Annotated in this window: 54 protein-coding genes and 1 pseudogene (2 of these 55 cut by a window edge); 33 read left to right on the forward strand and 22 right to left on the reverse strand. The window is 64.9% G+C overall.

Translation table 11 applies throughout. The features are described from left to right. The 4 genes from ACP15I_RS14410 to ACP15I_RS14425 form a co-directional block, all read left to right on the forward strand. A protein-coding gene (locus ACP15I_RS14410) for a substrate-binding periplasmic protein (protein WP_424975623.1) crosses the window boundary here: on the forward strand, nt 1–4 show its 3' end. Its footprint begins 758 nt before the window's first position; 4 of the gene's 762 nt are visible here — the last part of the coding sequence; its start codon lies beyond the left edge, outside the window; it ends in the stop codon at nt 2–4. Between the two features lie 10 nt (nt 5–14). Beyond that, nucleotides 15–2,828 (forward strand): response regulator, encoded by a 2,814-nt coding sequence (locus ACP15I_RS14415; protein ID WP_424975624.1) that lies wholly within the window; start codon nt 15–17, stop codon nt 2,826–2,828. Between the two features lie 67 nt (nt 2,829–2,895). Continuing rightward, nucleotides 2,896–3,213, forward strand: a complete 318-nt coding sequence (locus ACP15I_RS14420; RefSeq protein WP_424975625.1) for an Hpt domain-containing protein — start codon at nt 2,896–2,898, stop codon at nt 3,211–3,213. A gap of 8 nt (nt 3,214–3,221) precedes the next feature. After that, on the forward strand, nt 3,222–4,793 hold the full coding sequence (locus ACP15I_RS14425) for a response regulator (protein ID WP_424975626.1): 1,572 nt from the start codon (nt 3,222–3,224) through the stop codon (nt 4,791–4,793). 13 nt (nt 4,794–4,806) lie between these two features. Here the strand turns inward: ACP15I_RS14425 and ACP15I_RS14430 are convergent, their stop codons facing one another. Beyond that, nucleotides 4,807–5,544 carry a substrate-binding periplasmic protein gene (locus ACP15I_RS14430; RefSeq protein ID WP_424965230.1) on the reverse strand — a complete coding sequence of 246 codons (738 nt, stop codon included), beginning with the start codon at nt 5,542–5,544 and terminating at the stop codon, nt 4,807–4,809. A 276-nt stretch (nt 5,545–5,820) separates the two neighbouring features. On the opposite strand from ACP15I_RS14430, the gene ACP15I_RS14435 reads away from it, so the two are divergent. Beyond that, complete coding sequence (locus tag ACP15I_RS14435; RefSeq protein WP_424975627.1) at nt 5,821–6,846, forward strand: glutathione S-transferase C-terminal domain-containing protein; 1,026 nt, start codon at nt 5,821–5,823, stop codon at nt 6,844–6,846. A 6-nt stretch (nt 6,847–6,852) separates the two neighbouring features. Here ACP15I_RS14435 and ACP15I_RS14440 read toward each other — a convergent pair whose 3' ends face one another. Continuing rightward, the gene (locus ACP15I_RS14440; protein WP_424975628.1) at nt 6,853–7,869 is read right to left on the reverse strand and encodes a LacI family DNA-binding transcriptional regulator; all 1,017 of its coding nucleotides are present in this window, start codon (nt 7,867–7,869) and stop codon (nt 6,853–6,855) included. 91 nt (nt 7,870–7,960) lie between these two features. On the opposite strand from ACP15I_RS14440, the gene ACP15I_RS14445 reads away from it, so the two are divergent. From ACP15I_RS14445 to ACP15I_RS14500, 12 genes and pseudogenes are all read left to right on the forward strand, one after another. After that, the gene (locus tag ACP15I_RS14445) at nt 7,961–8,209 is read left to right on the forward strand and encodes an ATP-binding cassette domain-containing protein (RefSeq protein ID WP_424975629.1); all 249 of its coding nucleotides are present in this window, start codon (nt 7,961–7,963) and stop codon (nt 8,207–8,209) included. Nucleotides 8,210–8,247: 38 nt separating this feature from the next. Next, entirely contained in the window at nt 8,248–9,465 is a 1,218-nt protein-coding gene (locus ACP15I_RS14450; protein ID WP_424975630.1) for a sugar ABC transporter ATP-binding protein, read from the forward strand. Between the two features lie 11 nt (nt 9,466–9,476). Next, nucleotides 9,477–10,496 (forward strand): ABC transporter permease, encoded by a 1,020-nt coding sequence (locus tag ACP15I_RS14455; protein WP_424965235.1) that lies wholly within the window; start codon nt 9,477–9,479, stop codon nt 10,494–10,496. A gap of 23 nt (nt 10,497–10,519) precedes the next feature. Beyond that, on the forward strand, nt 10,520–10,861 hold the full coding sequence (locus tag ACP15I_RS14460) for a hypothetical protein (protein ID WP_424975631.1): 342 nt from the start codon (nt 10,520–10,522) through the stop codon (nt 10,859–10,861). Then, nucleotides 10,834–11,499, forward strand: coding sequence for an ABC transporter permease (locus ACP15I_RS14465; RefSeq protein ID WP_424975632.1), 666 nt, complete (start codon nt 10,834–10,836; stop codon nt 11,497–11,499). Before ACP15I_RS14460 ends, ACP15I_RS14465 begins: the two co-directional genes overlap by 28 nt. 79 nt (nt 11,500–11,578) lie before the next feature. Then, entirely contained in the window at nt 11,579–12,727 is a 1,149-nt protein-coding gene (locus ACP15I_RS14470; RefSeq protein ID WP_424975633.1) for a substrate-binding domain-containing protein, read from the forward strand. A gap of 101 nt (nt 12,728–12,828) precedes the next feature. Continuing rightward, entirely contained in the window at nt 12,829–13,779 is a 951-nt protein-coding gene (locus ACP15I_RS14475) for a YncE family protein (protein ID WP_424975634.1), read from the forward strand. Beyond that, nucleotides 13,776–14,786: a 4-hydroxythreonine-4-phosphate dehydrogenase PdxA gene (locus ACP15I_RS14480; protein WP_424975635.1), complete on the forward strand. Its 1,011-nt coding sequence runs from the start codon at nt 13,776–13,778 to the stop codon at nt 14,784–14,786. Before ACP15I_RS14475 ends, ACP15I_RS14480 begins: the two co-directional genes overlap by 4 nt. A 13-nt stretch (nt 14,787–14,799) precedes the next feature. Then, nucleotides 14,800–15,975 carry an L-rhamnonate dehydratase gene (locus tag ACP15I_RS14485; RefSeq protein WP_424975636.1) on the forward strand — a complete coding sequence of 392 codons (1,176 nt, stop codon included), beginning with the start codon at nt 14,800–14,802 and terminating at the stop codon, nt 15,973–15,975. 3 nt (nt 15,976–15,978) lie between these two features. Continuing rightward, complete coding sequence (locus ACP15I_RS14490; protein ID WP_424975637.1) at nt 15,979–16,890, forward strand: dihydrodipicolinate synthase family protein; 912 nt, start codon at nt 15,979–15,981, stop codon at nt 16,888–16,890. Nucleotide 16,891: 1 nt separating this feature from the next. Continuing rightward, nucleotides 16,892–18,394, forward strand: a pseudogene (locus ACP15I_RS14495) (aldehyde dehydrogenase (NADP(+))). Between the two features lie 76 nt (nt 18,395–18,470). Beyond that, nucleotides 18,471–19,394 carry an SMP-30/gluconolactonase/LRE family protein gene (locus ACP15I_RS14500; protein WP_424975638.1) on the forward strand — a complete coding sequence of 308 codons (924 nt, stop codon included), beginning with the start codon at nt 18,471–18,473 and terminating at the stop codon, nt 19,392–19,394. 54 nt (nt 19,395–19,448) lie between these two features. Here ACP15I_RS14500 and ACP15I_RS14505 read toward each other — a convergent pair whose 3' ends face one another. Then, the gene (locus tag ACP15I_RS14505) at nt 19,449–22,184 is read right to left on the reverse strand and encodes a hypothetical protein (protein WP_424975639.1); all 2,736 of its coding nucleotides are present in this window, start codon (nt 22,182–22,184) and stop codon (nt 19,449–19,451) included. Between the two features lie 129 nt (nt 22,185–22,313). After that, the gene (locus ACP15I_RS14510; RefSeq protein ID WP_424975640.1) at nt 22,314–23,360 is read right to left on the reverse strand and encodes an AraC family transcriptional regulator ligand-binding domain-containing protein; all 1,047 of its coding nucleotides are present in this window, start codon (nt 23,358–23,360) and stop codon (nt 22,314–22,316) included. A 648-nt stretch (nt 23,361–24,008) separates the two neighbouring features. Between ACP15I_RS14510 and ACP15I_RS14515 the strand changes: the two genes are divergently transcribed. Continuing rightward, nucleotides 24,009–24,698 carry a GNAT family N-acetyltransferase gene (locus ACP15I_RS14515; RefSeq protein WP_424975641.1) on the forward strand — a complete coding sequence of 230 codons (690 nt, stop codon included), beginning with the start codon at nt 24,009–24,011 and terminating at the stop codon, nt 24,696–24,698. A gap of 10 nt (nt 24,699–24,708) precedes the next feature. Here the strand turns inward: ACP15I_RS14515 and ACP15I_RS14520 are convergent, their stop codons facing one another. Together ACP15I_RS14520 and ACP15I_RS14525 are read right to left on the reverse strand one after the other, a co-directional pair. Beyond that, nucleotides 24,709–25,485 carry a hypothetical protein gene (locus tag ACP15I_RS14520; RefSeq protein WP_424975642.1) on the reverse strand — a complete coding sequence of 259 codons (777 nt, stop codon included), beginning with the start codon at nt 25,483–25,485 and terminating at the stop codon, nt 24,709–24,711. Between the two features lie 126 nt (nt 25,486–25,611). Then, nucleotides 25,612–26,421: an alpha/beta fold hydrolase gene (locus ACP15I_RS14525; RefSeq protein ID WP_424975643.1), complete on the reverse strand. Its 810-nt coding sequence runs from the start codon at nt 26,419–26,421 to the stop codon at nt 25,612–25,614. A 335-nt stretch (nt 26,422–26,756) separates the two neighbouring features. Between ACP15I_RS14525 and ACP15I_RS14530 the strand changes: the two genes are divergently transcribed. Both ACP15I_RS14530 and ACP15I_RS14535 read left to right on the forward strand, forming a co-directional pair. Further along, nucleotides 26,757–26,900, forward strand: a complete 144-nt coding sequence (locus ACP15I_RS14530) for a hypothetical protein (protein ID WP_424975644.1) — start codon at nt 26,757–26,759, stop codon at nt 26,898–26,900. Nucleotides 26,901–26,912: 12 nt separating this feature from the next. Beyond that, entirely contained in the window at nt 26,913–27,668 is a 756-nt protein-coding gene (locus ACP15I_RS14535) for a methyltransferase family protein (RefSeq protein WP_424975645.1), read from the forward strand. A gap of 58 nt (nt 27,669–27,726) precedes the next feature. Here ACP15I_RS14535 and ACP15I_RS14540 read toward each other — a convergent pair whose 3' ends face one another. Further along, nucleotides 27,727–28,728 carry a hypothetical protein gene (locus tag ACP15I_RS14540; RefSeq protein WP_424975646.1) on the reverse strand — a complete coding sequence of 334 codons (1,002 nt, stop codon included), beginning with the start codon at nt 28,726–28,728 and terminating at the stop codon, nt 27,727–27,729. A gap of 104 nt (nt 28,729–28,832) precedes the next feature. On the opposite strand from ACP15I_RS14540, the gene ACP15I_RS14545 reads away from it, so the two are divergent. After that, the gene (locus ACP15I_RS14545) at nt 28,833–29,711 is read left to right on the forward strand and encodes a LysR family transcriptional regulator (RefSeq protein WP_424975647.1); all 879 of its coding nucleotides are present in this window, start codon (nt 28,833–28,835) and stop codon (nt 29,709–29,711) included. On the opposite strand, the gene ACP15I_RS14550 is transcribed toward ACP15I_RS14545, so the two are convergent. Then, nucleotides 29,708–30,592, reverse strand: coding sequence for a DMT family transporter (locus ACP15I_RS14550; RefSeq protein ID WP_424975648.1), 885 nt, complete (start codon nt 30,590–30,592; stop codon nt 29,708–29,710). The two genes, ACP15I_RS14545 and ACP15I_RS14550, sit on opposite strands and share 4 nt — an antisense overlap. A 75-nt stretch (nt 30,593–30,667) precedes the next feature. Further along, nucleotides 30,668–31,567, reverse strand: coding sequence for a LysR family transcriptional regulator (locus ACP15I_RS14555; RefSeq protein WP_424975649.1), 900 nt, complete (start codon nt 31,565–31,567; stop codon nt 30,668–30,670). A 92-nt stretch (nt 31,568–31,659) separates the two neighbouring features. On the opposite strand from ACP15I_RS14555, the gene ACP15I_RS14560 reads away from it, so the two are divergent. Together ACP15I_RS14560 and ACP15I_RS14565 are read left to right on the forward strand one after the other, a co-directional pair. Further along, a complete protein-coding gene (locus tag ACP15I_RS14560) occupies nt 31,660–31,857 on the forward strand; it encodes a hypothetical protein (protein ID WP_424975650.1) in 198 nt (65 codons plus the stop codon). A 96-nt stretch (nt 31,858–31,953) separates the two neighbouring features. Further along, on the forward strand, nt 31,954–33,318 hold the full coding sequence (locus ACP15I_RS14565) for an FAD-dependent oxidoreductase (RefSeq protein WP_424975651.1): 1,365 nt from the start codon (nt 31,954–31,956) through the stop codon (nt 33,316–33,318). Here the strand turns inward: ACP15I_RS14565 and ACP15I_RS14570 are convergent, their stop codons facing one another. The 12 genes from ACP15I_RS14570 to ACP15I_RS14625 form a co-directional block, all read right to left on the reverse strand. Continuing rightward, nucleotides 33,319–34,620 carry an NAD(P)/FAD-dependent oxidoreductase gene (locus tag ACP15I_RS14570; RefSeq protein ID WP_424975652.1) on the reverse strand — a complete coding sequence of 434 codons (1,302 nt, stop codon included), beginning with the start codon at nt 34,618–34,620 and terminating at the stop codon, nt 33,319–33,321. It abuts the gene before it with no gap. Between the two features lie 5 nt (nt 34,621–34,625). Further along, nucleotides 34,626–35,477: an ABC transporter permease gene (locus tag ACP15I_RS14575; protein WP_424975653.1), complete on the reverse strand. Its 852-nt coding sequence runs from the start codon at nt 35,475–35,477 to the stop codon at nt 34,626–34,628. Between the two features lie 16 nt (nt 35,478–35,493). Further along, nucleotides 35,494–36,360 carry an ABC transporter permease gene (locus tag ACP15I_RS14580; RefSeq protein ID WP_424965260.1) on the reverse strand — a complete coding sequence of 289 codons (867 nt, stop codon included), beginning with the start codon at nt 36,358–36,360 and terminating at the stop codon, nt 35,494–35,496. A 7-nt stretch (nt 36,361–36,367) separates the two neighbouring features. Continuing rightward, nucleotides 36,368–37,471: an ABC transporter ATP-binding protein gene (locus ACP15I_RS14585; protein ID WP_424975654.1), complete on the reverse strand. Its 1,104-nt coding sequence runs from the start codon at nt 37,469–37,471 to the stop codon at nt 36,368–36,370. 85 nt (nt 37,472–37,556) lie between these two features. After that, entirely contained in the window at nt 37,557–38,630 is a 1,074-nt protein-coding gene (locus tag ACP15I_RS14590) for an extracellular solute-binding protein (RefSeq protein ID WP_424975655.1), read from the reverse strand. Nucleotides 38,631–38,926: 296 nt separating this feature from the next. Then, the gene (locus tag ACP15I_RS14595; protein WP_424975656.1) at nt 38,927–39,997 is read right to left on the reverse strand and encodes a PLP-dependent cysteine synthase family protein; all 1,071 of its coding nucleotides are present in this window, start codon (nt 39,995–39,997) and stop codon (nt 38,927–38,929) included. Nucleotides 39,998–40,140: 143 nt separating this feature from the next. Then, on the reverse strand, nt 40,141–40,800 hold the full coding sequence (locus tag ACP15I_RS14600; protein WP_424975657.1) for a class II aldolase/adducin family protein: 660 nt from the start codon (nt 40,798–40,800) through the stop codon (nt 40,141–40,143). A gap of 1 nt (nt 40,801) precedes the next feature. Beyond that, nucleotides 40,802–41,929 carry a Tm-1-like ATP-binding domain-containing protein gene (locus ACP15I_RS14605; protein WP_424975658.1) on the reverse strand — a complete coding sequence of 376 codons (1,128 nt, stop codon included), beginning with the start codon at nt 41,927–41,929 and terminating at the stop codon, nt 40,802–40,804. Continuing rightward, nucleotides 41,929–42,801 carry a carbohydrate ABC transporter permease gene (locus tag ACP15I_RS14610; protein WP_424975659.1) on the reverse strand — a complete coding sequence of 291 codons (873 nt, stop codon included), beginning with the start codon at nt 42,799–42,801 and terminating at the stop codon, nt 41,929–41,931. The genes ACP15I_RS14605 and ACP15I_RS14610 overlap by 1 nt, the downstream gene beginning before the upstream one ends. Continuing rightward, nucleotides 42,798–43,712, reverse strand: coding sequence for a carbohydrate ABC transporter permease (locus tag ACP15I_RS14615; RefSeq protein ID WP_424975660.1), 915 nt, complete (start codon nt 43,710–43,712; stop codon nt 42,798–42,800). The genes ACP15I_RS14610 and ACP15I_RS14615 overlap by 4 nt, the downstream gene beginning before the upstream one ends. 68 nt (nt 43,713–43,780) lie before the next feature. Next, on the reverse strand, nt 43,781–45,127 hold the full coding sequence (locus tag ACP15I_RS14620; protein ID WP_424975661.1) for an extracellular solute-binding protein: 1,347 nt from the start codon (nt 45,125–45,127) through the stop codon (nt 43,781–43,783). A 53-nt stretch (nt 45,128–45,180) separates the two neighbouring features. Further along, nucleotides 45,181–46,254, reverse strand: coding sequence for an ABC transporter ATP-binding protein (locus ACP15I_RS14625; RefSeq protein WP_424975662.1), 1,074 nt, complete (start codon nt 46,252–46,254; stop codon nt 45,181–45,183). Nucleotides 46,255–46,402: 148 nt separating this feature from the next. On the opposite strand from ACP15I_RS14625, the gene ACP15I_RS14630 reads away from it, so the two are divergent. The 5 genes from ACP15I_RS14630 to ACP15I_RS14650 all read left to right on the forward strand — a co-directional run bounded on the left by ACP15I_RS14630 (nt 46,403) and on the right by ACP15I_RS14650 (nt 51,128). Beyond that, complete coding sequence (locus ACP15I_RS14630) at nt 46,403–47,059, forward strand: GntR family transcriptional regulator (RefSeq protein ID WP_424965270.1); 657 nt, start codon at nt 46,403–46,405, stop codon at nt 47,057–47,059. Between the two features lie 90 nt (nt 47,060–47,149). Further along, nucleotides 47,150–48,082: an N-acyl homoserine lactonase family protein gene (locus tag ACP15I_RS14635; RefSeq protein WP_424965271.1), complete on the forward strand. Its 933-nt coding sequence runs from the start codon at nt 47,150–47,152 to the stop codon at nt 48,080–48,082. A 1-nt stretch (nt 48,083) separates the two neighbouring features. Beyond that, nucleotides 48,084–48,899, forward strand: coding sequence for a TIGR01459 family HAD-type hydrolase (locus tag ACP15I_RS14640; protein ID WP_424975663.1), 816 nt, complete (start codon nt 48,084–48,086; stop codon nt 48,897–48,899). A gap of 4 nt (nt 48,900–48,903) precedes the next feature. Beyond that, entirely contained in the window at nt 48,904–49,857 is a 954-nt protein-coding gene (locus ACP15I_RS14645; protein ID WP_424975664.1) for a class II aldolase/adducin family protein, read from the forward strand. Continuing rightward, nucleotides 49,854–51,128, forward strand: a complete 1,275-nt coding sequence (locus ACP15I_RS14650) for an FGGY-family carbohydrate kinase (protein WP_424975665.1) — start codon at nt 49,854–49,856, stop codon at nt 51,126–51,128. Before ACP15I_RS14645 ends, ACP15I_RS14650 begins: the two co-directional genes overlap by 4 nt. Here the strand turns inward: ACP15I_RS14650 and ACP15I_RS14655 are convergent. Next, on the reverse strand, nt 51,125–51,868 hold the full coding sequence (locus tag ACP15I_RS14655; RefSeq protein ID WP_424975666.1) for a sulfite exporter TauE/SafE family protein: 744 nt from the start codon (nt 51,866–51,868) through the stop codon (nt 51,125–51,127). The genes ACP15I_RS14650 and ACP15I_RS14655 overlap by 4 nt on opposite strands. Before the next feature lie 75 nt (nt 51,869–51,943). On the opposite strand from ACP15I_RS14655, the gene ACP15I_RS14660 reads away from it, so the two are divergent. From ACP15I_RS14660 to ACP15I_RS14680, 5 genes are all read left to right on the forward strand, one after another. Continuing rightward, nucleotides 51,944–52,807, forward strand: coding sequence for a LysR family transcriptional regulator (locus ACP15I_RS14660; RefSeq protein WP_424975667.1), 864 nt, complete (start codon nt 51,944–51,946; stop codon nt 52,805–52,807). 10 nt (nt 52,808–52,817) lie between these two features. Continuing rightward, nucleotides 52,818–53,822, forward strand: a complete 1,005-nt coding sequence (locus ACP15I_RS14665; protein WP_424975668.1) for an AraC family transcriptional regulator — start codon at nt 52,818–52,820, stop codon at nt 53,820–53,822. A 95-nt stretch (nt 53,823–53,917) separates the two neighbouring features. After that, nucleotides 53,918–54,745: an NmrA family transcriptional regulator gene (locus ACP15I_RS14670; RefSeq protein ID WP_424975669.1), complete on the forward strand. Its 828-nt coding sequence runs from the start codon at nt 53,918–53,920 to the stop codon at nt 54,743–54,745. A 22-nt stretch (nt 54,746–54,767) separates the two neighbouring features. Beyond that, nucleotides 54,768–55,265, forward strand: a complete 498-nt coding sequence (locus ACP15I_RS14675) for a DUF1772 domain-containing protein (protein WP_424975670.1) — start codon at nt 54,768–54,770, stop codon at nt 55,263–55,265. A gap of 167 nt (nt 55,266–55,432) precedes the next feature. Next, nucleotides 55,433–55,907: the 5' portion of an NAD(P)-dependent alcohol dehydrogenase gene (locus tag ACP15I_RS14680; protein ID WP_424975671.1), read on the forward strand. Its footprint extends 500 nt past the window's final position; only the first 475 of its 975 coding nucleotides appear in the window; it begins with the start codon at nt 55,433–55,435; the stop codon falls past the right edge of the window.

Below are 55,907 nucleotides of genomic sequence, written 5' to 3' on the forward strand. Positions count from 1 at the left end.
GTGAAACTCAGCACATGACGGATACCAATCCGACCGATCCGGCTGCGCGCGCCACGCCCGGAGCCCATCTGGACGGGGCGCCAAAGCCCGAGCGGGGCCGGTTCACCTCGATCCGGGCCAAGCTGCTGGCTTTTGTGATCCCATTGGTCCTGATCTCGACCTTCGCGGTGTTCAGCATCTTCGAATACATGGCCCGGCAGGCGGCGAGCGAGCAGCTCAGCCTCAAGCTTGACCGCACTGTAGAGATCCAGGGCGCCGTGCTCGCGGAATCGATCTGGAACGTCGCCGATGAACAGATCGGGCTGATCCTCGATGCACTGATCACCGACAGCGATGTGGTCGGGGCCATTGTCTTTGACGAAGACGGGCGCGAGATCGCCGCCATCGGAGAGGTGGAGGGCCTTGAGGACCGCCCCTTCTTTGCCGGGTCCGACATCATGTATGGCGGCTTCGGGGATGAGCAGAAGATCGGGCATTTGGCCATCGCCCTGACCGATGCCAATCTGGCCACACAGGCCCAGGGGCGGCTGATCCTCGCGCTCGTGCTGGCGAGCATCCTGCTCACGGCGATTGTCTCGGGCATCCTTCTGGCCAACCGGCGCATCATCGGCCAGCCGATTGCCCTGCTGATCGAGTCCATCGAGCATCAGGGGACGAAGGGCGCCAAGACCAGGGTGGCATGGGAAAGCCAGGACGAGATCGGCTCGGTGGTGCGCGCCTTCAACAACATGCAGTCGCGGCAGGAAGCCTATGAGCGTGAACTGCAGGCCTCCCATGATCAGCTTGAGCGCCGGGTCGCGGCCCGCACCGCCGAGCTGGCCCAGGCCGAGGAACTGGCCAATGCCGCGCGCAAACAGCTCCATGATGCGATCGAGAGCATTTCCGAGGGGTTTGCGATTTATGACGCGGAAAACACCCTGAAACTCGCCAATCGGCGCTACCGGGAGGTGATGCATAATCACGACCCCGAAGGACTGGCGCCCGGCACCCCTCTGGACGCGGTGCTGTCCCGGGCCTTTGACAGCGGCGTGTTCATGCATCACGGCGTCTCGGAGGACGATTGGGTCGCTGCGCAAATGGCGCGGATCTCGAAAGTGGGCGAGCCCTACCTGCTGGAGATGACCGAGGACCGCTGGCAACGGGTCAGCAACCGCCGCACCGAGGAAGGCGGGATCGTCAGCGTCTCGTCCGATATCTCCGAGCTCAAGCAGATCCAGGACGAGTTGCAGCGCGCCAAGGAACAGGCCGAGGCGGCCAATGATGCCAAGGGCGCGTTCCTTGCCACCATGAGCCACGAAATCCGCACGCCGCTCAACGGGATTGTCGGGATGAGCAACCTGCTCGACGGGACGGCTCTCACGGTCGAGCAGCGCGAGTTCAGCGCCACGATCAAGAGCGCGGCGGACACCCTTCTGACGATCATCAACGACATTCTCGACTTCTCCAAGGTCGAGGCCGGGGCGCTGGAGCTGGAAAAGATCCCCATGCATCTGGGCGAGGTGGTCGAGGATTCCGCGGAACTGGTGGCCTCGAAGGCAAACGAGAAGAACCTCGAGATGGCCTGCCGGATCGAGCTCGACGTGCCGCGCGGCATTCTCGGGGACCCGACCCGGCTCAAGCAGATCCTGATGAACCTGCTGAACAACGCCGTGAAATTCACCGAACAGGGCGAGGTGGTCCTCAAGGTCTCCAGCGTCCTGCCCGCCGAGGCCCTGACCGAGGGCGACAGCACGCTGTTGAAGTTTCAGGTCTCGGATACGGGGATCGGCATTCCCCCGGAACGGATGGACCGGCTCTTCAAATCCTTCAGCCAGGTCGATGCCTCGACAACACGGCAATATGGCGGCACCGGGCTCGGGCTTGTAATCACCAAGCGGTTGGTGGAGCTTATGGGCGGGCAGATCTCGGTCGAGAGCGAAGAGGGCAAGGGCACGACCTTTTCCTTCACCCTGCCCTGCGTCACCGCCACCCTGCCCAACCGGAAATCCCGCGATCGGCAGCTTGACCGGATCCGGGGCGCGCGGGTCCTTGTGGTCGATGACAACCGCACGAACCGGCTGATCCTGAACGAGAAGCTGTCAAGCTGGGAGATCGAGTGTCAGGCGACCGGCGATCCGCGCGAGGCGCTGAGCTGGATCGAGGGCGGTGCGCGCTTCGACGTCTGCATCTTCGACTACAAGATGCCGTATCTGAACGGGCTGGAGCTGTCGCGGCGCGCCATGACCGTCTGGGGAGCCGAAAAACCGCCGCTGATCCTGTTCACCTCGATCTCGAGCTTCGAGCCCGCCTTCAAGGAGGCCGTGGACGAGATCGGTTTCAGCAGCGTGCTCAGCAAGCCTGCCAAATCCAACCAGTTGCGGCAGGCCCTCGCGCAGGCCCTGACGCCCGAGGCAGAGGCGGAACCGAGCGTCGAGGTTTTCGACGCAAGGGCGCCGACCGCCACCGTGAACCCGCTGTCGATCCTGCTGGTGGATGACAACGCGATCAACCGCAAGGTCGCGACCAAGACCCTGAAGCGTCTGGGCTACGAGTCGGACGTGGCCTGCGACGGGCACGAGGCGGTCGAGATGGCCACGGCAGGGTCCTATGATCTGGTCTTCATGGATATCGAGATGCCCGGTATGGACGGGATCACCGCCACCGGGAAGCTGCGCGCGCTGATCCCCGACCATGAAATGCCCTATATTGTGGCACTCACCGCGAATGCCATGGCCTCGGAGCGGGATCGCTACCTGCAATCGGGCATGGACGGGTATCTGAGCAAACCGATTGACCTGGACGCATTGAAAAAATGCTTGACCGAGGCGCATCAGCGCCGCGATCACTGAGGCTGTACGAGAAGTCCGAGGAACCTGCGTGACGATTGAGATAGACACAGCCGCCCTGAGAAACCTCATGGACCTCGTCGGAGGGGATCAGGACGACCTTCAGGAATTCGTCGACGACTTTTCCGAGATTGCGCCGGAGCTCGTGCAACAGATGCAGGACGGGGCGTCGACCGATGACTGGGACAAGGTGCGTATCGCGGCCCACACGCTCAAATCCAATGCGCGGGATCTGGGGGCGGCGGATCTGTCAACGCTGTGCTCGACGCTGGAACAAGCCTGCCGGGCCGGCGAGCATGGCGCCGCACCTGATCTGATCGCCGAGATCACTGCATCGCAAACGGCGTCCTGCGCGGCACTGGCCCAGTGTGATCTGGGTGCCCTGTAAGACATCGCATGGATCAGATCGCCGACACATCACAGCGCCCGACCGAGGCCGCCACACCGGTGCCCGCGCCCCGGCAAGGCCCGGCGCCGAGCATCCTGATCATCGATGACAGCCTCATCAACCGCAAGAAGATCCGCGGGGCCCTGCGCCGGTTGGGCCATGAGGCTGATCTGGCCGAGGATGGCGAAAGCGGGCTCCAGGCGGTGCGGGCAAAGCCCTATGACGTGATCCTTCTGGATATCGTGATGCCCGGCATCGACGGCTTCGCCGTGCTCGAAGTGCTCAAGGCGGATCCGGCCCTGCGCGACATCCCGGTCATCGTGATTTCCTCGCTGGAGGATGAGCAGGAAAGCGTCGTGCACGCGATCGAGCTGGGCGCCGAGGACTTCCTGCCCAAGAATTTCGATCCGATCCTGCTGCGGGCCCGGCTGAACGCCTCGCTCACCAAGAAGACCTATCGCGACCAGGAACAGGAATACCTGCGCCGGGTCGAGCGCCTGACCCAGGCCGCTCTGGTGGTGGAGACCGGCCGCTTCAAGCCCGAAACCCTAGGCCTTGAGGAGTTGCGCAGCCACAAGGATGCCTTGGGCAAGCTTGCGGCCGTATTCTCGGGCATGGCCGGTGAGATCTATCGACGCGAACTGCGGCTGCGCAAGGCGATCCATGCGATCCAGGGGATCCTGCTGGTGATCTTTGTCGGCGTGGTCTGGGGCGCGACCCCGGCCCTGTCGCGCCTCGCGGCCAATGCCGGGGCCTCTCCACTGATCCTGGCCACCTGGGTCAATGCCTTTGCGGCGATCATGTATCTGTCGATCTCGGCAGCGCGCGGTCAGCTGGCCGCTTTGCGCTGGCGCCATATGGGCTTTCTCATCATCTGGACCGTGATCGCGGCCATCCTGCAGAGGGTGGTGATGCTCGTTCTGGCGGGCAATGTGGAGGCGACGCTCCTCGCTCTGGTCGCCGCCTTTCAGGTTTTCATCGTATTCGCCATCTCGTCGGTGATCCGGCTGGAAAAGGCCAATCTGCGACGTCTGACCGGGCTGATGCTCGGCATGATCGGGGTCTGCGTGGTGCTCTTTGACAAGCTCGACCTTTCTGGCGGGCCCGGGGCGGAATGGCTCTGGCTCGGTCTGTCGCTGGTTCTGCCCGCACTTTACGCAACCGAATGGGTCTTTGTCGCCGCCCGCAAACCCGCGGAGCTCGACCTCTTGCCCGCGATCGGCCTCGTGATGCTGATGTCGACCCTCGTGCTGGCCCCGAGCGCGTTTGTCTTCGAAGGCGGGTTGCTCTTTTCCAACGGGTTTGGCGAGACCGAGCGGATCTCGCTGCTACTTTGCGCGGTGGCGTCCCTCTCGATCATCAGCAGCTACAAGCTGATCGAGCTTGCCGGCCCCGTCTTTGCGAGCCAGAGCGCCTATGCCATGACCATCTGCGGCATTGGCTGGGGCATGCTTCTGCTGGGCGAAACCCTCTCGGCGGCGGCCTGGATCGCGGTGGCCTTCATCTTTGCAGGCTTCGTGCTGGTCTCGCCCAAACCCGACAACACCGAGATCGTGATCAAGCGCTCCTTCACGGACTAGGCTGACGCCACGCCTAGAAACCGTGCTTGGACATGATCGCCTTGAGGGTGCCATCCGCGGTCATCTCGGCGAGGCCTGCATTGAAATCCGCGAGGATCACTTCGCTGTTTTCCGCCGCCTTTGAAATCACGAGGTGCTGGATGTCGATGTGGACCGGCGGATCGATCCAGTCGAGCTCGCCCGCCAGATCCGACAGCTCGGTATTGATGATGTGCTGCGCCACGATCTTGTCCACCAAGACCAGATCGACCCGGCCCTTGGCCAGCTTGCGCAGGTTCTCGGCGTCGTCGCTGGAGGGGGATGTGCGCAGCTGCGCCTCTTCGAAGCCCGGAGGCGGTGCGTAACCGCGCACGACCCCAATCGTGTAATCGGTCAGATCCGCATAATTGCTCGAGGTGATATCCGTATCCACGCGCTTGAAGAACACGAGTTCACTGGGTGGCAGCGGTTCCGAGAACAGGAACCATTCCTCGCGCTCTTCGCGATACCAGACCGTGTAGAGCCCATCATGTTTGCCGGATTTCGCGCTGGCCAGAGCGCGTTTCCATGGCAGGAACTCGACCGTGGTGGCGTATCCCTGGCGATCCATCGCCTCGCGGATGATCTCGGAGACAAAGCCGTTATCCTCCAGATCCGCACCATAGAAAGGCGGCCATTCCGTAGCCGCAATCCGCAGTGCCTTCCCCTCGGCAAGCACCGGGCCGCAGGCCAGGGACATCAGGGCCACCATCCAAACTAACAGCCGTTTCATACCCGTCTCCCCTTGCGCAAAGTCCTGCCAGTAATGCTTTGATCAATCGTCGCGTCCCCACCGGGTATCACAGATCCCGGAACGCGCCAAAGACCTTGCGCGAAGTGGCTCTCGCCTCGGCTTTCTGCTGACAAGAACGTGATCAGATACGCCGCATCCTTGGGCGCTCTGAAAACCAGGGCCTACGATGGGCCGGACCGCCGTTCGGGCAGGGTTTCGGCATGCCCGGTGCAGCGCGGGCTTTTCATCCCCGGCGCGAAGCCCGAGACTGCGCCCATGACAGGGGATATCTCGACCGAAGAAGACCAGACCGACCTGCAAACACGCCGGGCACGGGGCGAATTCGTGCGTGGCGTGAGCGGGTTTCGCCGGGCCATCGGCGATCCGGAGACCCCGGCAGAGCCCGGGCGCTATCACCTCTTCGTGGCGCTCAACTGCCCCTGGTGCCACCGGGTGACCCTTGCCCGCAGCGTTCTGGGTCTGGAACAGGCGATCACGCTGGATATCGCCTTTCCCAATCGCACCGGCGAGGACGATCCGGAGGGTCCCAACCTGTGGGAGTTCGCGCCGGACCGCATCGCCAGCCTGACCGGCGCGCCGTTGCCCGAATGCACCGCCGAAACCGGGACCGGCGCGGGCCTGCGCCTCGCAAAAGAGGTCTATCGCCGCGAAGGGTCTGAGGAACAGTCGGTCCCGATCCTCTATGACAAGCGCGCGCAGCGCATCGTGAACAATGAAAGCGCCGAGATCATCCGGATGCTCGACGCCCATGCGGATGCTCTGGGCAGCACCGTGTGTGCGGATGCGCGCGTGGTGCTCTGGCCCCAAGATCCGGCCCGACAGGTCGAGATCCGGGAACTGAATGACCTGATCTACACCACGATCAATAACGGGGCCTACAAGGCGGGGTTTTCGTCGGACCAAGAGGTCTATGCCACGGCCTTTGCCGCCTATTTCGACAGCTTGGACCGGCTGGATCAGCTCCTGTCGGATGGCCGGGCTTTTCTGACAGGTGACGCGTTCACCGAGGCCGATCTTCGCCTGTTTCCAACGCTCTACCGCCATGACCCGGTTTACATGCTGCGCATGAAGCTGAACGGCGCGCGGATCCTCGACTACCCCCATCTGTGGCGCTGGCTTTGCCGGGTCTACGGATTGCCGGGCGTCGCGGAGGCCGGCTCGCTGCGCCATTGCCGGCAGGGGTATTTCGGCCGATCCTGGAACGGCGTGGTGCCCCTCGGCCCGCTCAAACCCATGCCCTACCCCGAGGCCTATGGCCATCCGGAACTCGCCGAGGGCTAGGGCAGGCTAGCCGCGCCAGACGGTCTCGCCCGCGATGAGCTTGAACCCCACATCGCGCTTGGGTTCGCTGGGTTGACCATTGATCTTGGCCAGCAGCATTTCCGCTGCGATCTGGCCGATTTTGAGATGCGGGATCGCCGTCGAGGTCAGGCGCCACGGCTGGATCGAGGCGCTCGGCAGATCCCCCCAGCCGGCGATCCCGATATCCTCGGGGATCCGCAGTCCAGCCTTCTGGCAGTATTGCAGCCCGCCAACGGCCATGTTGTCGTTCTGGTAGTAGATGACTTCGACCTGCGCGCCCGTGGCCAGCAGTTGCTCTGTCCCATAGAACCCGGTGTAGAACCCCGGCGTGTCGCGGAAGAGCAGCTGTTTTTCCAGCACACCACCGGCATCGCTCACGGCCTGACCGTAGCCACTGAGCCGGGAACTGGCCGCGTTACCCGTATCGTGGCTTGTCCCCACATAAGCAAATTTTTTGTACCCAAGACCAGACAGATAGCGGCCCATCTCATAGCCGCTGTCATAGTGGTTCAACCCCACGGACATATCGAGCGGGCTGGAATTCAGATCCCAGATTTCCACCACCGGCAGGTTCGACCCGCTGAGCATCTGGATCGCCCGCGAGGTATGGGACCGCCCGGTGATGATCAGCCCGGCGGGCTGCCACGACAAAACCGTCTCGATCCATTTTTCTTCTTGTTCTAGAGCATGTTCCGTCAATCCCAGCACGGTCTGATGCCCGAAGGATCCGAGCTTGCGATCGATCCCCTCGAGCACTTGTGCAAAGATCTCGTTCCCCAGTTCGGGGATGCTGACCCCGACGAAAGTGGACTTCTTGTCCCCGGCAAAAACAGTCGCGAGACGATTCGGGAGGTAGCCCAAAAGCTCCACTTCAGCCATGACTTTGGCGCGCGTTTTCTCCGAGAAGCCGCCCTCGTCACGCAACACGCGACTGGCCGTCATCTTGAAGACGCCTGCGCTATGCGCCACCTCTGCCAAGCTTATCTTATTGTTTTTGTTCATCTATAACCTGATTTATCTCGGTTACGTTACGGGTAACTCAATGCTCAGGTCGCATTTGAAAGTGCCCAGCTGCCTTGGGAGGGGCGGACGTATGCTGCATGACCTGCGAAACAACCTGTTCTTCAATGGCGTCAAAAAGCATTTCGGGGGCACCTATGCTCTGCGCGATGTGTCCCTGAATGTCGAACGCAGCGAGATCGTGGCCCTGCTGGGCGAGAATGGCGCGGGCAAATCCACTCTGATCAAGATCCTCGGCGGCATTCACAGGGCCGATGAGGACGGGGTGATGATCAACGGCCAGCCCTATGAGCATCGTCCCGGCAGCTTTGGCGAACGGTAATCGGTGGCCTTCATCCACCAGGATCTCGGCATGATCGAATGGATGAGTGTGGCCGAGAACATCGCGCTGGCGCTGGGTATTCCCGCAAGGGCGGGCTTATCAAATGGGACGAGGTCACCGCCTTTGCCCAGCGCGCGCTGGACAAGGTGGGCTGCGATTTCGACCCGACCACGCGGGTGCAGGACCTGTCGCGCACCGAGAAATCTCTGGTCGCCATCGCCCGGGCCCTCGCCGTGGAATGCGATTTTCTGGTGTTGGACGAGCCCACCGCGTCGCTTCCGGCCGATAAGGTGGAACGGCTTTTCGAAGCGCTCCGTCCGCTCAAGGATCAGGGCGTCGGGATGATCTATGTCTCGCACCGGCTCGACGAGATCTTTCGCATTGCCGACCGGGTCGCCGTGCTGCGCGACGGAGAGCTCGTGGGGCTGCGCGACATCGAACACACCACCCCCGAAGAGCTGGTCTACATGATCGTGGGGCGCAAGGCGCGGCAGGTCATGAAGCCCAAGCTGACCCGGGGCGACACGATCCTCAAGGTTTCGAACCTGCGGGTCGAGGCGGCCGGACCGGTGGATTTCACCCTCCACAAGCAAGAGATCGTGGGCCTCGTGGGGCTGCGCGGCGCCGGGCATGAGGGGGTCTCACGGGCGATCTTCGGCGCCGAGGCTTTCACTGGCCAGATCCTGCTGGATGGCGAGGTGCCGGACCTGACCTCGCCCCAAACCGCGCTCACCTCGGGCATCGGGCTTGTGGCCAAGGACCGCACCGAGGAATCCGTGGCCATGTCGCTCAGCATTCGCGAGAACACCTTTCTCAACCCTGCTGCCTTTGGCCGGGCGCTGTTTTCCTTCATGAGCCCCAAGACCGAGACCGCCATGGCCGAACAGATCGGGGCAGACGTGGCGCTCTCGCCCAATGACCAGAGCATGGCGATCGAGAGCCTGTCGGGCGGCAACCAGCAGAAAGTGGTGATCGGGCGCTGGCTTGAGACCAAGCGCAAGCTGCTGATCTGCGAGGACCCGACCGCAGGCGTCGATGTGGGGGCCAAGGCCGAGATCTATGCCCTGCTCAACCGCGCCGCCGAAGAGGGGGTCGGCATCGTCGTCGTCTCCACCGATTTCGAAGAGGTCGCGGCGATCTGCCACCGGGCCATCGTGTTCAGCCAGGGCGCCATCGTCAAAGAGCTCTCCGGAGCCGAGTTGACGACCGAGAACCTGATCCAGACCGCATCCGCGTCGAACGCTGTTGAGAGCTAAGGAAGAAGACTATGCAATCGCTTGAATCAAACGCTCTCGAGCCCACGAAAGCCGAGCTGAAGAACGCCTCGCTCAAGACGCGGGTGATCCGGTTCCTGCCGGTCTATGGTCTGGTGATCCTGACAGCGATCCTGATCGTGCTGTTCTCGATCCTCTTGCCGAACACCTTTCCGACGATGCTGAACCTGCGGGCGATCATCTCGGACAAGGCGATCATCGCGCTCTTGTCTCTGGGGGCGATGATCCCCATGGTGGCAGGCCGGATCGACCTGACCGTGGGCTATGGCATCGTGCTGTGGCATGTGCTCGCGATCTCGTTGCAGACGCTTTACGGCTTCCCCTGGCCCATCGCGGTCATGAGCGTGCTGGCCCTGGGCCTTCTGACAGGGTTCCTGAACGGGATGCTGGTGGAGATCGCCCGGATCGACAGCTTCATCGCCACGCTCGGGACGGGCACCGTGCTTTATGCGCTGGCCCTGTGGCACACCGGTGGCCGCCAGATGGTCGGCGCGCTGCCCGAACCGTTCTATGCGATCAACGGCACCTTCGTGTTCGGTCTGCCGATCACCGGCTTTTACGTGCTGGGCCTGACCATCGCCATGTGGCTGATCCTCGAATACACGCCCATCGGCCGCTACCTCTATGCCATCGGCGCCAACCAGCGTGCGGCCCAGCTCAACGGCATCAACACCCGCAAATTCGTCATCGGCGCCTTCATGTCCTCGGGCTTCATCACGGCCTTTGCCGGGGTGCTCTTGGCCTCGAAGCTGCGGATCGGTCAGGCCTCCGTGGGTCTCGAATTCCTGCTGCCGGCGCTGGTCGGAGCCTTTCTCGGCTCGACCACGATCAAGCCGGGTCGGGTCAATGTCTGGGGCACGGTGGTGGGGGTTGCGATCCTCGCCGTGGGGATCTCCGGCATCCAGCAATTCGGCGGCTCGTTCTGGGTTGAGCCGATGTTCAACGGTGTGACCTTGCTGATTGCCATCGGCATCGCGGGCTACGCACAGCGGCGCAAGGGCGCCAAGAAGTAAGCATAAGCATCAGGGAGGAAACCATGCTTAGAAGATCCTTCACCACTGTCTCCGCCGCGGCCTTGATGGCCGGACTTGGCTTCACCGCCCTCGCCGAGACCCCGTTCGACGGCCCGACCACGGGCCCCAAGGCCGCCGAAGGCAAGTCCATCGTCGTCGTGGCGGGCGATCTGAAAAATGGCGGGATCCTCGGGGTGACCAATGGCATCGAGGAGGCCGTGGCCACAATCGGCTGGGACCTGCGGGTGCTCGACGGGGCAGGCTCGATCCAGGGCCGGACCGCCGCCATCGGTCAGGCGCTGGCGCTGGTCTGGCGCTGCTGCTGGCCAAAGGGCTGGTGCTGGCACGGTTCCCGGACCTGCTGACCGAGATCGGGCGCGGCACCACGCCGTTCTTCATCCCGACCCCGGCTGTAATCGGGATCCTGACCATGGTCGCCGGCTACTACATCCTGCAGCGCACCTATTTGGGCCGCTACACGGTGGCCATCGGATCGAGCCCGGAATCGGCGGAACTGACCGGCATCGGTGTGAACCGTCACAAGGTCTATGCCTATGTGCTCTGCGGGGCCTGTGCCGCGCTGGCCGGTCTGATGCTGACGGGCAAACAGAACGCGATCCAGGCAACGATGGCCCCGTTCTTCAACCTGCACGTGATTGCGGCGGTTGTCGTGGGCGGCACGTCCCTCTTCGGAGGCCGCGCGTCGATCATCGGGTCGTTCTCGGGCGTTCTGCTTCTGGCGATGATGCTGAACGCGCTGGTGACCCTGCGGATCGAGTTCTTCTGGCAGCCGGTCGCCTCGGGCTTCGTGATCATCAGCTCCGTCGCGCTCTACGCCTGGATCCAGAAAAAGGACCGCGATGGCGCGGGCGGATGGCTCGCCGACCTGAAAACGGCCGAGGGCATGAAGATGGTCAGATTTGCAGCCGCGATCATCGGACTTCTGATTGCCCTTCTCGCAATCGGCGGACTGACAGCTGGCGACGTCGTCGCAAGCGGTTGACCCAAGTTTTCGGCGGCCATGAGACCCATGGCCGCCGGGAAACCCCAACAAACCAATACGTAACGGGAGGAACGAACGTATGAAACTTCTGACAACAACAGCAATGGTCGCCGCCACGGCACTGGGCACAGCGGCTTTCGCAGACGGTCACAGCACCCTGCCCCTGAAAGAACTGCCCGACATCGCCGAGCGCGATCACTGGGTGCCCGCCGAGGTGAACGCAGATGGCACGCTTGAGGCCATGCAGGCCGTCGTGGGGGCGGAGGCCGTGAAGTTCACCGGCAGTCTCGACAAGCCGATCCAGATCGCGCTGATCTATCCGTCCTCGGACACGTCCGATTTCTGGGCGCGCAACTACCTGGCGATGACCAAGCGTCTGGACCAGCTGGGTGTCCCTTACGAGACGACCGAGTTCGCCTCGCGCCAGATCGAGCACTCGCTGCAAACCACCTATGCCAACCAGGTCGTGCAGGACAAAGATCTCTATGACTACGTGATCTTTGGCCCGTCCGAGCTGGCGGTTCAGGCCGACAATATCTCGAAGCTTGCGGCGGAAACCGACGACCTGACGACCTATGTCTGGGCGTTCCACACGCCGCTGAAGGACATGACGGCGCAACCTGCAGCCTGGTTCGACTTTTCGTCGGCGGCGGGTGCGCTGACCATGTGCGACTACATGCTGGGGCGGTTGGGCAACGATGTTACCATGGCGATGAACCGCGGCATTCCCGGGATCACCGACAACCAGCGTTCGGGTGACTTCAAGGCCTGCGTCGAAGAGAAGGGCAACTGGACCACGGTCTATGAGCACTATGGCGAGTACCAGCGCGAAGGCGGCTTTGCCGGCACCTCGCTGATCCTGCAATCCTACCCCGAGGCCAAGATCATCCACAACGCGAACACCGCGATGGCGATGGGCTCGGTCGAGGCGCAGGTCTCTGTCGGCAAGGAGAAAGAGATCTTCTCGACCGGTTGGGGCGGCACGGGTCTCGAGCTTGACGCGATCCGTCGGGGCGAGCTGGATGCCACGCCCAAGCGCATGGTCGATGATGTGGGTGCGGCCACGGCCGAGGCGATCAAGGCCGATCTGGAGGACCGCGCGGGCGAGCTGCCCTTCGTCTTCCTGGGCCGGATCACGGTCGCCCATGACCAGATGAGCGCCGAGGAGATCGACGCGCTCGAGAAGGAAGCCTTCCGCTTCTCCGGCGTCGGCGCGCTGCAACGCTGAGCCACGCGTCGGGCGGGGCACGCGCCTCGCCCGACACACCCCCAGACCACCCGCCGCAGAACCCGGCAGCCACAAGAAGGGACATCCCCATGGCGCAATCCATGATGCTAATTGAGAAATGCAGCCATTGCGTGAGCTGGTACGACATCGAGACCGGCGCCCTGCAAGGTCGGTTGGGTCTGCCGGATTACCCCCATGAATTCGTCGTCGATGACGAGTTCCGTTACGCCTATATCGGCCATTACGGCGTGCAGAATTCCGGGATTGACGGCACTGATGGCCGCTCGGTGATCGTGGTCGACATCCGCAAGCAGGAGGTCGCCCATATCTACGATCTGGGCGAACATGCCCGCCCCCATGGCATCGGCCTCGACGGTCAGGGGCGGCTTTATGTGCTGTCGGAATGGACCGGGTATCTGCTGGTCAAGGAGAACCCCCGCGCCTTTGACCAGGGTTGGGACCACATCACCCCGACGGGTGGCAGCAAGTGCCACCTCTTTGCCCTGACCGAGGATGGCCAGACCGCCTATTCCATGAACCTGACCTCCGGCGACGTGACGGTCTTCAACCCCTATGACGCGGCGGTCGCTCCGGTCTCGATCAAGACCGGTGAGAAACCCGAGGGCCGCTGCCTGCGCGAGGCCGAGGGCATCCTCTATACCTCGCAGCGGATCTCCAACACGGTGGCGGTGATCGACACCGGCAGTCTCGAGATCCTGCGCAGCTTTCCGACCCCCGATGATCCCTGCCGGATCTATTATGACGGCAAGCGGAACCGGCTCGTGACCATGAACCACCATGGCGGGTCCTTCTCGGTCTTTGACGAGGCCACGGGCGAAATGCTTCACGAGCAGAAGACCCCCGCGAACCCGCTGGCGCTGTGCATCGATGACGAGGCGGCCTTCGCCTATATCGCCATCGATTGCGAGCAGGTGCAGCGGTTCAATCTCGACACATTCGAGGTCGTGCAGACCTTCGACACCGGCAAGGAGCCTGACGTGATGGTCATCCTGCCGGACGGATTTTCAAAACACTGGGAGGGGCGGGCATGAGCAAGCCACGCATCGCCATCGTGCCGGGGGATCCCTCGGGCATCGGACCGGAACTGATCGCCAAACTGCTGCAGAGCGACGAGGTCCGTGCGGCCGCCGATATCCTGCTGGTGGGGGACAGCCATCTCTGGCAGCAGGGCGCGGCCCAGGCCCAGACCGAGCTGGAGCTTGCCACGATCTCCGAAGAGGCGATCACGCAACAGCACGGGCTCTCCCATCTGGAGATGGACACGATCACGCCCGAGCAGGTGCAGGTGGCCGAGGTCACCGTGCTCGGCGGCACGACCTCCTTGCGCTGCCTCGACAAGGCGATGGATCTCGCGATGGCCGGGCTCGTGGACGGGATCCTCTTTGGCCCGTTCAACAAGGCGGCCATGACGGCGGCGGGGCTGAATGCCGAGGATGAGCACCGCTATATGGCGCGCTATCTCGGGCATGAGGGCTACCATTCCGAGCTCAATGTCCTCGACGAGCTGATGACCACGCGGGTGACCAGCCATATCGGGCTGAAGGATGTGGCGGCGAACATCACCGAGGCGGGCGTGCTGCGTGCCGTCAACCTTGCCAATGACACCCTGCGCAAGGCGGGCAAGGCCCGGCCCCGGATCGCCGTTGCGGCGCTTAATCCCCATGCGGGCGATAACGGCAAGTTTGGCCGCGAAGAGATCGAGATCCTCGAGCCCGCCGTCGCCTCGGCCCAGAAACGCCAGATGGATGTGACCGGCCCCTGGCCCTCGGACACGGTGTTTCTCAAGGCCCAGCGCGGCGAGGTCGATGCGGTCGTGACCATGTATCACGACCAGGGTCAGATCGCGATCAAGCTCATGGGGTTCGAGCGCGGCGTGACCGTGGCGGGCGGGTTGCCAATACCGGTAGCGACCCCGGCCCATGGCACCGCTTTCGACATCGCCGGACAGAACAAGGCCAATGTAGGCGCGACCCGGCAAGCCTTTGATTTGCTGGTGCGCATGGCCAAGACACACCGCGCCGAACGCGACGCGGCCTGAAGGAGACACTCAGATGACCAAGATCAAATCCGTCCGCACGCGGGTGTGGAACTGGACCGGCCCCACGGTCCCGCCCACGGGGAATTTCTGCACCAACGCCTCGGATGCGCTCTGGGACAAGGGCGATGCCATGTCCTCTTTCCGGTTCCACCAGTGGCTGACCTGCGAGATCGAGACCGAGGACGGTACCGTGGGCATCGGCAATGCCGCCCTCGCCCCGACCGTGGTCAAGACCGCGATTGATGACTGGTTCGGTCCCATGGTGATCGGCGAGGACCCGTTCGACTACGCCTATCTGTGGGAAAAGATGTACCGCCGGTCCCATGCTTGGGGCCGCAAGGGGATCGGGATGACCGCGATCTCGGCGGTGGATCTGGCGATCTGGGACCTGATGGGCAAGCTCGCGGGCAAGCCGGTGTTCAAGCTGCTCGGCGGACGCACCAAGGAGAAGATCCCGGTCTATTACTCCAAGCTCTATGCCGGTCCGATCGAGGCGATGCAGGCCGAGGCCGAAGAGGCGAAGACGCACGGCTACCACTCCTACAAGATGCGCTTTGGCTATGGTCCCAAGGATGGGCCCAAGGGAATGCAAGAGAACCTCGACCGCGTGCGCGCGGTGCGCGAGGTGATCGGCGATGACGCGGACCTGATGCTCGAATGCTATCAGGGCTGGAATGAGGACTACACCAAGCGGATGCTGCCTAAACTGGCGGAATTCCAGCCCCGCTGGCTCGAGGAGCCGGTGATCGCCGATGATGTCGAGGGCTATCGCCAGCTCAACGCTATGAACATCATCCCGATCTCGGGCGGCGAGCACGAGTTCTCGGTGATCGGCTGCAAGGACCTGATCGCGACCAACGCGGTGAGCATCCTGCAATATGACACCAACCGCGTCGGCGGCATCACGGCGGCCCAGAAGATCAACGCGATCGCCGAGGCCTTTCAGGTGCCGGTCATCCCCCATGCCGGGCAGATGCACAACTACCACCTGACCATGGCCAACGCGAATTGCATGATCTCGGAATACTTCCCCGTCTTCGATGTCGAGGTCGGCAACGAGCTCTTCTACTACATCTTCGAGGGCGACCCGGATGCGGTCGACGGCTTCATCGATCTCGATGACGACCTGCCTGGTCTCGGGATCACCATCACCGACAAGCACCTGCACAATTTCGAGATCACGGAGTAACGCATGACCCAATATACAGGGATATGGCCCGTCGCCCCGACCCCGTTCCAGGAGGACGGATCGCTCGATTTGGAGGGGATGAAACGGGTGCTCGACTGCCTGATCGATCAGGGCGCGGACGGGATCTGCGTGCTTGCGAACTTCTCCGAGCAGTTTCTGCTGGCCGATGAAGAGCGCGAGATCCTGACCCGGCTCTGCGTCGAACATATCGCAGGCCGCGTGCCCGTCATCGTCACGATCAGCCATTACGCCACCCGCATCGCGGTAGGGCGCGCGAAGCTCTGCAAATCGCTGGGCGTGGATATCGTGATGATGATGCCGCCCTATCACGGCGCGCTGATGAAGGGGAATGCCAGCCAGACCTTCGAGCAATTCGCCGCCGTGGGCGAGGTGGGCGTGCCGATCATGGTGCAGGACGCACCGCTCTCGGGGGTGGATCTGCCGGTGCCGCTGCTGGTGCGCATGGCGCAAGAGATCGAGGCGGTGAAGCTTTTCAAGATCGAATGCCCGCGCGCGGCCAACAAGCTGCGCGACCTGATCGCGGCGGGTGGAGAGGCCATCGAGGCGCCCTTTGACGGCGAGGAGGCGATCACGCTTCTTGCCGATCTCGACGCCGGGGCCACGGGGTCGATGACCTCCGGCATGATCTTGGATCAGATCAAACCGGTCATCACCCATTACCATGCGGGCCGCATCGACGAAGCCACCGCCGCCTATGGTCGGGTGGCCATGGCGATCAACCACGAGAACCGCCAATGCGGCTGGCTGTCCTGCAAGGCGGCCATGGTCGAGGGCGGCGTGATCGCCTCCGAGGCCTGTCGCCATCCCATCGAACCGCTCCATCCGGCCATTCGCGCCCGGATGATCGACCTTTTGAAACCACTGGACCCGTTGGTCCTGCGCTGGGGAAAGTAGCATGCTCTACGGTAAGAACCTGATTGATGGGGCCTGGGTAGGCTCCGAGACGACCTTGGCTTCGGCCGATCTGGATGGGCAGGTCTTTGCCCAGGCCAATCCCGAGCAGATCGATGTGGCCTGCCGGGCGGCGCGGCGCGATTTCCGCGCCTATTCCGCCCTGCCCCGGGCAACGCGCGCCGCGTTCCTGCGCGCCTGCGCCGAGCAGATCGATGCGCTCGGCGACGAGATTACCCGCACGGCCATGGCCGAAACCGGCCTGCCCGAGGCGCGCCTTGTGGGCGAGCGGGGCCGGACCACGGGGCAGCTCCGGATGTTCGCCGACTTGCTGGAGTCGACAGAGTATCTCGACATCCGCAAGGACGCGGCTCTGCCGGATCGTGCGCCCCTGCCCCGTCCGGACCTGCGCCTGATCCAAAAGGCCATCGGCCCGGTCGCGGTGTTTGGCGCCTCGAACTTCCCGCTGGCCTTCTCGACCGCCGGGGGGGACACGGCCTCGGCCCTGGCGGCGGGGTGTCCGGTGATCGTGAAGGGCCACGGCGCCCATGCGGGCACAGCCGAGCTGGTGGGTCAGGCGATCGCCAAGGCCATGGAAGCCTGCCAGATGCCCTAGGCCACGTTCCAGATGATCCAGGGGGCGAGCAACGAGACCGGCGCGGCGCTGGTCACCCATCCCGAGATCGCGGCAGTGGGCTTCACCGGGTCGCTGGCCGGGGGCCGCGCGCTCTTTGACCTGTGCCAGGCGCGCCCGGTGCCGATCCCGTTCTACGGCGAGCTGGGTTCAATCAACCCGATGTTCTGCCTGCCTGAAGCCATGGCCGCGCGCGGGGCCGAGATCGGCAGCGGCTGGGCGGGTTCGCTCGCCATGGGCGCGGGCCAGTTCTGCACCAACCCCGGCATCGCCGTGATGGTGAAGGGCCCCGAGGCCGACGCCTTCGAGGAGGCCGCCGTCACGGCCCTGCGGGGCACGGCCGAGCAGGTCATGCTCACCGATGGCATCAAGGCCTCTTACGAGAGAGGGGTGAAGACCCTGTCGGATCTCGCAACAGAACTGGCCTCCTGTGGTGCGCCCAAGGGAAGCCGCGCCGCGTTTCCGGCGATGTTCAAGGTCTCAGCCAAGGAATGGATGGCCACCCGCGCGCTGCAGCATGAGGTGTTTGGCGCGGCGGGGATCCTCGTTCTGTGCGAGGACACCCCCGAGATGGAGGCCCTGGCCGAAGCGCTAGAAGGCCAGCTCACCGCAACCCTGCAGATGGATGCAGGGGATACGGCGCTGGGGCAGACCCTCTTGCCGATCCTCGAAGAGAAAGCCGGGCGCATCCTCGCCAATGGTTTTCCCACGGGCGTCGAGGTGGCGCCTGCCATGATGCATGGCGGCCCCTACCCGGCCAGCACCGATGTGCGCGGCACCTCGGTGGGCACACTGGCCATCACGCGATGGCTGCGTCCGGTGAGTTATCAGAACATCCCCGATACACTGCTGCCCGCGGATCTGCGCGACTGAGCCGAGCACACGCGCGGCGGGACCCTGAAGCGGGTGCCGCCGCGCCTGACCACATCATCCATGGAAAGGACGCACCATGACTTTCGGCGTCATCGAGGGCACGGGGTTTGGGGTGATCGAGCCCGAATTCTCCGCCTGTTTCATCGGCCTTGCCCGGGTCGAACGGCTCTGGACCGGGGCGCGCTGGTCCGAGGGGCCGGCATGGTTTCCCGCCGGGCGTTACCTGCTGTGGTCCGACATCCCCAACAACCGGCTGATGCGCTGGGACGAAACGGACGGGTCCGTCTCGGTCTTTCGCCAGCCCTCGAACAACACCAATGGCAACACGGTCGATCCGCAGGGGCGGCTGGTCTGCTGCGAGCATCTGACCCGGCGCGTGACCCGGACCGAGCCTGACGGGAGCGTCACCGTTCTCGCCGACCGCGTGGAGGGCAAGCGGCTGAACTCGCCCAATGACGTCGCGGTGACCTCGGACGGCGCGATCTGGTTCACGGACCCGTCCTACGGGATCATGATGGATTACGAGGGCGACCGCGCCGAGAGCGAGATCGGCGCCTGCCATGTCTATCGGATCGACCCGGGCACCGGTGCGGTGGTGGCGATGGCCACGGATTTCGTGAAACCCAACGGGCTGGCCTTTTCCGCCGATGAAAAGACGCTCTTCATCGCCGATACCGGCGGCACCCATGATCCGGACGGCCCGGCCCATATCCGGCGCTTCGACGTGGCCGAGGGGGGCACGCGCCTCTCGGGTGGAGAGGTCTTTGCCACCTGCACGAAAGGTTTTTTCGACGGGTTCCGGCTCGACCGGGATGGCCGGATCTGGAGCTCGGCCGCCGATGGCCTGCACTGTCTTGCCCCCGATGTCCGGCTGATCGGCAAGATCCACCTGCCCGAGATCGTGGGCAATGTCACCTTTGGCGGGGCCAAGAAGAACCGCCTGTCTGCAGCTGCGACCAGCTCGCTTTACTCAGTGTTCCTGAACGTCAACGGCCTCTGAGCCGGGCCGCGATGTCGGACAGACGGGAGGGGCCCTTGGCCCCTCCCCGCGGTTTTATCCCAGATCCATGCCGAGATCGGTCAGCGCCTGTACCAGCGGGCTGGCCTCGTCAAGGATCCCGCTCCAGGACGGCGCGCTGAGGCTCTGGGCCGTGAGGTCTTCGGCCTGCACCCCGTCGAGCACCACGAAATCCCCGCCATTGCCCAGCACCTCGAAGACAAGGCTGTCCTCCTGCTCGGTCACGGCGATCTGGTCACCGGAGAACGAGCCGAAATCGAACGTGTCCTCGGCCGGATTGAACCCGGCGATCGTGGTGGTCGAGCCATAGCTCCAGCCCAGGGTATAGGCCTCGGCCGTGCCATCGGAGAAGACCACGGTGTCGCCCTCGCCCGGGGTCCCGCCAGTGTCCCCACCGTCCCCTCCGTCGCCGCCGGTGTCACCGCCATCACCACCGTCGCCGCCATCGCCCTCATAGATCGACCCGGTAAGATCGCCCGTCCGGGTCTGGAACCCGTCCGTGCTCGCCCCGGCGGGGGCCTCGGGTGTCAGCAGCATGGTCCGGTCCACCAAGGTGACGTCGTTCTGGTCGAAGCCGAACGGATCCTCGAGGTTATCCTCCATCACCTGGTCGAAATGGAACTCGACCATTCCGGGGATCAGTTCGGCCTTGGTCACCCCGGTGAAGGTGAAGCTCTGGCCACTGGGCAGCGACGAGATCACCAGCCCTTCGGCGCTGTCCTCGACACTCAGCCGCTCGCGGGTGCCAAAATAGAGGAAGCTGATCTTCATGGAGGTCGGGTCGAACCCGTCGATCACCTCGCTCGCCCCGTATTCGTGGCTGCGGATATAGACCGTGTCATCGGCGCGGGGGCCGACCCCTTGCTCCCACGAGACAACGCCGCCGAGATCCTGGCGCAGATGCTCGTTCCCGACCACGCCGAAACTGTCGATGGTGACATCCTGATAGGTGACGCCCTGCACGATCTGCGCGGCCTCGGACCAGGGGCTGTCGATCACGATCTCACCGGCTTCGGATTTGGTGATGATCATGCCATGCACCGAGGTGCCGCCGAAATCCAGCTCGTCCCGCGTGATGTCGAAGCCAACGATGTCATCGGCATTGCTGTCGGCCTTGTACTTCACGCCGTCCGCCTCGGTCGCACCGGTGGTTTCGGGCGGGTTGGAGCCGTCATTGTCATAGCTGAGCGTATAGCCCTCGCCATCCTCGGGGGTCGTATTGACCGCGCCGAGGGCCGCGGCGATCTCGTTCTGGACCCCCTGATTGGCGGCGGTGATATTGGCCAGCGTCAGATCGTCGAGGCCAAAGCCGGTGAACACGATCTGCTTGGTCTGACCGTTCTGGGTCAGCTCGATCCGGACCGTCTGGCCCAGCGCATCGCCGGATTCCTCGAAAATGTTGAAGGCATCGGCGGTGACATCGGCCTCGATCTCGATCATGTCGCCCATGCCGGGCATAAAGCCGTCGATCACCTGCGCGGGCGTGTCGAGATTGATATAGACATGCTGATGCATATGGCCATTGCCATGCCCGTCATCACCGCCATCCCCGTGACCATCGCCCCCATCGCCGCCGTCACCATGCCCATCGCCATCACCGCCATCACCATGGCCGTCCCCGTCGCCCATGCCGGAGCCATCCCCGATCAGGCCCAGAACCTCCGCCGCGGCGGTGTCATCCAGAATGGTGAAGTTGGCCGCCGAGAGATCCCCAAGCGAGACATTCTCCAGCGTGGTGGACTGGTTGTTGGAGGGCACGAAGAAGGTCACGCCAAACGCGGTGCCCTCATCGGCGGTGTATTCCACCACCTCCAGCGCATCCGCCCCGATCCAGTCGATGAAGATCGTGTCCGTGGCCGGGTCGAAATCCGAGATCACGGTATCGCTGCCATAGGACCACGTGATCACGACATCCGCGGTCTCCTTGGTGACATTGGCATCGCCATTGCCCGAGGGCCCGGTCCCGCCAGTGTCGCCGCCATCGCCCGAGCCATCACCCGAACCATCACCTGTGCCGTCGCCGGGTCCGTCACCGCCGGGCGTGCCGAGCCCCTCATCGCCCGTCTTGCGGTCTTCGAAAAAGGCAATCGCCTCGTCCACACTCGGGCTGTCATAGCCGCCATATTCCTCGATATAGCGCAGGATCGACGTGCCATTCTCATCCGTGGACGCCCCGCCGCCGAGCAGCAGGTTGACCGTGCCGAAGGCACCGCGCAGATGCGAGGCCGCCATCAGGCCGGTCACCGTGATCTCGACCGAGACGGTCGAGCCATCCACGTCCTGATAGGTGAAGGTCTCGCCGATGAAGTCATCGAGGCTGTAACCCTGATAGCCAAGCTGCTGCTCGATGATCTGCAGGTTGAACCCGAACGCCTCCTGGATCGCGACCTCCTGCGCCTCGGCGGTCATGAAGTCGTCGAGCGAGGTGACCCCGGCCTTGCCGGTCCAGTCGCCATCCCAACGGTTGATCGTATCGCCGCCCAGGTAATAGACGTCATCATCGTAATATCCGAGGTCGATCAGCAACGCCTCGCCGAACTGGTATCCGACAAATCCCAGCGAGTTGGTGGAGCGATAGGACATCGCATCCCATTCCGCGTCGGTCAGGTCGCCCCAGCTGCTATAGCCCGGATAGAACTCGGTGACCGGCCCACCGGCCCACTGGTCGAGCTGGGCGTCGATGATGATGCCGTTGTCGTACCGATCCCGATCCCAGCCGGATTCAAACGCCCGCAGCGCATCGCGAAATTCTTCATAAGTCCCTTTGGACATTGTTTTCCTCTCAGCAACAATTGATGGCCAGCCCGGTGATTGCGGGCTCTGGAGGTCACATGGCAGGGCGGGGCGCGTTTCGCTTGGGCCGACGCGCCAAAGACTTGCTCGGACCCGCCGCCTGGCTGGCTAGGCGGATTTCTGCCGTGGCGCGCGGGCCGAGATCGGCGGGCGCCCGGTCCAGCGCCGATAGGCGTTGGAGAAGCTGCTGGGGTCGGAAAAGCCCAGAAGGTAACTGATCTCGGTCAGCGAGACACTGGGGTCTTCCAGCAGGGCCGCTGCCATGGCCTCCCGCGTCTCGTCGATCACCAGTCGAAAGGTCGTCCCCTCCTCGGCGAGCTTGCGCGACAGGGTCCTCTCCGACAGGCCCAGCGCCTCGGCGGCGTCCTGCAAACGGGGCAACCCCGCATGGAAGCGGCGCATCAGGTATTGAAAGACCCGCTCCCGGGTACTGGTCGGATCCGGACGCCGCTGCGACAGGATCAGCCGGCCATACTCCGTCAGATGGAGCAGCAGATGCGCATCGCTCGACCGGATCGGAAGATCGAGCGCCGAGGATTTCAGGACGATCGCCGTATAGCCCGTGGCATCCTCCACCGGACAGCCCAGCGCCCCCGAGATTGCCCGAGCACGATGCCCGATCGGGGCGGCCACATGGACACGCTGGGGCTGCACCGGCGCTTGGGTGGCCGCGGACCAGCTGTTGAGGATGCTGCCCAGAACGAACTCGCGGTAATGGACCGCGCGCTGCACCCTCGGGGCCGGATGCCCCATGCGGAACTCGGTGGTGGCCCCTTCGCTGCGGATCTCGACCCGGCTGCGCGGGCGCGTCAGCCGCACGAATTCGGCGATATGGTCGAGCCCGGCGCGCAAGGTGGGGGACGCAAACAGGATATAGGACAGGATGGAGCCGGTATTGGCCCGAGCCGCCAGCCCGAGCTTCAGAGCAAAGAGCGGATCATCGCTTTGCCGGGCCAGCGCCTCGACCACGGCGATTTCCTGCATCAGGGGGACCATCTCGCCGGGGGTGTCCAGAACCTGTGTCTCGAGCCCCGCTGTTTCCAGCGCATCCGCGAGCGCGCCGGGACCCAGATGAGGCACCTCTTTCAGGCTGCTGAGCCAGTAATTGGGAACAGATTCCTGACCGTCATCTGCAACTGGGGCTGCACGCTTCATCGGTCTCTTTTCCGTCTGCGCTCACTCCGGGGGCGGCGGCGGCAATCCCCGCATTTGAGCAAGTTTAAAGATGGCAGTTTCCGCGGACAAGACAATAGGGCGAGAGAGCAGGTCTTGTTGCAGGGATCCCCTGCGGTGTTCCGCGCCCCGGAACCCTGAATACCGGCACCTTTGACATCCCAATAGGTGCCGGAACAACGTTCGGGCAGATGCCAGCCCGCAAGGCCGCCGCGCGCATCCGAGGGCTGAGCGTACCCCACCGGGACCCGCCACACCCGCCTGTGCCCGTGCCGCCACGGCGCTGACCAGAGGATACAGGCCGCGTAGCGCTCTCATAGATGCCCGGTCGTCTGCATCGACAGGCTCCTAACGCAGAGCGTGTGACATCCGCGGCGGGAATTCGGGAAGAGGTATGATGGCACCCAGCCCTGCGCTCGGCTTGGTCCGGGCCAAAACGGGCTCTTTGCAGCGGCCAGCCCGCAAAGGCGGCATTGCCCGGGCCGCGCAGCCTTTTCCGCTCGGAGGATTGGCAATTGGAGAACCCTCATGAAATCCCTATCCTGTCCTCAAGCACGCATGTCTGCGCATCGCTAGACCGGGCCTATCTCGCGGCCCTTTTGTCGCCGCCTTGCCTGTTTGGAGACTGCAATGCTTGATGACCCCACTCTGCCCCAATTGCTGGATGCGCCCGTGCGCGCGTCCTTTGCCGAAAGCTGGCAACCCCATGCCCTGACCCGGAACGGCGCGGCAATGCTGCAGCCCGAGATCGGCCCCTTTGCCGCTGCGGCCAGCGATGCGCCCGAGGATCAGGCGGATCTGGCCGCGCTCATCGCCCGGCGCGCGGCCCCGGTCCTCGTGACGCAGGTCGCCGAGATCCCGATCCCTCCGGGTCGTGAGATGCTGAGCCTGGTCAAGGGGGTGCAGATGGTTGCCACCGACGACGCCAGCGCCGCAGAGATCGACAGTCTGACCCTTGGTCCTGCGGATGTGCCCGAGATGCTGGCGCTGGCACAGCTGACCCAACCGGGGCCGTTCGAGCTGCGCACCTATCGCATGGGCGCCTTTATCGGTCTGCGCGAGAACGGTGCCCTGATCGCCATGGCCGGGCAACGCATGGGCTTTGCCGGGCTGCGCGAGATCAGCGGGGTCTGCGTGCATCCCGAGCACCGGGGCCAGGGCCTCGCCACGGCCCTTATCCGCGCCATGATCGGCCAGATCCGCGCCGATGGGGACCGGCCTTTCCTCCATACCTACGCGGATAATGCGGTGGCCATTCAGCTCTATGAACGTCTGGGCTTCGCGCAGCGCGCTGAGGTGAACGTGGCGAAGATCGCCTGAACGCGCCGCGTCACATCATCATGCAATCACCCGCCGGGGGCAGCGCCTCTGCCCCCTCGGGCAGGGTGGGCGTGTAATCGAAACTCGCGATCCGCGTCCCCACGTCGAAGGCTACGAAAAGCTGGTTTGACCCGGGGCGGATCGCGATCCCCTCCGGATCAATCCCGTAGGGCAGAAGCGACGCGGTCGAGAGCAACTGCCCCTCGCTGTCGAATTCATACAAGCTGTTGGTGCCCTCGCGGTCATCCACAATCAACAGGTGCCCGGTCCGCGGATCCCGCGCAATGCCCTGCGCTTCGCTCAGGGGCGGGTTCAGGGTCATGGTGTCGATCCGGCGCAGCACCTCGCCCTCGGGCGTCATCCAGGTGAGGAATTCCGGATCATCCTCGACCATCACCAGATTGCCCGCCCCGTCCACGGCCAGCCCCTCGGTATCGGCCCAGCCGAGGCTGCTGCGGAAGGGCGCGCCGAGGGGCTCGCCATTCTTGGTTAGGCGCTGGAACATCCCCGCGCCATCGGCCACGAGCAGGGCATCGCCCTCGATGGTGATCGCCTTGATCGTGAAGAGATCCGAGGAGAACCGCCGCAGTTCCAGCCCGTCCAGGGTCACGAGGATTACCTCGGGCCCTTCATTCGCGATCCAGAGCCCGCAAAAGGTCGGGTCATAGTCGAGGCTGGAGGGATGGTTGATCTCGAACGTGCCCGTATGCCTGAGATCGAGCGCCGTGGCCGCCTTGGGCAGCGTTCCGGGCAGGATGAGGGTCAGTATTGCGAATACGCGCAGCATGGCAGGGCCTCCTGACAGGGGTCCTGCTAAGGATGGGGCAGTTGCGCGCAACATCAACCGTGCCCGGCCCGGGAGAGGTGTCGACCCACCCCGCCCGGAGGCCGGTCCGTGACCGGGCAGGCCCTTTCAGGCAGCGGATCGCAACGCGCGCAGTGCCGCGCAGCGCGCCGGGACCCCGGACAGGACTGCGGCGATCGCCGGGTTCACCTGATCTGCATGGGTCAGGGGCGCCATATGGCCAAGCCCCGGCATCACGCTGCAGCGCGCCTGGGGATACTGCGCCAGAATCCGGTCGCTGACATCCACCGTGACCCGGGGCGAACGGCTGCCGCGCAGCACGGTCACCGGACCGCGATAACCCGGGCGAGGCACGTTCCAGACACCCGCGCAGATCTCTTCGAAATCCCGGGTGAGCGAACCGCTCAAGGCGATGAGCCCCGCCTGCCGCTGGGGCGAGAGGCGATCCCACATCCCCGGCGCACACCAGAAATCGAGAAACCGGGCCATCATCACCGGCGCAGGCTGCCCGCGCAGCCCGGTCCAGAGCGCACGCAGATCCGGTGCCATACAGGCCGGCCCCCGCGCATCCGTCACAGGCATGACCGGATCGTAGAGCGTGACGCTGCGCACCTGCCCGGGGTTGCGGTTGGCCAGCATCAGCGCCACGGCGCCCCCGAAGGAATGCGCCACCACGTCCACGGGGCCCGGGACCTGCGAGAGCGCGGCCTCCAGATAGGAGAGCCGGTCGAGGTCGGGCGGGGTCCCGCCGTAGCCGGGCAGATCCGGCGCGATCACCGCAGATGCGGACCCGAGACAGGCCGCGAGGCTCTGCCACTGACGCCCGGTACTGGCGGAGCCGTGGATCGCGAAGATCGGAGCAGTGGATTGCAAAGGGGGCGCGCCCGCATGGCGAGCGGTGGAAGATGGGGCTTTCATGGTCATGACTTCCTGACTGGGACGCGGCATGCGCGTGGGTTGCGAGGGGCCGGGGCTCTGCCCGGCGCTGTCATCTCGTAATCCCGAGCAGCACCGCGACGCTTGAGGACTGGATGGGGATTGCATGGGGTCTGCGCGCCAGCGCCGCTCCGCCACATGCCACGCCGCACCCCGCCACCGGGCAGATGCCAGTCCGGTCCAGGGGCAATCCTCACGCAATCCCCATGCAGGCCTCAAGCGGGCGCACCGGCCCGGTGCCATAAAGCCCCCACCAAACGGTCCCGACTGCACGGCGCGGCAGATATCGGCGCCGTCTTTTCAGAATTGGAGACCCCATGATCCCGATCCTTCGGGCCCTCGGCCTGAGACGTCTCGCGGCCAAGCCGCGCAAACCGCCCGACCGGCGGCCCAATCGCCGCCGCAGACCCTTTGCCCACCCGACCCTCGATACGGCGCTGTCCCGCGCCCTCAAACTCTAAGGACCTAAACCGATGAAACGTCTCTTTGTGTTCGCCTATGGCAGTCTTGCCTACATGCTCTTTCTCGGGGTGTTCAGCTATATGGCTGGCTTCCTGCTGGGGCTGTTCGTGCCCAAGGCGATCAATGACCCCGCGACCCTGCCGGTCGCGCATCCTGCCCTCGCGGTGGCGCTGAACCTCGCGGCAATCGCGCTCTTTGGTGTGTTGCACAGCCTTCTGGCCCGGGATTGGGTCAAAGCCTGGCTGATCCGGTTCCTGCCCGCCGCGGCGGAGCGGAGCACCTATGTGGTCCAATCCAGCCTGTGCCTTGCCCTCGCCATGTGGCTCTGGCAGCCGATGACCGGCACGATCTGGCAGGTCGAGGGGCCCGCCGCTCTTGCTGTCTATGCGCTTTTCGCACTCGGCGCGGGGATCGTGTTCTGGTCGACCTTCCTGATCGACCATTTCGAGCTCTTTGGCCTGCGCCAGATTTGGACCCATCTGCGCGGCGAGCCCATGCCCGTGCCGGAGTTCCGGACCCCGGCCCTCTATCGCATCGTGCGGCACCCGATGCAGCTGGGCGTGGTGATCCTGCTCTTTGCGACCCCGCATCTGACCTCTGGGCACCTGCTCTTTGCCGGATCGATGACGCTCTACGTCTTCGTTGGGCTCTATTTCGAGGAACGCGCCCTCGTCCGGACCTATGGCGCGCGCTACCAGGCCTATCAGGCTTCGGTGCCCATGCTGATCCCCGGCTTGCGTCCACGGGCAGGATCCAGCCTCGGCTGAGCCCGATCCCCCGACGGAACAGCGCGCCGGGCTTCAGGGCCCGGCGTCGTGCTGCGTCTCAGTCGAGGATCTTGATCGACCAGATCAGGGCGGTCCGGTAGCCCGAGTGTTCAAGCAATGCGATTTTGGAGCGCCACGCCGCCGGGCAGACCACAAAGACCGCCCCATCGCCCCGGGCCTGCCGCGCCGCTTCGGCGGTGCGCAGAAGCGCTGCCGCCTCATCCGACCCCGCCCCGAGGCAGAGCGGATCCTCCAGGGCCGCATGGTAGAAGTCATCGATGATGCCCATGCCCGCGATCCGGTGCCCGGCAGAGACATGCATCGCGGTGATCGGCTGCGAGATCGCATAGCCCTGCACGGCCCCTTCCCCGGCCACAAACATGTCCCGATCCGCAAGGCCGAGGCTTCGCGTCATCCATCCCCCGAAGCGGGCATCAGCCGCCTCATGGGTCTGCCAGACCCGGGGATGGAGATCCGCGATGATCCGGCGGTGCGTGGCGCTGAGCCCGACGATGGCGGGCACATCCCCCTCTGCCGCGGACCGGACCGGGGGCCGCACCGCCATCTCGGCCAGACCCACCTTCGCGAGATAGAGGGTCAGCGGATGGTACCCCTGCGCGCCGTGGCAGGACAGCCAATCTCCCTCCGCGACGCTCGCGGTCAACAGGATCCGCGCCCCGGCCGCCGCGAGATCCGCTTCGGCAGCCGCCAACAGGGTCGCGCGCGCCGCCTCAGGCGCGTTCGGGCGCAACGCGGCATCCTGCAGGATCAGCCCCGGCGACCCGAGCGCCCCCGCATAAATCGGCGGCACCGGCAGGAGGAAGGAGTGGACCGCGCCCAACAGCTCGCCCCCATCCTCGGCCAGCAGCCAGCGCTGGCGCAGCGGCGTGTCCTCGCCCGCAACCTGACGCTCCAGCGTGGCGCGGATCTCGGTCTCCGGGTCCGCAACAAGGGGCCAAAGGGCGGGGTCGCGCGCCGCCAACCCTCGGGCAGCGTGGCAGAGCAGGTCCGCAAGCGGGTTGAGATCTGCGCGTCCGGCTGGTCGGGTGGTGAGTGTCATCGCGTCGCCCTCCGCTGTGTCGCCCCGTGATCGCAAGCGACCAGGCATTTGACAAAGCAGTTCTTCTGAACGAGGCAATAGAAAACCTAAGACCTAGAGGCCCCGTGACCAAGTCGATCAACCTCAACGCCCTGCAGATCTTCGCCATGGCCGCGGAGCTCGGCAATTTCCAGCGGGCGGCAGACGCGCTGAACCTGTCCCACGGAGCGGTGTCCCAGCGGATCAAGGGGTTGGAGGAGGCGCTTGGCACGCGGCTCTTTGACCGGGCTGCGCGGGGCGTGCGGCTGACCGCAGCGGGGGCCGCATATCATGACGAGATCGCCGCGCCCCTGGCCCGGATCGAGGCCGCGACCCGCGCCATGCGCGAGGCGGACCGCCCGATCACCTTTCGGGTCGGGCCCTCCTTTGCGACCCGCTGGCTCATGCCGCGTCTGGCCCGGTTCCGCGCGGCCCATCCCGATCTCTCGATCACCACGGATGTGCAGGAAACCGCGCTGGCGCATCCGCTGGGCCCCAACGAGCTTGCGATCCTGCCCGGGGAACTTGTGCCAAAGACCCGGGATCTGGAGCTGCGCCCCTTGGTGGAGCTGTCCTTTCTGGCGGTCTGTCACCCGGATCTGCCCCGTCCGTCCGGGCCCCTCTCGCTCGCGCAGATCCTCGCGCTGCCGCTTCTGCAGGATGCCAAGCGCCGGTGGGAGCATCTGATCACCGCAGAGGGGTTTCCGGGCCCTGCAACCTTGCTGAACTTCGACCGCTCGGCTCTGGCGCTGGATGCGGCGCGCAACGGGCATGGGGTCGCCATGGCGCCCCGGCACCTCATCGAGGACGCCCTTGCGGCGGGGGATCTGGTCACGCTCTGGCAAGCGCCGGCCCCCACGGGCGAGGCTCTGTACCTTTGCTGGACGTCCGAGCATGGCCGCGCCCGCGGGCTGCGCCGCACCCTCAGCTGGGTGCTGGCCGAGTTCGGGCAACCCCCGCTTTAGACCTGCGCCCGGGCCTCTCGCCGCAAGGCATAGTAGTTCGCGCCAAAGATCATGAGCGCCCCCAGACCCAACCACGGATCGAGCGCCTCGCCATAGACCCAGAACCCGATCAGCGCGATCAGGGGCACGCGGGCAAAATCGATGGGCACAACCGTCGACGCCTCGAGCAGCCGCAAGGCCCGCGCCATGGTGTAATGCGCGCTCAGCCCGGTCAGCCCCGCCAGCAGGATCCAGGGCAGGTCCGGCAGGGACGGGCTCTGCCAGTCCATCAGGGCCAGTCCGAACCCCATGGGCAGCTGCATCACGATCATCCAGGTGACAATGACCAGCGGCGGGCAGCTCTCTGTCAGGCGCTTGACCAGCACGATCGACAGGCCATAGCCCATGGCCGCCGCGAGCACGACAAAAGCCGCCGGATCGATGATCTCGACCCCAGGGCGGAGGATCACCAGCACACCCGCGAAACTGCCCAGCACCGCGACCAGCCGCGCGCGATGTATCCGCTCGCCCAGCAACAGAAAGGCAAAGATCGCGACCCAGACCGGCATGGTGAATTCCAGCGCGAACACCTCGGCCAGAGGCAGCAGCACGACCCCAAGCGTCCAGCAATACTGGGCCGCAAAATGGATGAGATTCCGGATCAGATGTAGACCGATCCGCTCTGCCCGGCGGCAGGCCGGGAGGACTTTGCGCGCCAACAGGGCCAGGATCGCCAGCCCAACGAGCGACCGGAAGAACAGGATCTGGACCACCGAGAGACTGTCGGCAAGCTCCCGCGAGGCGATGGCCATGCCGATGAAGGACGCGAGGCACCCCGCCATCCAGAGCACGCCCTGCACCAGCGGGCTGAGACGAACCACGGAACGGGCACTGGGGGGCATGGGGGACATGGGGCAGACCTCGGGGATGATTGCCCCCGCTTTGCCAGACCGCCCAATATATTGAAAATTCAGCTTCTAGATACTTGGAATTGATTTTTCAAATGCCTCGCGCAGGCGCAGGGCCACCGGCGAGAGCTTCCGCGCCCCGTTCCAGGCAATGCCGACATCCATGGTTGGGATCGTCTCGACCAGATCAATCGTCTCGACCCGGCGCCCCTCCAGCGTCCAGGGGCGGTAGACCACGTCGCTCAGGATCGTCACCGCCTGACCGGAGGCGACAAGGCTGCGCACCGCCTCGATCGAGGCGGAGGTGAGCTTGATCTCCGGGTGCCCTGTCGCGTCGGTCCAATGGGCCAGCCCCTGCTTCTCGGCATCATCCGAGCGCAGGATCGCGTAAGGGTAGCGCGCGACATCCGCCAGCGTCACCCGTTTCAACCGCGTCAGAGGGTGATCGACGCTGACCCAGAGCCGCCGCTGGGACCGCCGAAAGGTCCGGCTTCTCAGCCCCAGATCCGGCGACAGGTTCGAGGTCAGGACCAGTGCCAGATCCACGCGATCCGCCAGCAGATCTTGCTCGAGCTGCGCGCGCAGATCCTCGGTCAAGGTCACGCAGACATGCGGATGCTCGCGCGAGAATTGCTCGATCACAGGCATGGCGAAGTAGCTCGACAGGGTCCAGCTCATGCCGAGCCTCACCGTGCCCGTCAGGGTTTCATCGCGGGCCGAGACGCTTTTCATCGCCGCCTCGAAAGACGCGGCGATGGTCTGGGCGTGGTGGCGGAACTGCTGTCCCGCCCGGGTCAGGCGCACGCCCGAGGGCAGACGTTCAAAGAGAGGCGTGCCAAGCAGCCCCTCCATATCTTTGATCGAAAGGGTCACCGCCGATTGCGACACGTTGAGCGCCCGCGCCGCCGCAGACACCTGCCCGGCTTCGGACACGGCCAGGAAGTAGCGGATCTGGCGATGGGTCAGCATATGAGTTTTTCCAATTCAGGACATAAGCAGCCTGTATTTTCAATGGGCTCCTCCGTCTGTCAAGCTCACCCCGGCCCCCGTGGGAGGATGTGATGACCGAAGGATCAGAGCCCAAGGACGACATGCCGGGCCATGCCCGGGACGAAGCCCGGGTCTTCGCCGCGCTGGAGGAGGATGCCCGCATGCGGGCCGCCGCGGATGCGCGGGACAGGCTGGTGCTTGCCTCTGCGCGGCCATCGCGCCTGACTCTGTGGCTGCGGGCCTGGTTGCGCGGCTCGCGCGGCCCCTGACATCCGGCGCAAGGTATTGGTAGCGCGCCCGAAACTCTGGCGATAACGTGAGGCCATGCGCCACCGCGCCATCCGCCCGAATGAGGAGCCGACTGGATGAAATCGATCACCGAACCCGCCCGACATGTGGATGTCATCTTTGAAACCGATGTCATCGTGGTCGGATCGGGGCCGGCCGGGCTCGCCGCCGCCCTAGCAGCGGCACGCTGCGGTGTGGATGTCGCTCTGGTCGAGCGGTTCGGCTGTTTCGGCGGCAATATCACCGCCGTCGGGGTCGAGGGATTTGCTTGGTACCGCCATGAGGCCACGATCGAGGCAGGCGGCATCGGCCGCGAGTTCGAAGACCGGGCCAAGGCCATGGGCGCCGCCGTGCCAGAGAGCCAATCCCTGAGCTATGAGCTCGACAGCGAGGGTTTCAAGCTGGTCGCCGACCGGCTGGTGGAAGAGGCCGGGATCCACCCGATGCTCCACCGCCAATTCGTCGCCCCGGTGATGGATGGCGACCGGGTGACCGGGATTATCACCGAGAGCAAAGCAGGACGCGAGGCGATCCTCGGCAAGGTCGTGATCGACGCCACGGGCGACGCCGATGTCGCCCACCGCGCGGGCGCACCAACCTACAAGACCCCGCGCGAAGACATGATGGCCGCCTCGGTGATGTTCCATCTGGCCGGCGTCGACAAATCCGCCTTCATGGCCGGGATCCGCGACGATCCCCAGACCTACAAGGACTGGGATGGCGGCGGTGAATGGGCGATCGAGACCTCGGGCAAGGAGGACGACATGTTCTCGCCCTTCATCAAGAAACCCTTCGACCGCGCCATCGAAGAGGGGCTGATCCCCGCCCATCTCAACACGATCGCGGGCACCTGGGGGGCGATGCATGACACGGGCGAGCTGACCTATATGAACCTCGTGCACATGGATGAGGTGGACGGAACCGACCCCGACAGCCTGACGAAAGGCGAGATCGAGGGGCGACGGCAAGCGATGCTCGCGATCGATGCCCTGCGCCGCTACATGCCGGGCTGCGCCGGGGCGCGTCTGCGGAATTTCGGGATGACCGTGGGGATCCGCGACACCCGCAAGATCGATGCCGCCTATAACATGACCGAAACGGACGTGCGCGAGCAGGGCCGGTTCGAGGACAGCATCGGGATCTATCCCGAGTTCATCGACGGCTATGGCATTCTGATCCTGCCCACGACGGGGCGGTACATGCAGCTGCCCTACCGCTCCCTCCTGCCGAAGAAGATCCAGGGGCTGCTGGTCGCCGGACGCTCCACCGGTGGAGATCGGATTGCCCACGCGGCCACGCGGAACATGTCCTGCTGCGCCGTGGTGGGACAGGCCGCGGGGGTCGCGGCGGCGCAGGTCGTCCGTTCCAACCGGGATTTCTCGGATGTGGATCTGACAGCCGTGCGCGGAGAGCTCGACCGGCAGGGGATGCGGGTTCACTAGCTACCAGCCGAAGCGGTCCCGGATCCGGTAGACCAGCACGGAGGGCGCAAGAAACCACGGGTTGCCCGCGTAGAAAGGCTGCGTCGGTACGGGCACCCGCCCGGTCCAGGGCAATTCTGTCTCGGCCCCCGCGAGCCGCCGCCCGATCCGGTGGCCGAGATAGCCCGCCATCCCCACCCCGGAGCCGCAATAGCCCATGGCGTAATGCAGCCCGTCCTCCGCGCCCGTATGGGCCAGCGTGTCAAAACTGAAGGCGACGGTCCCGCTCCAGGAATGGCTGATGCGGGAGCCTGCGAGTTCGGGGAAAAGCTTCACCAGCTCGCGCAGAAGGATCGGCCCCGTGCGGTCCGGGTCCGCCTCGCTGAGCGAGACACGGCCCCCGAACAGGATCCGCGTACGATCCGGCGAGGGGCGGTAGTAATAGACCAGCTTGCGCGTATCCGACAGGATCCGGTCCGTGGGAAAGAGCCGGTCCATCAAGCCCGGGTCGAGGGCCTCGGTCGCGATCACATAGGACCCGATGGGGATCACCCGCCTCTGATGCCAGGGCGAGAGGGGCCCGCCATAGCCATTCGTGGCCAGGACCACCTGCCCTGCCCGCAGCGCGCCCCGCGCCGTGCGCAGGCGAAACCCGGGGCGCAGACGCTCGAGCTCGGTCACCTGGCAATGCGGGATGATCTGCACCCCGGCCGCGCGGCACAGGCGCATCAGCCCCGCATGGTATTTGCCCGGATCGAGGCTGGCATGGCGCGGAAAGACCACGCCGCCATGATAGGCCTCGGTCCCCAGTTCCGCCGCCATCTCGGCCCGCGGCACCAGATAGGCGCCGGTCTCGAAGGCCGGGTTGGGGGCCGTGATCTCGCGGGCCAGCTGATCATAGCTCTTGGCCAGATGCGCGCCGTGGAACCGCCCGACCTCGCGAAAGGATGCGTCGATCCCCTCGGCAGCAATGAAATCGCGGGTGAAATCCAGCGAGGCTTGCCCGTCGCGGAGGATCCCCTCGGCGGTCTCGGCCCCGTATCGTTTGGCCAACGTCCCGTAGCCGGGCTTCACACTGGTCGAAACCTGACCGCCATTGCGCGTGCTGCACCCCCAGCCCGGAGCCTCGGCCTCCAGCACGACCGTGGACAGCCCGGCCCGCGCGGCCTGCAACGCCGCGTGCAGGCCCGTATAGCCCGAACCGATGACAGCCACATCCGCCTCCGCCGCCAGATCCGGCGCGGGCGTGGTGCTAAGTGGACTGGCCTCCCACCAATAGGGCGCGGACTTATACCCTTCGGCAAAGACCGACGCCGCAGCCATGGGCTTCAGTTTTTCTCGGGCCGCTGGACCGCAACCGAGATCAGCGCCAGAAGACCGGACCCCACCATCAGGAAGAACGACACCGCGTTCAGAACCGGGGTCGAGCCGACCTTGGCCATGCGGTCATACATGGTGATGGTCAGCGGGCTCTCGGAGCCGACGAGGAAGAGCGTGGTGTTGAAGTTCTCGAACGACACGAGAAAGGCCACGATCCCCGAGGCGATCATCGCGGGCCGCAGGAAGGGCAACGTGATCGTCCAGAGCACCCGCGCCCGACTGGCGCCGAGGTTGAACGCGGCCTCCTCGAGCGAGACATCGAACTTGCGCAGGCGCGCCACGATCACGAGTGACGAGATCGTCGTGATGAAGGAGAACTGCCCCAGCACCACGAGGAACAGCCCCGGCCGCAGGAATTCCAGTTCGATCCCCAGCACATCATCCGCCGAATTGGCCATGTTGCTCGCCATCACGAGGATCGAGATCCCGAGGATCACGCCGGGAATGACCAGCGGAACAATCATCAGGATGTAGAAGAAGTTCTTGTAGGGAAATTCCCGCCGCACGAAGAGGAACGCATTGGTCGTGCCCACCGCCACCGAGAGCGTGGCCACCATCAGCGCGATCACGAAAGAATAATAGAGCCCCCGCAACAGCCTGCGATCATGGAACATGCCCAGTTTCGGCTCGGTGTCGTTGAAGAACCAGTCCAGGGTGAAGCCCTGCCACGGCAGCGCCGGAAAGAGCGAGTCGTTGAACGCGAAGGTTCCCGCCGCGACCAGTGGGGCCGCAAGGAAGATGAAGAACGCCACCACATAAAGCCGGTAGCCAAAGAGAAGTGCGCGGTTGCTGTTTGCCATTGCCATATCCGCCCCCTCAGGTCTTTGCGACCGTGTTGGCCAGGGATTGCCCGCTCAACCGCAGGCCCAGCCAGACCACAAGCGATGTGAAGGCCAGCAGCAGGAAGCCAAAAGCCGCGCCGGATTCCCAGTTGAACCGGGTGATGAACTGGTCATAGATCTGCTCGGTGAACCAGCTGGAATTCTTGCCCCCTAGAAGGATCGGCGTCAGGTAACTGCCCGCCGTCAGCATGAAGACCACGATGCAGCCCGCCACGATGCCGGGCATGGCATAGGGGATGATGATCCGCCGGAGCACGGTCAACGTGCTACCCCCGAGGTTGTAGCCCGCCTCGATCATGTCATCGCCCATCCCATCGAGGGTCGAGACCAGCGGCACGATCATGAAGAGGATCACCGTATAGACGAGCCCCACGACCACCGTGACGTCGTTATAGAGAAACTCGATCCCTTCGCTGGTCATACCGCTCCAGATCAGGATGCTCGACACCACGCCCGTCTCGCGCAAGAGCAGGATCCAGCCAAAGGCCCGGATCAGGTCGCTGACCCAAAGCGGGATCAGACACATCAAAAACAGCGCCCCGCGCGACCGCCGCCCGGCGATCTTGGCGATGTAATAGGCGATCGGAAAGCCGATAACCAAGGCCAGCGCCGTGACCAGCAACGACATGGACCCGGTCCGCAGCAGCGTGTTCCAGTAGATCGGCTCGTTGATGAAATCGATGTAGTTGCCGAACCCGAACTCATAGACCCGGGGCGCCACCTTTTCGCGTAGCGAGAGGGCGATCATGCCCAGATGGGGCAGGATGATCAGCAACACGATCCAGAGCGCGAAAGGCGCGAAAAGCAGGATCAGCGAGAGGCGTTTGGCATCCGAACTCATGGCCCGCTCACACCGCAAAGCACATGGATTGCGCCTGCGCCCAGTTGAGCGCCACCGCATCGCCCGCGCGCAGGTCATTGCCCCCGCCGGTCACGACCACATCGGCCTCGATCAACTGCCCGGCAGGACTGCGGACCAGCACGCGGCTGTTCGCGCCGTTGAAGAGGACACTGTCCACGGTTCCGGAATAGGTGTTCTCAGCGCCCGCAGCCCCCTGATCTGCCGGGGTGGCAGCGATGAACTCGGGCCGCACGAAGACCTCGACCGCATCGCCCTCGGCCACCGCCCGGTCGCCATAGCTCGTGGCGACGACGCTCAGCCCGGCCTCGGTCTCGACCTTGATGCCCTCGGCGCTCACCTGCGTCGCGCGGCCTTTCCAACGGTTGGAATCGCCCACGAACCCGGCCACGAAGGCGGTGCGCGGCGCATGGTAGAGCTCTTCGGGGCGGCCGACCTGCTCGAACCGGCCGGCATTCATGACCGCCACATAGTCGGACATGACGAGGGCTTCGGACTGGTCATGGGTGATATAAACGAAGGTGGTGTCGAACTGGTGCTGAAGCAGCTTCAGCTCGATCTTCATCGCCTCACGCAGCTTCAGATCCAGCGCGCCCAGCGGTTCATCCAGCAACAGCACATCCGGGTTCAGCGCCATGCAGCGCGCGATGGCGATCCGCTGCTTTTGGCCACCCGACAGCTGATGGATCTCACGCCGGGCCAGATCCGGCAGGGCCACACGGTCGAGCACATCCGAGACCTTCTGCGCGATCTCCTCCTTCGAGGCCCCGGCGCAGCGCAGCCCGTAGGCGATGTTTTCATAGACATCCATCATCGGGAAGAGTGCCAGATGCTGGAAGACCATCTTCACGTTGCGCTTGTTCGGCGGCACCGAGAGGACGGATTTCCCCTTGATCGCGATGTCGCCGCGCGACGGGGTTTCGAACCCGGCAATCATCCGCATCAGCGTGGTCTTGCCACAGCCGGAGGGGCCAAGGATGGAAAAGAAGGTTCCGCTCGGGATCTGGAAAGAGACGTTATCCACGGCGCGAAAATCGCCGAAATCCTTGTGGAGACCCGTACATTCGAGGTCAAGGGTGTCCGCAGCTGTCATGTGGTCCCGAACTTGAAATCAAGAAATGTCAAAAGGAGAGAGGGGCGCCGCGCTGTCGCGACGCCCCAGTTGCGAATTCGCAAGATCAGCCGCCCGTGGCCGCCTTGATCTTCTCAAGCGCCTTGCCTTCCATGTCCTCCACGCCCGGGGGGATGTTGGCAAAGAACTTCAGGTTGGCGATGTCTTCCTCGGTGAAGGCCGCGTTCACAGCTTTCTTCTTGTCCTCGGGCAGCAGATCCGCACCGCCGGGCACAGCCGCAATCGCGCCGGTGCTGCCGGACATGATCGAGATGTTCTCGGGCTGCATGACGAAGTTGATCCACTTGTAGGCCGCGTCATCCGCCTTGCCCTTGGCCGGGATCACGAAGGTGTCGATCCAGGTCAGCGCGCCGGTCTCTGGCGGGATGAAAACGATGTTTTCGTTCTGGTTGAACAGCTTATATGCGGTCGAGTCCCAGGTCTCGGAGGCCACGATCTCGCCCGACAGCATCATCGCCGAGAGGTCGTCGCCGCCCTGCCAATAGGCTTTGATGTTCGCCTTGCATTCGATCAGCTTGTCCGCCACCCGGTCCAGCAGGTCCTGATAGGCGTCCAGATCGGAATACATCGCGAAGGGGTCCTCGCCCATGGCGAAGGCGGTCCCCAGCAGGATCGTGCGGCGCAGACGCATGGAGGTCTTGCCCGCATAGGCCGGGTTGCACAGATCGTCCCAGCCGGAGACATCCGGCGCGACGGACATATCCGCCATCAGACCGGAGGTGCCCCATTGATGCGGCACGGCGTAGACCTCGCCATCAATGGTGGTGTTGCCCTTCACCGCGTCCAGATGGACCGAGGACATCACGCTGGTATCGATCTTCGAGAGGTCGAGCGGCTTATAGATCTCGTATTCGAGCTGCGCGGCATAGATCCGGTCATGGCTCGGCTGTGCCAGATCGAAGCCCGCGCCGCCGGTGGCGCGCAGCTTGGCGATCATCTCTTCGTTGTTCGAGAAGGTCACCTCGACGGTGATGTCCGGATACTGCGCTTCGAATTTGTCAACAAGCGCTTCGGGGGCATAGGAGCCCCAGGTCAGCAGTCGCAGCGTCTCGGCGGAGACCGCCGTGGACGTCAATGCGGTAGAGGCCGCGAGGCCCATTACGAGTAGGTATGATTTCATGAATTGCGCTCCCTGAATAATTGACGGTGTCTTTTTGCAGACATCCGATACGCAACGGTAGGTCAGATCTGGATGGTTGTCGTCACCCGAGCCACACTCCCTGAGCGGGAGCCTAGCCGCCGCCCGGGCTTTCAACAAGCGCCCAATTTCCAAAGCTTAGCGTCTCGGTATGACAGGCGGTTGACATCCCCCCGACCGATCGCGGCTTTGGGCCGGGCCCATGCGCGCCACCAGCGGGGGTGCGGTTGCGGAGGCTGGCCAGGCCGCACGCGGCGGCTGGCCCGCCCGCGCGCCCCCTAGTCCAGCTGATATCCCGGGGTCGAGCGCGAGATCGCAAGTTCCTCGTCACTCATATCCTCGGCGATCTCTTCGAAGAGCGGGGTCGAGAGATAGCGCTCGCCGGTGTCGGGCAACATGCAGAGCAGGACCGAGCCCTCGGGCGCGGTCTTGGCGACCTGCTGCGCAATCGCGAAGGTGGAGCCGCCGGAGATCCCGGTCAGGATCCCCTCCTTCTGGGCGAGCTTGCGGGCCCAGGCGATGCCATCCGCCCCGGCAACCGGCAAAAGCGCGTCGTAATAATCGGCGTCCAGCGCCTCCTGCAGCACTTTGGGGATGAAATCGGGGGTCCAGCCCTGGATCGGGTGCGGCTCGAACGCATGGTGGCTGACCGCCGGTTGGCCCGCCGCGTTGCGCTCCTGGGCGGTGCCGCTGGCGACCAGTTGCGCATTGACCGGCTCGGTGAGGATGATCTTGGTCTCGGGGCGCGCCTTGCGCAGGACCCGGCCCAGCCCGGTCACCGTCCCGCCGGTCCCGTAGCCGGTGATGATGTAATCCAGCGGCGCGCCCTCGAAATCGCTGAGGATCTCTTGCGCCGTGGTGTTCTCGTGGATCGTGGCATTCGCCGCGGTTTCAAACTGGCTCGCAAGGAACCAGCCATTCGCCTCCGCCAGCTCCACCGCCTTGCGATACATGCCGAGCCCCTTCTCGGCCCGCGGTGTCAGCACGACCTGCGCCCCCAAAAGCCGCATCAGCCGCCGCCGCTCGACCGAGAAACTGTCGGCCATGGTGATGACCAGCGGATACCCCTTCTGGGCGCAGACCATCGCGAGGCCGATCCCGGTATTGCCCGAGGTCGCCTCGACCACCGTTTGCCCCGGCTTGAGGGTGCCATTGGCCTCGGCGGTCTCGATGATGCTCAGCGCAAGCCGGTCCTTGACCGAGGCGGCCGGGTTGAAGAACTCGGCCTTCACGTAAAGCGTGACGCCTTCGGGCGCGAGGTTGTTGATCCGAATGGTTGGCGTGTTGCCGACGGTTTCGAGGATCGAGTCGTAGCGTGTGCCCCGACCTGTGGTTGTGCGCGCGGTCATGGTGGGCCCTCCTGTCTGGACTGCCCATGGCGCATCACCGTCGCGCGCCAGGGCAGAGTACCGCCCACATCCGGGCGCACCTTCTTCCGGGGCCAGCTTAGGTCAAGAACTGACCAGATCGCAAACGAACCGGCGCCGGGGCTCTAACGCGCGGCCTCGGCATCCTTGGCAGTGCCATAGCTCGGCAGGTCCGCCGCGCTCTTGCCATGGGCCGCCATGAGCGTGTCGCGAACAAAGGCGATATGGGCGGTCTCTTCGATGATCTCGGCGAGGTACTGGGCCGCTGTCAGGGTCTTGCCCACACCGATGGTCCCGTGATTGGCCAGCACAGCCGCCCGCACCGACGCATTGCGAAAGACCGGGCTGATCTCGACCTCGGTCTGGGGCCCGCCATTTTCCGACAGGGGGATCAGCGGCATGCGCCCGATCTTCTCGATGGTCTGGACGGTCAGGCAGGGGATCTCGATCCCGGCGCTGGCATAGCCGGTCGCCCAGGGACTATGGCAATGGACGATGGCGTTGATATCGGGCCGGATCCGGTAGAGGTCGAGATGGAAATCCAGATCCTTGGACGGCTTGAAGGATGACGGCTCGATCGTGCCGTCCAGATGCACCACCTGCAGGTTGTCCCGCGAGCATTCGGCAAACCCGACCCCCGAGGGCTTGATCACGATGGCCTCGGCGGAGGACAGGCGCACCGAGAGGTTCCCGCCCGCATTGGTCTGCAGACCCAGATCAAAACAGCGCTGCGCCGACCAGATCAGCGCGTCTTTCTTGGCCTCGACATCGGAGGGGTCAATCATGTCAGGGTTCCTTTGTGATCTCTGCAAGCGCATCGGCGGCGGCATGGGCCACTTCTGCATCGTTGATATGTCCGGGCAGCCGGGTAACCGGGACATGGGTCTCCAGCCGGTTGGCAAAGAGGTGGCGCAGGGCGGGGCTTTCGACCGCGCCGCCGGGCCGGTCCTCGGAGGAAAAGCCACCCATGGGGATCAGCACGCGCTGCGGCGCGGTGGATCCGGCAAGGGCTGCGCCAAGGATATCGGCGCAGCGGGTCATCTCCGCTTCGGAGCATTGGACATGGGTGAAGAGCGGTGAATGGGCGTAATGGGGCCGCGCGCGGTAGATCTCAGGCATCAGGCTGGCCTCGCCCAACCCTATCACATTCACCGCGCCCGGCAGCACGACCCGGGGCAGATGGCCCATGCCGGTGAACCGGTTCGGCATCTCGGCATGGATCCCGGCCACATGACAGCGGGTGAGCTCATGCGGGGTGTAATCCACCACCCCCTTGAAGGCACCGATCTCGGCCCAGCGGGTGAAGGCCGCGCCACCAAAGCCATTGGCATGGAACACCGTGACCTCATGCCCGTCCTCGGTCAGACGCTGGCGCAACGCATCCGTGCCCGGCCCCGTCACCCCCAGAGAAGTCACGCCGACCGAGGGGGTCAGCGGCGCGTCGCCCGTGGCGGGCAAGGCCCCGCGCAGCCCCGCCGCAATCGCCGCGGCCCGGTCCAGCACATCGCGCGTCGTGGCGTTCAGCCCGCACAGATCGGCGATGGTCGGCACCAGCACGATCGCATTATCGGCAATCACGTAGCGGGGATCAAAAGGCAGCGTCGTCACCAGTAGCTTGGGCATCATCGCCGGGAGGGAATGCAGCACCTTGAGCGCGATCTGCCCACCGGTCCCGCCCCCGAGGGCGACCACGAGGCGCGGCGCCTTGGCCGAGGCCGCCGCGATCTCGGCGATGGCGCGCTCGGCAGCGGCATCCATCCCGGCGAGCTTCTCTTCGGGGGACCAGTGCACCCCTTCCGCGTTCAGCGAGATATCGCAGCGGCGCACCGTCAGACCCGCCGCCTCCATCGCGCGGGAGATATACTCGGTCTCCTCCCGCTTGGTGTCGAACGTGGCCAGCAGCAGGACGGACATCAGCCTTTGACAGCTCCAGCAGTCATGCCGGTGATGATCTGACGGCTGGCGACAAAGGTAAAGATGATCGGCGGGATCGCCAGCAGCATCCCCGTCGCCATGATCACCCCCCAATCGATGTCAAACTCGGTCAGAGAGTTCACGATGGTCACCGGCACCGTGCGGCTGTTGCGATCCGCCAGCGCATTGGCCAGCAGGAACTCGTTCCACGCCACCCGGAAGGTAAAGATCGACGCCGCCGCGATGCCCGGCTTGATCAGCGGAAGCACCACGAGGAAGAACACCTGAAACGGGCCTGCACCATCCATCCGCGCCGCCTCTTCGAGCTGGATCGGGACCTGCACGATGAAGCTCTGAAGGATCCAGATCACGAAGGGCAGGTTCAGGGCCACATAGACGAGGATGATCCCGCCCCGTGTCCCGTCGATCCCGAACTGGAACGTCCAGATGCCAAATACCGGCACCAGAAGGACCGCTGGCGGCACCATCCGCATCATCAGCGTCCAGATCGACACCACGTCCCGCCCCATGAAGCGGAACCGGACCAGCGCATAGGCCGCCATGGTCCCGATCACCAGCGTGATGCCCGTCGAGATCAGCCCGATGATCAGCGAGTTGGTCAGCGCCCGCCCGAAGGTCGGATCGCAGCGCCGCAGATGCTCGAGCTCGTACCACAGGAAGTCACACAGCGCGGTCTCGTAGTTCCGCAGGGTGGGCATGAAGAACAGGCTGGAGCTGTCGGACATGATGTCCACGTTCAGCTTCAGCGAGGTGACAAGCATCAGGTAGATCGGGCCAACCGCCATCAGTACCAGCGCCACGAGCAGCGCATAGAAAGCCGGGTTCTGCCGGTCGTAGGTCTGGGAGCTCATGCCTCTTCCTCCACCGCGCGCAGCCGGGCGGCGCGGGCGTCCTGGGCTTTGTTGTAGATGAACATTGCGAAGGTCAGGATCAGCAGCACGATGAGCAGCAGGTTCGACATGGCCGCAGCCTCGCCAAGTTCTCGGAATTCCGACGCGGTTCGATTGATCCTGAGGGACAGGATCTCCGTCGACAGGCCCGGGCCGCCATTGGTCATCACGAGGATCACCTCCAGCACCTTGAAGCTGTCGATCAGCCGCAAGAGTAGTGTCACGATCAACACCGGCAGCATCAGCGGCAGCTTGATGTAGACGATCTGCTGCCATGCGGTCGCGCCGTCGATCTTGCTTGCCTCGATGGCCGAGGATGGCAGCGATTGCAGGGCGGCGAGCGACAGGATGAAAATGAACGGGGTCCATTGCCAGATGTCGGCGATGATGACCGAGGCAAAGGCCCAGGATCCGTCCGACAGCCATGGCACGCTGTCAAAGCCGAGCGATGTCAGCGTCTTGTTAAAGATGCCCACGGTCGGGTGGTACATGTAGCGCCACATCAAACCGACCACGATCGGCGCGATCATCATCGGCAGGATGAAGAGCGTGCGCAGCACCGACATCCCCCGGATATTCCGGTCCAGAAGCAGCGCGAGACCGACCCCGATGATCATCTCGAGCGTCACGACGATCCCGGCGAATTTCAGAGTGACCCAGAGGCTCTCGCGGAAGTTCGGATCGCCGAACAGTTTGATGTAGTTCCGGATCCCGACGAAATCCGCCTCGCCGATCCTCTGGCTGGGGTTCCAGTCCAGAAAGCTGGCATAGATCATGTAGCAGATCGGGTAGAACAGCGCGACGGCCAGCACCAGAGCCGCAGGCGCGAGGAACATATACGGGGTCAGACGGGAGGCGCGCGCGAGGGACATGGGCTGGGGCCTTTTCAAGAAGGGTCACCTGACCGACCGCAAGGGCCGGTCAGGTGCGGGGAGGAGGCTTACTGCCAGGTGTAGTACCCGGCCTCATCCATCACCGCGCGGGCGCGCTCGGCGACACCATCCAGTGCTTCCTGGATGTCGAGATCCTCGGTCAGGACCTGGCTGAGCGTCGTGCCGATATCGGCGTTGATCTTGCCCCATGTCGGGATGATCGGACGCCAGTCGGGATCAGCATGTTTCAGCGCTTCACCAAAGGTCGCCGAATAGGGGAACTTCGCGTTCAGCTCGGCATTCTGATAGGTCGAGAAACGCGAGGGGTTCCCGCCTTCCATGGCCACGGCCAGATCGCCTTCCTTGGAGGTCAGCCACTGCATCAGCAGGAAGGCCGCTTCCTTGTTCTGGGCGTTCTTCGGGATGGCGATACCAAAGCCACCTGTCTGGCTGCCGCGCCGCACGCCTTCGGGGTGCAGGGCATAGCCGACCTTGCCGGCCACCTTGGACTGGCTCGGATCCTCGAACCCGGCAGCAAAGGCGATGGAGTCCATGAACATGGCCGCCTGGCCCTGTTTGAACGCCGCCGCCGCTTCGGCCGGGCCAAAGGTCGTGCTGCCCTCGGGGCCGCAATCCACGATGGTCTTCAGGGCGTTGGCCGCAGCCACCCCGGCCTCGTTGTTTATGATCGGGTTCCAGCTGTCGTCAAAGACCCGTCCACCCAGCGGCGCAAGGTGCAGCAGGAAGGCGTGGCTCGCCTGGTGACCCGATGCCGCGCGGGAGGCCATGCCGCCCATGCCCGGCTCAACCTCGGGGATCTTGCAGGCCGCGTCGAGCAGTTGGTCATAGGTTTCGGGCGCGGCGATGCCGTGCTTCTCGAAAATGTCCTTGCGATAGGCCAGAACCGAGGTCTCAGACCCGAAGGGGATCCCGAAGGCCGAGCCCAGCTTGCCCGGCAGATAGCCCTTCTGGCCGCCCGCGACGCCGATATTCTCGACATAGCCGTCGATCAGATCTGCCTGATCGTAGTTCGGATCCGCCAGCTTGGGGTTCATGAAATACTTGGCGAGGTTCTCAAGCTGATCGGCGAAGACGTAGTCCGCCTTGGAGAAGACCACGTAAGCGATGAGGTCATAGTCGCCCTCATCCTTGGTCAGCTCCAGCGTCTGGCGCTCGCGCATCTTGAGGTATTGCAACTGGTCGACCTCGACCTCGATTCCGGTCTGCTCGGTGAACTCGGGCAGCACGTTCATCACCGCGTTGTAATGCGGGTGTGCCGGGAAGTTCACCACCAGCGTGGTTCCCGCATAGGGCGCGTAGGGGTCCGAATGGCCCGCCGCCATGGCAAAGCCACCGCTGAATGTAAGGGCCACGGCCGCCGCAGCGGACCAGACCTTGGACGTGTGTCGTGTCATGTCATCCTCCCAGATGTTGATCGACCGCCTGCGCGGCCATCCTGCGGGCTGCGCTAGAGCGCCGCCTCCGTCTTCGGATCAAAGAGATGCACTTCCTCTCCCTGAACCGTGAATTCCCGTGTCTCGCCGGAGCGGATCGGCTCCACCGTGTTGACCTCGATGGCGACGCGCTGGCTGCCGAGCTCGGAAATCAGCACCGATTGCGCGCCGATATATTCCGACAGGATGATCGGCATCGGCATGCCGCCGGCCCCTTCGGCAAAGCTCGACGGGCGAATGCCCAGATGCACGGCGCGATCCTTGTGGCCCTGCAGGCTGGCCTTGCGCGCCTCGGGCAGTGGGATCGAGAACCCCTGCCCGGCAGCGCTCAGCACGCCGTCGCTTTCGGTCAGTTCGGCATTGAGGAAATTCATCGTCGGCGAGCCGATGAAGCCGGCCACGAACTTGTTGGCCGGGCTGCGATAGAGCTCTTCGGGGGAGCCTGCCTGCATGATCTCGCCGAATTTCATGACCACGATCTGATCCCCGAGGGTCATCGCCTCGACCTGATCATGGGTGACGTAGATCATGTTCTTCCTGATCCGCTGGGACATGAGCGCCAGCTCGGCGCGCATCTGCCCGCGCAGCTTGGCATCCAGGTTCGACAGCGGCTCGTCAAACAGGAAGGTGCCCGCATCCCGCACCAGCGCGCGCCCCATGGCGACCCGCTGACGCTGCCCGCCCGACAATTCGGCGGGCTTGCGATCGAGATAGGCGGTCAGATCGAGCGTCGCGGCAACATCCCGCACGCGCGTCTCGATCTCGGCCTTGTTCATCCGCGCAAGACGCAGGGCAAAGGACATGTTCTTGGCCACATCCATATGCGGGTAGAGAGCGTAGTCCTGGAACACCATGGCCAGGTCGCGCTCTTTCGGCTCGAGCTGCGAGACGTCGCGGTCACCGATCATGATCTGACCACCCGACACGCTCTCGAGCCCGGCAATCATCCGCAGGGTCGTGGACTTGCCGCACCCGGACGGGCCCACCAGCACCGTGAACTCCCCGTCTTTCATGGTCAGGTTCAGGTCCTCGATCACCGTCATGGCGCCGTAGTCCTTACGCAGATTTTGCAGGCGTATCTCAGGCATGTCCGGCTCTCTCCCCTTACCGTGACAGCAAGGAACCCTAGTTTGTATACAAAGGCAACAAAAAATATGCAAAAATGCCGCGTCGATGGATTTCGCCAAAGTTTCATGCTAGAGACAGGGTCAGTTCAGCCCAGTCAGGAGCCCGCAAATGGACCGAAGCGCCGGATCCCCTCGCGAATCATCCAGCCAGCGAATCGAGAGCCAGCTGCTCGATGACATCGCGGCGGGGCTGCTCGAGCCCGGGCAACGTCTGGACGAAAGCAAACTGGCCGAACGATTCGGCGTCTCGCGCACCCCGGTGCGCGAAGCGCTGAACCGGCTGACCGCACAAGGCGTGCTGGTCGCGGGCGAGAAACGTGGCGTCCGCGTGGCGGAGTATTCGCGCGAAAAACTCGCGCAAATGTTCGAAGCGATGCAAGAAATTGAAAGCGTCTGCGCGCGGCTCGCCAATCAGAGGCTTACCCTTCTGGCCCGCTCAGAGATCGAAGCGGCGCAGGCCGAATGCGCCCAGGCGGCAGCGCAGAATGACCGGCTGCGCTATATCAAGGCGAATGAGGCGCTCCACCTCGCGATCTACCGCGCCACGGAGAATCCCTTCATATCCGAGCTGGCGTCGGACTTCCGACGTCGCACCGGCCCCTTTCGCGCCAAGAAGCTCCAGACCCAGGACGACCTGCTGAAATCCGTGGAAAACCACGTGGACCTGCTGGCCAAGATCTTTTCCGGAGACTCGCAGACCGCTGTCGACGGAATGCGCAAGCACATGACCGAAAGCTTCATGCAAGTGCTCGCCGCGAACGGCTAATTTGCCCTTTCAGCCGGAAAAATCGCCCCGCTCTGTAGACACACGGTTTTTTATGTATACAAACATCGTGAACCGTATATGGAGGACCCGATGGGCGTTGCAGAGACCAAGATCTATCCAATCAATACCGGCTGGCTCGAGGCAGACCTCGGCACCTATATCTTCTGGAAAGGCCCTGCCGGGAAGAAGATCTGGAACCCGGTCTATTGCCACTATGTGGACACCGGCGAGCACAAGATCCTGATCGACACCGGTCTGTGCGACGAGGAACGCGCCACCAAGTACCACCATAAATGCGACAAGCGCGGCTGCCTGCAGGTGCATGAGCATCTCGAGCAGAAGCTGGGCGTGCATCCGGACGAGATCGACGCGATCGTGTTCACCCATCTGCACTGGGACCACGTGCAGAACATGAAGGAATTCAAGAACGCCCGCTACATCGCGCCCAAGGCCGAGATCGAAATGGCGTTCAATCCTCTGCCGCTTTACTACCGCACCTATGAGAGCGGGTATCTCGGCATCGACCCGGCCTATACGGGCTGCGTGTTCGAGGCGGTCGAGGATGAATGCGAGGTCCTGCCGGGCATCACCATGTTCCACACGCCGGGGCATTCGGTCGGCCACATGGCCGTAACCGTCGCCACCAGCGCAGGCGATATCGTCGTCGCGGGCGACGCGATCTTCCAGGAGCGGAACATGGAGCCGAACCCGGACGAGGGCTGGCGCTATTGGGTGCCGGCGCGCTTCGTGAACAGCTATGAGGGCTGGAAATCGGTCGAAGAGCTCGACAAGCGCGCGGACTACATCCTCGCCTGCCATGACAAGGTCGCCAATGCGCGCTCGGACGTGTTCCCTTACGAGGGCATGCCCCTGCGCAAGCGCCGTCAGGTGATCCCAGGGTATCAGTTCTACTTCGGCGACATGCCCCCGGGCAGCGCGGGCAAATCCGCCCCCGCGCTCACCAAGGAAGAGGCCGAGGCCTATATCGCCAGCCTCGTGCCGCCCACGCCCGATCCGAAATAGTATGACGGCGCTCGACAGCCTTCTGTCGGTGGCCGACCGCTATGACGCCATCGTCTTTGACCAATGGGGGGTGCTGCATGATGGCAGCACCGCCTACCCCCAGGCGGTCGAAACCCTGGCCGCCTTACGCGCGCGCGGACACCGGCTGGCCGTGCTGTCGAACTCGGGCAAACGGGCCGAGATCAACCGTGCTCGCATTGCCGGGATGGGGTTTGAGGGCGACGGTTTCGAGGTTGTGATGACCTCCGGCGAGGCGCTCTGGCGCGATATGCAGACCGAGACCCTGTCCCATCTCACCACATTGCTGCCGATCACGGCCGCCCCCGGCGATGCAGAGGCTTGGGCCAGGGACCTGTCGCTGCGTTTCACCGGGGATGTGGCCGGGGCGGAGGGGATCCTCCTGATGGGGTTGCCCGATGGCGGTGACCACGGCGCGATCCGCGCGACGCTCGACGCCGCACGGGCCCGACACCTGCCGCTGATCTGCTCGAACCCGGACCGGGCCTCGCCGCGGGCGGGCGGGGTGACCGTGATCTCCCCCGGTGCGCTGGCCCATGACTACGGCGAGGCGGGCGGCGAGGTGACCTTCTATGGCAAGCCCCATCTGCCGATCTTTGCCGCGCTGCAATCGGCGCTCGGCATCGCGGATCCCGCGCGGATCCTGATGGTCGGGGACAGCCCCGAGCATGACATCGCCGGGGCCCATGGTGCCGGGTGGCACGCGCTGTTCATTGCCGGCGGGCTTCATGCGGCAGCGACCGAAGACCTCTTCGCCCGGATCGCGCCGCCCCATTACACCCTTCCAACGCTCAGGTGACCCAATGACCCTCCTCAGCCATGAATTTCAGGCCCTCAGCGCCCGGCTCGGCTCCGACCCGCTGCAGGTACAGGGCCCCGGCGGCAACACCTCGATCAAGGGCGAGGGGGTGATGTGGATCAAGGCCTCGGGGACCGAGCTTGCCAATGCCCTCGATGCACCGATCTTCGTTGCCGTGGACCGCGAGAAGGCCAAGGCGGAGGCGTTTGGCGCGGGGGACGGGACCTGCAAGGCCACCGTTCTCGACCCGGAGAACACGCTGCGCCCGTCGATCGAGACAACTTTCCATGCGCTGGTCGATTGGGCCGTGGTCGCCCATACCCATTCGGTGGCGACACTGGTCCACGCGATCTCCCCCGAGGGGCGGCGTATCGCGGCCGAGAAGCTGGCGGGCCTGCCGGTAATCTTCGTGCCCTATCACAAGCCCGGCGTGCCCCTGACCGGTGCAATTGCGGAGCGCCTGACGCCCGAGACGCAGGTGATCATCCTCGAAAACCACGGGCTGGTATGTGCCGGTGCGACCGTAGAGGAGGTCTCGGACCTGATTGCCGAGGTCGAAACCCGGCTCGCCATGCCCGTACTGACCCCGCCTGCCCCGGCCCCCGCCGCAGCGGCCCCGGAGGGATATCAGTGGGAGGCAGCCGCGACCGTGCTTGCAACCGACCCCCGGTTGCGCGCGCTGGCACTTGGCGGGTCCTATTATCCGGACCATGTGGTGTTCCTTGGCCCTGCCCTGCCCACGGCGCTTGGCCAGCCTGTCTGCCTGCAAGGCACGGATGGCGCGTTGTTGCAGGACGCAGCGACCACGTCTCAGGCGGCCATGCTGCGGTGCATTGCGGATGTGCTGACCCGGCTGCCCGAGGGATGGGAGCCTGAGGCGATCGGCCCCGCCGCCGAGGCCGAGCTGCTGAACTGGGACGCCGAGAAGTACCGTCAGGCGCTGGCCGCCCGGTCATGAGCGATCTGCGCCTCGGCATAGATATCGGAACGTCGGGCATCCGCAGCGCGGTGCTCGCCCCCGACGGTGCCGTTCTGAGCAGCGCGCGCGCGGCGCATCTGCCCCAGCCGGATCCGGACCACATTGATGCAGAGGCATGGTGGCAGGCGACCTGCACCTGCCTCGCAACTCAGGCGACCGCCCTGGCCGAGATCGGGCGCGATCTGCGCGAGGTCGGGCGGATCGGGGTCGATGGCACCTCCGGCACGATGGTCCTGACCGATGCGGACCTGCGCCCTGTAACCCGCGCGCTGATGTATAATTCCACGGGGTTTGAGGCCGAGGCGACGCGCATCGCCGCCGCCTGCCCGGGACCGCATATCGCCAAAGGCTCCAACTCGGCGCTGGCCCGGGCGCTCTGCCTGCAGGGCGAGGACCCCGATCAACGCGCTGTGCATCTACTCCATCAGGCCGATTTCATCGCCGCGCGCCTGCTGGGCCGGGGTGGGATCAGCGATGAAAACAACACGCTGAAGCTCGGCTTTGATCCCGAGACCGGCGCATGGCCCGAGTGGTTCGCCGAGACCGGGCTGCGCCTCGATCTGCTGCCGCAGGTCCTGCCCGCCGGGGCCCGGATCGACCAGATCGCCCCAGACATGGCCGCCACGCTCGGGCTGTCCCCGAACACGGTGATCCATGCCGGAACGACGGACAGTATCGCCGCCTTTCTCGCCGCAGCCCCTCTGGCGCCGGGCGCTGCGGTGACCTCGCTGGGCACGACCCTGGCGCTCAAGATCCTCTCGCCCGCGCGCGTGGATGCGCCGGAGCTTGGGCTCTATTCTCATAAGGTCGGCGATGTCTGGCTCGTGGGGGGCGCGTCCAATACCGGGGGCGGCGTGCTCGCATCGCTGTTCTCGCCTGAGGAACTTACCGCGCTCTCGGCCCGGATCGACCCGACCCGGCCCTCGGATCTGGACTACTACCCCCTGCTCAAGCCCGGCGAGCGGTTTCCGGTCAACGACCCCGCGCTCGCCCCGCGCATGACCCCGCGCCCGGAGGACGATGCGGTGTTTCTCCATGGCCTGCTGGACAGCATAGCGCGGATCGAGGCGCAGGGCTATGCCGCCATCGCCGCCCATGGCGGACCGCAACCGACGCAGCTCTATACGGCTGGGGGTGGGGCGCAGAACCCGGTCTGGACACAGATCCGCGCGCGCTGTCTCGGGCTGGAGATCCGCGATGCCGGGGATTGCGAGGCCAGTGTGGGGATCGCGCGACTGATCGGCACCTAGCCGACAAGCCCGAGATAGATGAGGTTCACCCCCGCCAGCGCCAGCAATCCATAGGCGATCTTGCCAAAGAGGACCTGCGGCACCCGGTCATGCATGGCAAAGCCCAACCCGACGCCCAGCAGCAGAAACGGCAGCAGCGACGCCGAGGCCATGAGGCTTTCGGCTGAGAACAGGCCCAGCGCGCCGTAGCCCACCCCCTTGAACAGGTTCAGCATCAGGAAGAAGACCGCGTTCGTTCCGACAAATGCCGCCTTGTCGAGGCCCATCCGCAGGAAGGTTCCCTTGATCGGCGGCCCGCCCGCATGGGCGATGCAGCCCGCAAAGCCCGAGAGGGCACTGGCCCCGAAAACCAGCGGCCAAGGCGCGCGGCCCGGCCCGCGCGGGCCCGCCCCGGCGCAGAGAAACCGCGCGACAAAGCCCAGCGCCATGAGCCCGATCCCGAGCCGCAGCAGGTCGTCATTCACATGCGACAGGCTGGCAAAGCCCAGCCCGATCCCGACCGCCGCCCCGGGAAGAAGCGCAAGGATCACCCCCGCCCGGCCAGCACGGCGGTACCGCCAGACCGACAGCAGATCGATCCCCAACAGGATCGGCAGCAGAAGAACCACCGCGCTTTGGGCAGGCATGACCAGCGCCAGCAGCGGCACCCCGAGAATGCCAAGCCCCCCGGCAAACCCGCTCTTGGAGATGCCCGTCAGAACGACGGCGAAGGCGGCGAGGAGATATGCGGTCAGGTCCATGGCTCCGGACTAACGGCCCTGAGCCCGCAAATGAAACGATTTTACAGGATCATAAAAATCGCATTTAGTGATTTTATGGCTCTGGATCTGAAACAAGTGGAAAGCTTCGTGGCGGTGGCCGAAACCCGCAGCTTCTCGCTCGCGGCAGAGCGGACCCATACGGTGCAATCCGCGATCAGCGCCCATATCGCCGCGCTGGAGGCGCGCCTTGGGCGGCGGCTTGTGGCCCGCGGCCGGGGCAAACCTGTCAGCGTCACCGATGAGGGCGCCGCGTTTCTGGTGCAGGCGCGCCGTCTTCTGGCCCTGGCCGAAGAGATGACCCATGCCCCCGCGCTGCGACGCCCGACGCTCCGCCTCGGGACAACGGTGACCTTCGCGCTCTCACTGGTGCCGCAGGCCTTGCGCCGCATCGCGCAGAGCGACAGCACGCCCGAGGTCACGATCCGCACCGCACGAAGCCATGAGGTGCTGGATCTGCTGGACCGGGGCGAGATCGACATGGCGCTGGTGCTTGATCAGGGCCCGCGCCCCAACCGGCAGGCAACGCTGCCCTGCGATCTGGTCTGGGCCGGCGCGCCGCCGCTGAACTGGCAGGCGGATGCGCCCCTCCCCCTGCTCTTTCTCGAGGATGCCCGGGATCTGCGCCGCCACGCCTTTGCCGCGCTGGACCGAGAGCCCGGGATCACGGCGGCCCTGCGCACCGCACCGGATCCGGTCGGGCTGCGTGCGCGGCTCGCGGCGGGGTCCGCGCTCACGCTTCTGCCCAGGGTCGCCCTCGTGTCGCCGCTCCGCGACCTTGGCGCGGATTTGAACCTGCCGTCTCCGGGCGTGGTGCAGATCTCGGTCTATGGCCCTGCGCGCAGCGCACCGGCCACAGCGGTTCGCGATGCGCTCTGCATGGCGCTGGAGGATCTTAACGCCGCGCCGACCATCGGCTAGTCTGGCCTCCATGGGGTCCATCACGTCTCTTTTCGTGCGCAAGATGGTGGCCGCCGCAGGGGAGGCTGTGGACGGCCCGGCCTTGCTCGCCTCGGTGGGGATCGATGCCGCAGCGCCGGTCGATCCCAAGCTTCAGATCGCCGATACCGCCTATTACGACCTGCTGGAGCGGATGGCGCAGCAGATGGATATCACCGCCCTGCCCCTGCGGACCGGCGCGTCCATGCGCTGCGACGAATACGGCGCGCTTGGGCTGGCCTTCAAGGCGGCGACCACGCTGCAAGGCTCCTACGCGCGGGTGGCGCGCTATGCCCGGCTCTGGACCAGTGTCGTGGAATACGAGCTGGTGCCCGACGGGGATCGGTCCTGGTACCTGTTGCACCGGGCCGGGGCGCGGCGGCTCGGTCTGCGCCTGTCGAACGAGGCGACGCTGGCGAGCTCGGTCGCCCTGGCGCGCGAGGTCTCGCAATCGGGCAGCTTTCGCCCGCTGGAGGTGCATATCCAGCACCCGGCCCCCAAGACCCTGCAGCATCACGAGGCATTTTTCGGCTGCCCGGTGCGGTTCGGCTCGGACCGCGATGGCCTGCTGATCAGCGCCGAAGCGCTGGCCCGCCCGAACCGGCTGGGCGATCAGGGGATCACGGCCTTTCTGATCGGACATCTGGAGCAGGAGCTCTCGGCGCTCAGCCAGAAAACCTCCCTGCAGGACCGGCTGCGCGACGCCATCGCGCGCTCGCTCAGCGAGGGCCTGCCCCGGATGGAGGACATGGCCAGCCGTCTCGGCATGAGCGTCCGCTCCCTCCACCGGCGGCTCGCCGAGGACGGGCTGAGCTTTCAGACCCTGACCGAGGAAACCCGGCGCGATCTGGCCGAAGGACTGCTGCGGGACGAGCGCTATTCCCTGTCCGAGATCGCCTTTCTCACCGGGTTTTCGGAACAGAGCTCCTTCACGCGTGCCTTCAAGCGCTGGCGCGGCGAAACCCCGGCCCAATTCCGCAAACGCGGCGAGCGCTGACCGGATCGGTCAATCCCTTGGCAGGGCCGGTCAAGACCCGGGACGCCGCGACTGTCTATCCAGAGGGCATCACAGCAGACCTCAGGAGAGAGACAATGACTTCGCAAACCACCCTCGTGATCGGCGCACATGGCAAAACCGGCTCCCGCGTAGCGGCGCTGCTCGATGCCCGCGGCCTGCCCGTGCGGCGCGCATCGCGTTCGGCCGAAACCCCGTTTGACTGGGACGCGCCCGAGACATGGGCCCCGGTGCTCGACGGGGTCCACTCCGCCTATGTCACCTATTTCCCCGATCTGGCCTTCCCCGGCGCGGTCGAGAAGGTCGCAGCCTTCGCCGAGACCGCCCGGAGCGCGGGTCTGGGACGGATGGTCCTGCTCTCGGGTCGGGGGGAACACCATGCCCGCCTCGGGGAAGAGGCCGTGCGCGCCTCGGGTCTCGACTTCACCTTGATCCGCTCGGCATGGTTCGCGCAGAACTTCTCCGAAGGCTATCTGCGCGACCCGATCCTGTCGGGGTTGCTGCCGATGCCCGGGGGCGATGTGGTCGAGCCGATCATCGATGTGAATGACATTGCCGACGTGGCCGTCGCGGCCCTGACCGAGCCGCAGCATGGCGGAAAGCTCTATGAGGTAACGGGTCCGCGGCTCCTGACCTTTGCCGAGATGGCCGACACGCTGGCCCAGGCCCTTGGCCGCCCGATCCAGCATATCCCCATCAGCTTTGAGGATTTTCATGCGGCGATTGCCGAAACCGGCGGGGCCTTTGTGGCCGATGTCTTTACCGCCATCGCGCGCGAGACTCTGGATGGGCGCAATGCACGCGTGACCGATGGCGTGGCGCAGGCGCTCGGACGCCCACCGCGCGATTTCGCGGATTTCGCCCTCAAGGCCGCGCAGGCCGGGGCCTGGGCGCAAGCCGCCTGAGCCGAAGACAGGAGTATCCGACATGTCCCTTCTCATCCTCTTTCTGATGCAGATCGCCATCCTCGCCTATGCACTTGTGGGCGGTGTCTTCCTCGCTTTCTCGGATTTCATCATGCGCTCCCTCGCCCTGTCCGGGGCCGGGGCGGGCACCATGCAGGTGATCAATCGCGAGGTGTTTCGCTGGGTCTTCATGGGGCTGTTTCTCGGCCTCGCGCCGCTGTCACTGGTCATGGCCCTCTATGCCCTGCTGACCGTGGGCGGCTCTGGCGGGCTGCTGATCGCCATGGCCGGGCTGGTCTATCTGGTCGGCGTGTTCGGGGTCACCGTGCTGCGCAACGTTCCCCTGAACAACGCGCTGGCGGATCTGACCGAAGGCGCACCCGAGACCGAGCGGTTCTGGACGGCCACCTACCTGCCGCGCTGGACCTTCTGGAACTCTGTGCGGGCCGGGGCCTGCACGATCTCGGCGGCACTCTTGTTGCTGGGGGTCTGGGCGACGGTGCAAACCCCGCTCGCCTGATCCCTGTCGCGACGCACATGGCGGTCGGGCCCTGCGCCCGGCCGCTTTTGCATGCACGGCGTGCATAGCGGGTCGGACTGACCCAGCGTCACAACCCCGGCCCACTTTACCTGCAATCCGCCGTCCGCCATCACCGGGGCGATTTCGATGACGCAAGGACACCCGCGATGAAAGCTCTGACCTATACCCGCTATGGCGCCCCCGATGTGGTGGAGATCTCGGATCTGCCGCGCCCCGAGGCCGGGCCGGGCGAGGTGCTGATCCGGGTCCATGCCAGCGCGGTGAACACCGCCGATTGGCGGCTGCGTGCTGCGGCCTTTCCGGGCATCATGGCGATCCCCGGTCGGCTGATGTTCGGCCTGACCCGGCCACGCAACACGCGTCTTGGCTCGGAATTCGCCGGGATCGTCGAGGCCGTCGGAGCACAGGTCACACGATTTGCCCCGGGCGACCGGGTCTATGGGATGCAACCCAATGGCGGGGCCAGCGCCGAGGTCATCGCCGTGGCCGAGGACAGCGCCCTTGCCCCCATGCCACAAGCGCTCGGGTTCGACGAGGCGGCCGCCCTGCCCTTTGGCGGGCTCTGTGCCCTCGTCTTCCTGCAGGATTGCGCACAGCTCTCCGAGGGTCAGCATGTGCTGA

Origin of the sequence: Dinoroseobacter sp. S124A (assembly GCF_049801015.1) — a bacterium.
Classification (GTDB): Bacteria; Pseudomonadota; Alphaproteobacteria; order Rhodobacterales; family Rhodobacteraceae; genus Dinoroseobacter.

Excerpts from the sequence above, each read along its gene's own strand:
- ACP15I_RS14415 (WP_424975624.1), top strand. The coding sequence starts at position 15 with ATGACGGATACCAATCCGACCGATCCGGCTGCGCGCGCCACGCCCGGA.
- ACP15I_RS14420 (WP_424975625.1), top strand. The coding sequence starts at position 2,896 with ATGGACCTCGTCGGAGGGGATCAGGACGACCTTCAGGAATTCGTCGAC.
- ACP15I_RS14425 (WP_424975626.1), top strand. The coding sequence starts at position 3,222 with ATGGATCAGATCGCCGACACATCACAGCGCCCGACCGAGGCCGCCACA.
- ACP15I_RS14430 (WP_424965230.1), bottom strand. The coding sequence starts at position 5,544 with ATGAAACGGCTGTTAGTTTGGATGGTGGCCCTGATGTCCCTGGCCTGC.
- ACP15I_RS14435 (WP_424975627.1), top strand. The coding sequence starts at position 5,821 with ATGACAGGGGATATCTCGACCGAAGAAGACCAGACCGACCTGCAAACA.
- ACP15I_RS14440 (WP_424975628.1), bottom strand. The coding sequence starts at position 7,869 with ATGAACAAAAACAATAAGATAAGCTTGGCAGAGGTGGCGCATAGCGCA.
- ACP15I_RS14445 (WP_424975629.1), top strand. The coding sequence starts at position 7,961 with ATGCTGCATGACCTGCGAAACAACCTGTTCTTCAATGGCGTCAAAAAG.
- ACP15I_RS14450 (WP_424975630.1), top strand. The coding sequence starts at position 8,248 with ATGGATGAGTGTGGCCGAGAACATCGCGCTGGCGCTGGGTATTCCCGC.
- ACP15I_RS14455 (WP_424965235.1), top strand. The coding sequence starts at position 9,477 with ATGCAATCGCTTGAATCAAACGCTCTCGAGCCCACGAAAGCCGAGCTG.
- ACP15I_RS14460 (WP_424975631.1), top strand. The coding sequence starts at position 10,520 with ATGCTTAGAAGATCCTTCACCACTGTCTCCGCCGCGGCCTTGATGGCC.
- ACP15I_RS14470 (WP_424975633.1), top strand. The coding sequence starts at position 11,579 with ATGAAACTTCTGACAACAACAGCAATGGTCGCCGCCACGGCACTGGGC.
- ACP15I_RS14475 (WP_424975634.1), top strand. The coding sequence starts at position 12,829 with ATGATGCTAATTGAGAAATGCAGCCATTGCGTGAGCTGGTACGACATC.
- ACP15I_RS14480 (WP_424975635.1), top strand. The coding sequence starts at position 13,776 with ATGAGCAAGCCACGCATCGCCATCGTGCCGGGGGATCCCTCGGGCATC.
- ACP15I_RS14485 (WP_424975636.1), top strand. The coding sequence starts at position 14,800 with ATGACCAAGATCAAATCCGTCCGCACGCGGGTGTGGAACTGGACCGGC.
- ACP15I_RS14490 (WP_424975637.1), top strand. The coding sequence starts at position 15,979 with ATGACCCAATATACAGGGATATGGCCCGTCGCCCCGACCCCGTTCCAG.
- ACP15I_RS14500 (WP_424975638.1), top strand. The coding sequence starts at position 18,471 with ATGACTTTCGGCGTCATCGAGGGCACGGGGTTTGGGGTGATCGAGCCC.
- ACP15I_RS14505 (WP_424975639.1), bottom strand. The coding sequence starts at position 22,184 with ATGTCCAAAGGGACTTATGAAGAATTTCGCGATGCGCTGCGGGCGTTT.
- ACP15I_RS14510 (WP_424975640.1), bottom strand. The coding sequence starts at position 23,360 with ATGAAGCGTGCAGCCCCAGTTGCAGATGACGGTCAGGAATCTGTTCCC.
- ACP15I_RS14515 (WP_424975641.1), top strand. The coding sequence starts at position 24,009 with ATGCTTGATGACCCCACTCTGCCCCAATTGCTGGATGCGCCCGTGCGC.
- ACP15I_RS14520 (WP_424975642.1), bottom strand. The coding sequence starts at position 25,485 with ATGCTGCGCGTATTCGCAATACTGACCCTCATCCTGCCCGGAACGCTG.
- ACP15I_RS14525 (WP_424975643.1), bottom strand. The coding sequence starts at position 26,421 with ATGAAAGCCCCATCTTCCACCGCTCGCCATGCGGGCGCGCCCCCTTTG.
- ACP15I_RS14530 (WP_424975644.1), top strand. The coding sequence starts at position 26,757 with ATGATCCCGATCCTTCGGGCCCTCGGCCTGAGACGTCTCGCGGCCAAG.
- ACP15I_RS14535 (WP_424975645.1), top strand. The coding sequence starts at position 26,913 with ATGAAACGTCTCTTTGTGTTCGCCTATGGCAGTCTTGCCTACATGCTC.
- ACP15I_RS14540 (WP_424975646.1), bottom strand. The coding sequence starts at position 28,728 with ATGACACTCACCACCCGACCAGCCGGACGCGCAGATCTCAACCCGCTT.
- ACP15I_RS14550 (WP_424975648.1), bottom strand. The coding sequence starts at position 30,592 with ATGCCCCCCAGTGCCCGTTCCGTGGTTCGTCTCAGCCCGCTGGTGCAG.
- ACP15I_RS14555 (WP_424975649.1), bottom strand. The coding sequence starts at position 31,567 with ATGCTGACCCATCGCCAGATCCGCTACTTCCTGGCCGTGTCCGAAGCC.
- ACP15I_RS14560 (WP_424975650.1), top strand. The coding sequence starts at position 31,660 with ATGACCGAAGGATCAGAGCCCAAGGACGACATGCCGGGCCATGCCCGG.
- ACP15I_RS14565 (WP_424975651.1), top strand. The coding sequence starts at position 31,954 with ATGAAATCGATCACCGAACCCGCCCGACATGTGGATGTCATCTTTGAA.
- ACP15I_RS14570 (WP_424975652.1), bottom strand. The coding sequence starts at position 34,620 with ATGGCTGCGGCGTCGGTCTTTGCCGAAGGGTATAAGTCCGCGCCCTAT.
- ACP15I_RS14575 (WP_424975653.1), bottom strand. The coding sequence starts at position 35,477 with ATGGCAAACAGCAACCGCGCACTTCTCTTTGGCTACCGGCTTTATGTG.
- ACP15I_RS14580 (WP_424965260.1), bottom strand. The coding sequence starts at position 36,360 with ATGAGTTCGGATGCCAAACGCCTCTCGCTGATCCTGCTTTTCGCGCCT.
- ACP15I_RS14585 (WP_424975654.1), bottom strand. The coding sequence starts at position 37,471 with ATGACAGCTGCGGACACCCTTGACCTCGAATGTACGGGTCTCCACAAG.
- ACP15I_RS14590 (WP_424975655.1), bottom strand. The coding sequence starts at position 38,630 with ATGAAATCATACCTACTCGTAATGGGCCTCGCGGCCTCTACCGCATTG.
- ACP15I_RS14595 (WP_424975656.1), bottom strand. The coding sequence starts at position 39,997 with ATGACCGCGCGCACAACCACAGGTCGGGGCACACGCTACGACTCGATC.
- ACP15I_RS14600 (WP_424975657.1), bottom strand. The coding sequence starts at position 40,800 with ATGATTGACCCCTCCGATGTCGAGGCCAAGAAAGACGCGCTGATCTGG.
- ACP15I_RS14605 (WP_424975658.1), bottom strand. The coding sequence starts at position 41,929 with ATGTCCGTCCTGCTGCTGGCCACGTTCGACACCAAGCGGGAGGAGACC.
- ACP15I_RS14610 (WP_424975659.1), bottom strand. The coding sequence starts at position 42,801 with ATGAGCTCCCAGACCTACGACCGGCAGAACCCGGCTTTCTATGCGCTG.
- ACP15I_RS14615 (WP_424975660.1), bottom strand. The coding sequence starts at position 43,712 with ATGTCCCTCGCGCGCGCCTCCCGTCTGACCCCGTATATGTTCCTCGCG.
- ACP15I_RS14620 (WP_424975661.1), bottom strand. The coding sequence starts at position 45,127 with ATGACACGACACACGTCCAAGGTCTGGTCCGCTGCGGCGGCCGTGGCC.
- ACP15I_RS14625 (WP_424975662.1), bottom strand. The coding sequence starts at position 46,254 with ATGCCTGAGATACGCCTGCAAAATCTGCGTAAGGACTACGGCGCCATG.
- ACP15I_RS14630 (WP_424965270.1), top strand. The coding sequence starts at position 46,403 with ATGGACCGAAGCGCCGGATCCCCTCGCGAATCATCCAGCCAGCGAATC.
- ACP15I_RS14635 (WP_424965271.1), top strand. The coding sequence starts at position 47,150 with ATGGGCGTTGCAGAGACCAAGATCTATCCAATCAATACCGGCTGGCTC.
- ACP15I_RS14640 (WP_424975663.1), top strand. The coding sequence starts at position 48,084 with ATGACGGCGCTCGACAGCCTTCTGTCGGTGGCCGACCGCTATGACGCC.
- ACP15I_RS14645 (WP_424975664.1), top strand. The coding sequence starts at position 48,904 with ATGACCCTCCTCAGCCATGAATTTCAGGCCCTCAGCGCCCGGCTCGGC.
- ACP15I_RS14650 (WP_424975665.1), top strand. The coding sequence starts at position 49,854 with ATGAGCGATCTGCGCCTCGGCATAGATATCGGAACGTCGGGCATCCGC.
- ACP15I_RS14655 (WP_424975666.1), bottom strand. The coding sequence starts at position 51,868 with ATGGACCTGACCGCATATCTCCTCGCCGCCTTCGCCGTCGTTCTGACG.
- ACP15I_RS14660 (WP_424975667.1), top strand. The coding sequence starts at position 51,944 with ATGGCTCTGGATCTGAAACAAGTGGAAAGCTTCGTGGCGGTGGCCGAA.
- ACP15I_RS14665 (WP_424975668.1), top strand. The coding sequence starts at position 52,818 with ATGGGGTCCATCACGTCTCTTTTCGTGCGCAAGATGGTGGCCGCCGCA.
- ACP15I_RS14670 (WP_424975669.1), top strand. The coding sequence starts at position 53,918 with ATGACTTCGCAAACCACCCTCGTGATCGGCGCACATGGCAAAACCGGC.
- ACP15I_RS14675 (WP_424975670.1), top strand. The coding sequence starts at position 54,768 with ATGTCCCTTCTCATCCTCTTTCTGATGCAGATCGCCATCCTCGCCTAT.